A 42,688-nucleotide genomic window follows, 5' to 3' on the forward strand; every position below is an offset into this window, starting at 1 on the left:
TAGCAATAGTTATTTTTAAATTTTATCAAAAAATTTTTTTAAACTATAAATAATCTTTAATAACTCATTTAAAACAAAAATAAGAAGTACTTAAATAGCACTTCTTATCTTAAAAGAACCTAAAATTAATATTCTATGTTATTTATAGCCTCAATTAAATCATCTAAGTTTATTCCATGAACTATTGCAGCTTCTTCTAAAGTTTCTGCTTGAGCTGATGGACATCCTACACATCCCATACCAAAACTCATTAATACTTCAGCAGCTGTTGGAACTTTTCTTATAACTTCACCAATTGTCATGTCTTTAGTTATCATAATAAAACTACACCTCTCTTAATTAAATCAAAACTTATATCAATAATTATACTCTCTATAAAATTCAAACACAAGCGTTTCACTCTGAATTATAAATATAATAAATTATATATAATCTTCTATATTTAATTTTTCTATTATATCTTTAACAACTACTCTGTCTGGCGGATTAACTTCTTCTAATGAAGGAATTTCATTTTTATAAAAAAATACAGCATCTGCACTTTCTTCCTCATCTAATTTAAGCTCTCCGCTATAATCATTGCTAACAAATATAGATGAAGCATTATAAATTTCATCTCCATTAGGGTACTTATTATAACACTCTTTTCCTGAATAAACATTAAATAAGTTTAATGAGTTAACCTTAAGTCCTACTTCTTCAAAAGCTTCTCTAATAGAAGCCTCTTGAAAACTCTCTCCAAGCTCTAGGCTTCCACCTGGAAGTCCCCACTTATTGTTATCAGTTCTTTTTTGAAGTAATACTCTTCCTTTTTTATCAATTAATATAATTCCAGCTGAACACATTATAAGTGGTCTATGTGGGTTAGGAAGTTCTTTTCTTAAATCCATTATATATCCCATACAATTCTCCTTTAAAACTCATAATTTTAAAAATATTATACCCTAAAATAAAAAATAGCTTAAGATTAAATATTCTTAAGCTATTTCAAAATAAATATATTTAAAATTTATTAAAGTTCTTCTCTTACTCTTATAGTTTGATTTCTCTTTGGTCCAACACCAACTATAGAAACCTTTGTTCCAGTAAATTCTTCTATTCTTCTTAGATAAATTTTAGCATTCTCTGGTAGTTCATCATAACTTCTTGCATTAGCAACTTCTTCTCCCCAACCATCGAACTCTTCATATACAGGTTTACATCTTGCTAAATCTTCTAAACTTGCTGGGAAATAGTCTATAATGTTTCCATCTAACTCATAACCAACACATATTTTTATTTTATCTAAGCCAGCTAATGTATCTATCTTAGTTACTACTAATGAAGTTAATCCACAAACTCTTGTTGTAGTTTTTAATATAACAAGGTCTAACCAACCACATCTTCTTGATCTTCCTGTAGTTACTCCATACTCATGTCCTTTTTCTCTTATCCAATCACCAGTTTCATTTTCTAATTCTGTTGGGAATGGACCTTTACCAACTCTTGTAGTATAAGCTTTAGCTATTCCAACTGCATTAGTTACCATATTTGGACCTATACCAGCTCCACTTGCAACTCCACAAGAAGTAGTATTTGATGATGTAACATATGGATAAGTTCCATAGTCTATATCTAGAAGCATTCCTTGTGCTCCCTCAAATAGTACATTTTTATCTGCTTGTATAGCATTGTATATTTCAACTGATGTATCTTTAACATATGGTCTTAATCTTTCAGCAAAAGCCATATATTCATTATAGATTTCATCAAAGTTTAACTCTTCTCCACCTAATAATTTGATATATCCATTTTTCATTTCTATATTTATTCTTAATTTTTCAGCAAAAGCATCTTTGTGCATAAGATCACAAACTCTTATTCCTGATCTTTCATATTTATCAGTATAACAAGGTCCTATTCCTTTACAAGTAGTTCCTATGTCATTTTTTCCTCTTGCTTTTTCTTTTAATTTATCTAAAGTTATATGATATGGCATTATAAGATGTGCTCTATCACTAACTATTAATTTTTTAGGAGTTACCTTTACCCCTAAATCTTCTAAATAATCTATTTCTGTAAATAGTGCTTTAGGGTCTACTACAACACCATTTCCTATTACGTTTAACTTCTCATCATGTAATATTCCTGAAGGTATTAAGTGTAACTTATATTGTTTGTCTTCAACTTCAACTGTATGTCCAGCGTTATTTCCTCCTTGGAATCTAACAACTACTTCCGCTTCTTCTGCTAAGTAATCTGTCATCTTTCCTTTTCCTTCGTCTCCCCATTGAGCTCCTAATACAACAAATGCTGACATTTTTATTTCCTCCTCATAAAAGAACATTAACATTCTTTTTTATAAACCATAGCGGTTAATTATCATTTAAAACTTAGACAATGTTCGTATTTATGACTGTTTAAGCCTTAAACTCTATTGCCCTATACCATATTAACAGAGTAAAACTCTTAGGTCAAGGCAAAAAACACGAATATTTTTACATATTTTCTGTTATATAGTTCATACATTTTAATTATATTAAATAAAAATATATTTAATTATTAAAAAAATAAAACTTCATATCTTTAATTTTCCCATCATACTTATTCTTATCAATAAATTTATTTTTTAATAAATATTTTTCTATTAATTTTTATAAAATTAATAGAGCTTATTTTTTAAATTTCATTTTTAAAATGTTATACTATAGTTAATAAATCGTTAAAAAATTATAACATCTTAAACTTTATTAAAAAGGAGAATAAAACTATGAATACTTATGGTGTTTTTGATATTCTTGGTCCTATTATGATTGGTCCTTCTAGTTCTCATACAGCAGGTGCTGCTAGACTTGGTAAAGTAGCAAGAGTAATATGTGGAAAGCCAATAAAAAAAGTAACTTTTCTTTTACATGGTTCCTTTGGAAAAACATATAGAGGTCATGGAACAGATAAGGCTTTAGTAGCTGGAATTCTTGGAATGGAGCCTTCTGATACAAGACTTAGAAATTCTTTAGAAATAGCAAAGGAAAAAAATATTGATATAAAATTTGAAGAAGCTGATTTAGGAGATGTTCATCCTAATACAGTAAAATTTATAATTGAAGATATATATGGAAACTTTCATGAAATAGTAGGTTCTTCTATTGGTGGGGGAAGCATAAAAATAACTGAAGTTAATGGTAATGTTGTTGAATTTACAGGAGAATATCCAACACTTATAATTTCTCATAAAGATGTGCCAGGGGCAGTATCAAAAGTTACAACAATAGTTTATGAGCATAACATAAATATAGCTTTTATGAAAGTGTTTAGAACAGAAAGAGGAAAAGCTGCAAGAATGGTTTTTGAAATGGATAGCCCTATTACAAAAGATATAATTAATGAAATAAAAAAAGTTGAAGCTGTAGAAAAGCTAATTGTTATAAATCCAGTAAAGGAGGATATATAAATGATTGCAAGAAACGGTTCTGAACTATTAAAAATATGTAATAATAATAATTTTTCTTTAGCTGAATATGCCATTGTGCAAGAAATAGAAAACAAAAATTGTACTAGAGAAGAGGTAATAAAAGGCATGGAAAAAGTTCTTCAAGTAATGAAAGAAGAAGCTAATGAAGGACAAGAAACTAAAATTTACTCTGTTAGTGGTTTAATTGGAGGAGATGCCTATAAACTAAAAAAATACTTAGAAAAAGGAAACACCTTAACTGGAGATGTTATGGTAGGTGCTATGGCAAAAGCATTATCTTGCTCAGAAGTAAATGCTTCTATGGGAAGAATAGTAGCTTGTCCAACAGCAGGTTCTTGTGGAATAGTTCCAGCTGTTATTCTAACTGTTGGAGAAAAATTAAAATTAAATGATGAAGAACTTATAAAAGGATTACTTGCCTCCTCTGCAGTTGGAATGATAATTGCCCAAAATGCTACTTTAGCTGGTGCTGAAGGCGGTTGTCAAGCTGAATGTGGTTCTGCAGCAGCTATGGCCTCTGCTGCAACAGTAGAAATGATGGGGGGAACTCCTGAAATGGCTCTAGATGCCGCTGCAATAGTATTTAAAAATATACTTGGATTAGTATGCGACCCTATTGCTGGATTAGTTGAAGTACCTTGTGCTAAAAGAAACTTTGCAGGTGCAGTAAGTGCCTTAACTACAGCTGATTTAGTAATGGCAGGTATTCATAGTAAGATTCCCTTTGATGATACAGTTGAAGCTATGTATAGAGTAGGTAAATCCCTTCCTGCTTCATTAAGAGAAACAGCTCAAGGTGGCTTAGCAATTACTAAAACAGGTTTAAAATTAAAAGAAAAAGTTTTTGGTAAAAACAAATAAATGAAAAAATAGCATATATATTTTATATATGCTATTTTTTTCAGTAAATTATTGACATTTATATATAAGTTAAGGTAATATTAACTTGTAATAACATCATTACTTTATTATTACTGGTAATGACAACATTATAACTAGGGGTGAGATTTATGGAAAAAATTTTTGGTTTTACACAGGAAGAATTAATTAATTTAAAAGCAAACTATACAGCTAATGAAATATATCAACAACCAAAATTATGGCAAGAAACTTTTGATATAATCAAAAAAAATAAAAATGAAATTAAAGAATTTTTAGATGAAAATTTAAATAAACATAATCTTAAAATAATTTTAACTGGTGCTGGAACCTCCGCTTATGTAGGAGATACTATACATCTTTATTTATCTAAAAAGCTAGGTAAAAAAGTTTATTCTATACCAACTACTGATATTGTATCTAATCCAGATGATTATATAGATGAAAAAGGTCATACAATTTTAATATCTTATGCTCGTTCTGGTAATAGTCCTGAAAGTGTTGGTACCTATAATTTATTTGAAAAAAAGGTAAAAAACTTATCTCATATAGTAATAACCTGTAATAAAGAAGGGCATTTAGCTAAAAAGGCTAAAGAAAAAAAAGGAAACCTTGTTTTATTAATGCCAGAAAAATCTAATGATAAAAGTTTTGCTATGACTAGCTCCTTTACTTGTATGGCCTTAGCTACTTTACTTTTATTTAATATAGATAATCTAGAAGAAAGCAAAAAAATTCTTGAAGAATTAGTTAAAAACGGACAAGCTTCTCTTGATAATCAATGGAAAGACGCAAAAAGAATTTCTGATATTAACTGTGAAAGAATTGTTTATTTAGGTTCTGGTCCATTAAAAGGATTATGTAATGAAATGGCACTAAAAAATCTTGAATTAACCTCTGGTAAACAAGTTACAGTTTGTGAATCAGTTTTAGGATTTAGACACGGTCCTAAATCAATAATAAATGATAATACCTTAGTGGTTATTTTATGTTCTTCTAATGATTATACATCACTTTATGATTATGACTTAATTAAAGAAATTTATAATGACTTAGGTAATCAAAAAATTGCTATTTTTAGCTATTTGAACAAAGAAAATTTAAAAGACATTTCTCATGAATATATAACAACTAATGGTTCTAAATTAGAAGATACCTTTATATCTTTTTATTATATATTACTTGGACAAATGCTTTCACTTTTCAACTCCTTAAAACTTGGAATTTCACCTGATAATCCAAGACCTGATGGAACTGTTAATAGAGTTGTTAAGGGTGTTATAATCCACGAATATAATGATTAATCTATGAGAGGTGTTTTTTATGAATAATATAAAATCTACAAAGGATATGCTTTTAAGAGCTAAAAAAGGTAATTATGCTATACCTGCTTTTAACATACACAATCTAGAAACTTTTCAAGTAGTTGTTGAAACTGCAGCTTCACTTAAATCACCTGTAATAATAGCAGGAACTCCTGGAACTATAGATTATGCTGGTCCAGATTATATAGTAGCCATGGCTTCTGTAGCTTCTGAAAAATATGATATTCCAATAGCAATACATTTAGACCATTTTGAAAAACCAAGTCTTATAAAAGAGCATATAAAAACTGGATTTAAATCCTCTATGATAGATGCCTCTCATCTATCTTTTGAAGAAAATATAAAAACTGTCTTAGATGTTGTAAACTTTGCTCATAAATATGATGCTACAGTTGAAGCTGAACTTGGAAAATTAGTTGGCGTTGAAGATGACTTAATTGTAGATGAAAATGAAGGTGCATATACAGACCCTGATGCCGCTTTAGAATTTGTTGAAAGAACAAATATTGACTCTCTAGCTATAGCTATAGGAACAGCTCATGGATTATACAAGGGAACACCTAAACTAGATTTTGATAGATTAATTAAAATAAAAGAAAAAGTCTCTGTACCTTTAGTTTTACATGGTGCTTCAGATGTTCCTGATGAATTAGTAAAAAAAGCTATAAGCCTTGGTATATGTAAAGTTAATGTAGCAACAGATTTAAAAATACCTTTTTCTAATGCAGTTAAAGAATATTTTATTGCTAATCCTAAAGCTAATGACCCTAGAAAATATATGACTCCTGGGAAAGAAGCTATGAGAAAAATAGTTGAGCATAAAATACTTCTTTGTGGTAGTAATAACAAAGCTTAAAATAAAGAAGAGACATATTAATATGTCTCTTCTTTTATTAGTCTTCTTCTAAAACTACAGTATATTCAAATTTATCTCCTCTTGAAACACTTACTGTATATTCTATAACTCTTTCGCATTCAAAAGTAATTCTTTCTATTTTCATAGCTGCTGTATTTTCTTTAACATTTAATAGCTTAGAATCACCTTCTGAAATTAATATTGGTTTAAAACTCTCCTTAGCCTTTGTTAAATTAACATTATAAATTTCTCTAAAAATGTCATACATAGGTCTTTCTTTAAGCCATTGTTCTTTTAAATCAATAAATCTATTTTGAGGCAAATAAGTACATTCCACCATCATAGGTGTTTCATTTGCTATTCTAAGTCTAATAATTTTATATACAAAGGCATTTTCATAAATACCTAAATTTTTACTTACCCTTTCACTAGCTTTAATTAAATCAAAGGATAATATTTGAGAAGAAGGCTTTTTGCCTAACTTTTTCATCTCCTCTGTAAAGCTATAAAACTTTAATAATTGTTGTTTATAAATTTTAGGAGATACAAATGTTCCTTTTCCTTGAATTTTATAAACATATTCTTTTCTCTCTAAATCTCCTATAGCTTGTCTAGCAGTAGTTCTACTTACATTATACTTTTCACAAAGTTCTCTCTCAGAAGGTAATTTATCACCTTCTTTAAGTTGTCCACTATTTATAAGGTCAATTAGCTCTGTCTCTAATTGGTGATAAAGTGCTATACCCCTGCTTTTTTTAAACATTCTTCCACCCCTAAATCTAATAATACTATTTATAGTGTTATCATATTTAGTATTTTTTTTCAATATTTTTATACTCAAAGTACAAATTCAAAATAAAGGCTATTAATTTAAATTGCTTTAATTAATATTTATCTTCGCCTTTAAATCTAAGGATATACCAAACTAAAAATATAGAAACTAAAATTAATAAAATAACTTCAAAAATTTTCATAAAACATTAAACCCTATTAACTTATTTTATTTTCTGTAATTGTATAAAATTAAAAATTTTATACATAGAAACAATTCAAATAAAAGAATATTTATTAAACTTTATTATCTAAATTATTGTTAATAATCCCCTAAATATTATTTGTATTATTATATGATTTGAAAAATTGAATAATACTTTTGATAATATTTTTTTGTTATATTATTTACATAGTTGATAAAATAAAAAGCCCCTAGAAAAATCTAGGGACTCTTGTAGGAGTTTTATTATGTTTTGTTTGTGTTTATTGTATTTGTTTGTCTTTTTTCAGTTCATGAATAATAACCAATCTTCTAATTGATAATGATTATCATGATTAAAGTATATATGTTTTTTTATTTTTTGTCAATAAAAACATTACATTTTTTTAGATTTTTTTGAACACTTCTTCATAGCATTCATAACAGAACTTCTAAACCCTGTTTCTTCTAATTCTAAAACAGCCTCAATTGTTGTCCCTCCAGGAGAGCAAACATTATCTTTTAATTTAGCAGGATGTTCTCCTGTTTCTAATACCATCTTAGCTGAACCTAAAACTGACTGTGCAGCTAATTTATATGCTTTTTCTCTACTTATACCTTCTCTTACTGCAGCATCTGCCATAGCTTCTATAAACATATAAACATAAGCTGGTGATGAACCACAAAGAGCTATGAACCCATGAAAGTCCTTTTCACTTAATACTTCTGACTTTCCAAAGGCATTAAATATATCCATAATTTCTTTTAATTCTTCATCACTTACTAACTTATTAGGGCAAATAGCACTCATAGCCTCTCCAACTAAAGCTGGTGTATTTGGCATAGTCTTAACTATTTTTGTATCCTTTTCAAACCATTTTTCAACATCACTTAAATTAATTCCTGCTGCTATAGTTACAATAGTTTTATTTAAATTAATACAATCTTTAATTTCTTTTATCACTTCTTTATACATATATGGCTTTACTGCAAGGAATATAATATCACTTTTATTACAAACCTCTTTATTATCAAGAGTTGTATTTATTCCTAATTGATTTTCTATTCTTTTTGCACTTTCCTTTCTTGAACAGGAAGCTATAATATTTTCCTTATCTACAATGCCAGACTTTAGTATTCCTAAAACCATAGCACTTCCCATGTTACCACAACCTATAAATCCTATCTTTTTATTCACAAATATCCTCTCCTTTAATAAAGATATAATTTACTTTATAAGTAATATTATTTAAAAATATAATCACTTAATTATTATATACATTTTAATATAGTGATACCAATAAATTTAGGGTATATCAAAAATGATATACCCTAAATTTATATATTCTTATGAATAGCTTCATAATCTGCAAATTTACTATATTGTCCAAGCCATGCAAGTTTAACAGTCCCAACTGGACCGTTTCTCTGCTTTGCTATTATACATTCTCCAACATTTTTATCTTCAGTTTCCTTATTATAATACTCATCTCTATACAAAAACATAACAAGGTCAGCATCTTGCTCTATTGAACCAGATTCTCTAAGGTCAGATAACATAGGTCTATGGTCTGCTCTTTGCTCCGGTGCACGTGAAAGCTGAGATAAGGCTACAACAGGACATTCCATTTCTTTAGCTATAGCTTTTATGTTTCTTGAAATTTCTGCAACTTCTTGTTGTCTACTTTCACCACTTCCACTCATAAGTTGTAAGTAGTCAATTAAAATAAGGTCTATTCCATGCTCCATCTTCAATCTTCTACACTTAGACCTCATTTCCATTATAGAAACCCCAGCAGTATCATCTATGTATATTTTAGCTGAAGCTAAAGGACCAGATGCCTTAGCTATATTATCCCAGTCCTCTGGAGTTAACTTACCTGTTCTAAGACTTAACATATCAACATTAGCCTCTGAACATAATAACTTATAAGCTAACTGTTCCTTGGACATTTCTAAAGAAAATATAACAACGCTTTTTCCCTCTCTCAATGCAGCATGTTCAGCTATATTAAGAGCAAAAGTTGTTTTTCCCATAGAAGGTCTAGCAGCTATAAGTACCATATCACCCTTTTGAAATCCTGAAGTCATTTCATCTAAATCTTTAAAGCCAGAACCAACTCCTGTAAGCTCTCCTTCATTATTAAATATAGCTTCAATTTGCTCAAATCCTCTTTCAAGAACAACACTTAAAGGTTCAAAATCATTTGAAGACCTTTTTTCAGACAAATCAAAGATTTTTTTCTCTGCAGAATCTATAACTTTTTCTACATCTTCTTGATTGTTATAACAGTTTTCTATAATTTCTGTAGAAGATTTTATAAGTCTTCTAAGGGTAGCTTTTTCATCAACTATTTTTATGTATGACTTTATATTAACTGTACTTAAAACAGAGGCACTTATTTCAGTTACATAACTTATACCCCCAGCCTTTTCTAATCTATCCGTAGCTTTTAAGTATTCTAAAAGAGTTAATTGATCTACTGCTTGATCTCTTTGATACATCTCAATTATGCTTTGAAATATTACCTTATGAGCATCTCTATAAAAAGAATCTTTATTTAGTGTTTCTGCCGCTTGAGCTATTGTTGTCTTATCTATTATCATTGCCCCTAAAACAGATTGTTCAGCTTCTATACTCTGTGGCAAACTTTTCATAACTGGTGCTTCCATCCTCTTTTTTTCTCCTCCTTTCCTTTAAATAATTTTCTAATATCATTAAAAGTTTATAAGATATTTTATATCTTATAAACTTTTATTAAGCTTTTTATTATATTATAAACACTTAAGTTATTAACCAATATATCTCAATTATGTTCTCTTATTTAAATTATAATCAAGATATAATACCCGTAATTTAATTTATTAATTAAAAGTAATATCAATAAAGTTAAAAATAAATTCTATTTAATTATATTGAAAATAATCCATAGATAATTTTGCTTTATCACAATATATATAATACATGAAAACTAATGAAAAACCTATAGTTTTATTTATAACTACATATATTTATAACTACATAAAAAAAGAAAAAGCCCTAAAAATAAATTTAGGCTTTTTCTTTCTTTTAATTAAAAGCTATTTCCATAAGTTCTTCTATAGAGCTTACAGCTTTAACTTCTATATCTTCTAATCCCTTAGGAATTTCATTTTCATTATCTTTAGGAACAGTTACTAACTTAATTCCTTTTCTTCTAGCTCCGTATATTTTTTCAAATATACCTCCAACAGGCTTGATTTTTCCTCTTAATGAAATTTCACCAGTTATAGCTAAATCTTGTCTTATTGGCTTATCTAATAAAGCACTCATTATACATATTGTAATAGCAGCTCCTGCTGAAGGACCATCTATCTTTCCTCCACCAATTACATTAACATGTATATCATAATCACTTATATCTTTATCAGTTAATCTTTTTATAACTGATGCTGCATTAAATACAGAATCTTTAGCCATTGAACCTGCAGTATCATTAAATCTTATTTTTCCTGCACCTTTTTTCTTAGCTTTAAAAGCAGTTGCTTCGATTTCTATTGTTGAACCTAAAAATCCTGAAACTCCAAGTCCATAAACATGACCAACCTCTTTTTCTTCTAAGTTTTCAATTATTTCATATGGCGTAAATCTTCCTATGCTTATAACTTCATTTAAATCCTTTGATGTTATCTCTAAATCTTCTGGAATTTCACCATCTAATCCATAAATAGCATGCCCATAAGCATCAGCTAAAATATTTACAGCTCTTCTACCTTCTATAGTATAAGATGCTATTTTCTTTTCTAATCCTTTTTCTAACTTAACGTTAAGTTTTTTAGCTGCATTTAATACTATCTTTTCAATATCCCTAGATGATAGTGGTTCAAAATAAACTTCTGTACATCTTGAACGAAGAGCAGGATTTATATCTCCTGGTTCTCTAGTAGTTGCTCCAATTAAAACAAAGTCTGCTGGCGCACCTTTTTCAAAAAGATATTTTATATATTTAGGTGTATTCTCATCATCTGGGTCATAGTAAGAAGAGGAAAATTCAACTCTCTTATCTTCTAAAACTTTTAAAAGTTTATTTTGAAGTATCTCGTCTAATTCTCCAATTTCATCTATGAATAATATTCCACCATGAGCCTCAGTAACTAAACCTGGTTTAGGTTCTGGAACACCAATTTCAGCCAAATCTCTTTTACTTCCTTGATATATTGGGTCATGTACTGAACCTAAAAGTGGATTTGTAATTTCTCTTGGGTCCCATCTTAAAGTTGTACCATTTACCTCTATAAATTTTGATTTATCATCAAAAGGAGTTGATTTTAATTTTTTAGCTGTTTCTAAAGCAATTCTTGCAGCTGTTGTTTTACCAACTCCTGGTGGCCCATAAAGTATTATGTGCTGTGGATATGGTGAAGCTAATTTTGAAAGAAGTGATTTTATAGCTCTTTCTTGCCCAACTACTTCTTCAAAAGAATCAGGTCTTAATAAAGACATTATATTTTTATTTGGAACTTTTTCATCTAATTCTTCAAGTTCTTCAAGTTTCTTTTCTGTCTTTGCATTCTCTGGACCTTTTTTCTTTTTCATTATGTTTACTCTAAGTTCATCAACATACTTTTCTTGCTTCTCCATTAAGAACTGTTCAACTTCTTTTTCTATTTTATTTTGAACATATCTTCTTGCAATAGCATCTGATATCATAGCACAAACATCTTCTAAAGCTTCATTTATATTTTCTTCAGTTGGAATTTCACTTAATCCCTTACCCTCTGAAACAATTTTGCTTAATCCATAAAGTTTTTCATAAGGATTTACTGAATTTATATAATTTTGTACTTTAAATCTTATAACTCTTGCTCTGTATGCACCTTCATCTAATATATTATTTATTATATCTTTTAAGGCTTCAACTTGAGATTCTACTCCAAGTTCACTATTCATAACCTCTTGTAAAACCTCTAATTCTTTAATTGATTTCAAAATAGAATCCTCCTCTTATTGAACAGGAATAACCATAACCTTCATTTTTGTTGAAACTTCTGGATATAGTTTAACTTCTATGTTATAAGTTCCTGCAATTTTTATTGTATCCATAACAATTTTTTTCTTATCAACTTCTACATTGAATTGTTTTTTAATAAGACCTGCTACATCTTTGCTAGTTATAGCTCCAAATAGCTTTCCATTTTCTCCAGCCTTACCATCTATTTTTATAACCTTATCTTTTAAATCATTAGCTAAAGCTTGAGCAGCTTCTAACTCAGCTAACTTTTGTCTTCTTTCATTTTCTTTTTTATGATTTAATATGTGAAGATTATTCTCTGTTGCTTCTTGGGCTAACTTCTTTGGAAATAAAAAGTTTCTAGCATATCCATCTGATGCATTTATAACATCGCCTTTTTTACCTAATTTTTTAACGTCTTGAAGTAATATTACTTTCATTTTTTTCACCTTCCCTTGAGTTTTTTGCAATAGCTTCCTTAATTTTTTTAATAACTTCTTCTATAGTACTATTTTTCACCTTAGCTCCTGCCATGGTCATATGACCACCACCACCTAATTCTTCTAAGATAACTTGAACATTAATATCCCCTAAAGACCTTGCACTTATTGCAACATCTTCTCCTAATTTTATTAGTACAAAGGATGCTTGAATTCCAGTAATATTTAAAAGTTCATCAGCAGCTTGTGCAGCAACCACAGTATCCTTAATACTTTCTGGACATACTGCTATTGCAATTTTATTTTCTACTTTTGCAGATTTTATTACTTCTGCTTTTGCTATATAATTTTCTAAGTTATTACTAAATATCTTTTTAATCTCTACTGTATCTGCTCCTAATCTTCTTAAAAAAGAAGCAGCTTCAAAGGTTCTAACACCAGTTTTAAAAGAAAAATTCTTAGTATCTATATAAATACCTGCTAAAAGTCCTTCTGCCTCAATCCTTTTTAATTTAGGCTTATCTAACATGTATTGAACCATTTCAGTAACAAGTTCTGATGTAGAGGAAGCATAGACTTCTATATAGTTTAATAATGCACCTTTAATATCTTCAGGACTTCTTCTATGATGGTCTATAACAACCACCCTATCAACTAACTCTGTTAATTCTCTATCTAAGACATAGTTTGCACTATTAACATCTACAACTATAAGCAAAGTATTATCGTCTATATTTTTCTTAGCCTCCTCAGTAGATATAAAAAGATTATTATATTCTTTTTTTTCTTTAACCCTGTCTAAGAAAAACTCTATAGCATTAGTATCCTTTTCTAATACTATATTAACATTTTTTCCTAACTTCTTCACTACTGAAGCTAAACCAAAGGATGCTCCAAAACAATCCATGTCAGGATTTCTATGTCCCATTATATAAACTGTACTGCTTTCATAAACAAGTTCTTTTAAAACATGTGCAACAACCCTTGCTCTAACTCTTGTTCTTTTTTCAAGCTCTTTAGCATTTCCACCAAAGAACTCAATATTTTTTCCCGATTTAATAACTGCTTGGTCTCCACCTCTACCTAAAGCTAATTCCTTAGCTTTTGTAGCATCTTCTTGATTTTCAGAAGGAGTTTCTCCCCCTCTTCCAACACCTATACTTAAAGTTACCTCAATTTCATTTCCTAAGTTAATTTCTCTTATAGTATCTAGTATATCAAACTTTTTTGAAATTTCCTTAACAATAATTGAGTCATCTACAGATAGGATATATTTGCTATTATCATATTTTTTTATCATAGCATTTAAAGAATTCCCATAATTTTTTATTGTTCTCTCTATCTCAGCTATAAGTAATGGCTTTTTATCATCATCTATGGTTTTTAAAACCTCACTAAAATTATCTACTTCTAAAAGCATAACACTTTCTTTTGTAGCCTTCTTTAAATAAGTTACATCATTAAAAAATACTAAAAAGCATTCTCCATCTGACACCTCTAGTTTTAATGATTCACTATAGACCTCATAAATATTATTTTTTATCTTTATATTTTGAGAATTTTCTTTACCAGTTCTAATTATTTTATCTAAGGCAATACCTTTTATAACAGATACTAAATTATTTTCTAATAGTTCTTCATTATTTATAAGTTTACTAAATTTATGATTGTACCATATAATCTCTCCTGTAGAATTTAATATGGTAAGTGGAAAAATTAAATTAAAAATATTATCCTTAATTTTTGTATCTATATTTTCATATAACTTATCTATTTTTTCTTCTTCATTTTTTTCTTCTCTTAAAAAATTAGATATTTTATATATTAAATATGTCATATAAGCTAAAGACAATATTAAAGATATTATTTTTAAATTTAAATTCCAAAATAACAAGCACAATAAAATTACAAGCGCAAAGTAAGCTAAAAATTTATTATAATCTTTTAATATTGATTTCATTTTAACAGCCCCTTACTAAATATAAATATTAGTTATTTGCTTCTCTTTTTTATTTTCTCCTTAATATAACTTCCTAAACTATTTGGGTCTACTCCTCTTATATCAAGTAAAACATCTAAAAGACCTAGTATTCCTAATAATTGAGAAATAGACATAACTGCTAATATACTAATAAAAACCACAAAAAAGTTTGAAAACTTATATTTATATTTTAAAAGGTATGAAATTACAGCCAAGCCTTGAATTACTAACATGAAAAATAATATATTCAAGCTAAGCATATAAATACCTTTATTAATCGCAACCCCTTTAGTTACTAAGAATACAAGAATAATATTTAATAATACAATTAAGGCAATTAATATTGGATTAAAAAACCACTTTGAAAAAGGTGGTAAACTATTTAATTTAAAGCCTAATCTATTAATAATGTATTTTCCTACAATGTAAACTAAAAATGTTCTAATGATTATAGAAATCCCTAAGACTATAGGCATCATACTTATTATAAAATTTGCATCAACAGATTTCATAAGTTCTAACATTTGAGTATTAGCTTGGGCATTTCCCATCATTTGTTGAGTTAAGTTTGCTGTTTCATTAAACATTTCTACCATTTCATTCACATAATCTTGAAAACTAATTCCTGTAAGTGAAGAAAATAATAATGCTAATTCTATAAAGATTCCAACTGTATTAGCAATCAATAAACTTACAAAGGATTTTACTCCTGAAAACTTCTTCTTTACACATATTCCTAAAACTAATCCTGTAATACCATTTAATAAAGCTATTTGAATTCCATATAAAACTCCCATAAAAAGCCCAACTAAAATTCCACTAATAATAATATTACAAAGAGAAATTTTAAAACTATACTTTACATATAGTATAGCTATAGGAATTGGAATTACAAAGTTTATTATACTTCCTACTACAGGCAAAGTTGAAAGCATCATAAATATAACAGTTAAAGCAACCATAACACCTGCTTGAACTATAGGTTTACTATTAAATTTTTCTTCCATATGTTCCTCCAAAATAAACTATCTTCTTTCTTTTAAATGATTAAATAACTTAGTTAAGTTACCTCCTTGCTTTTCTAAACTATCTTCTTCAACTATCCCAATTTTTAAACTTTTTTTAATTGTTTCATCCACTTCTATGGCAGAATGACCTAACTTATCTGCTAAAATGTATAGTAAAATAATCAAAGATGCTATACAGTTTACTATGGCATCTTTAGCCACATTACTACCCCTAGTTAAAAGTGTAAATAGCTCTCCTAAAATACAGATAATTTGCGCTTTTATCTCTTCAATAATCTTTATATCCCCCATGATATTAAAATTATCTTTTTTCATATTACCCTCCCAATTTATACCCTTTTATTGTATATATTTATTTTATTTATTTTTTTAATCTTATGCAATAAATGAGAACTAAATTAAAATATAAGCTAAAATCTTAAAAAATTTATACTTATACCTTAGTTATATGTTTTATTAAGTATACCTTTAATACAATAAGTGTACAAATAAATTTTATTTAATCATAATATAATTAAATAAATATATAATAAAAAAAACCCCTGAAAATATCAGGGGTTTGCAACCATTACTCAGTTGTGAATGGTAATAATGCGATATTTCTTGATCTCTTGATAGCATCTGTTAATTGTCTTTGATGCTTAGCACAAGTTCCAGAAATTCTTCTTGGTAATATTTTACCTCTTTCTGTGATGTATTTCTTTAATTTAGCTACATCTTTGTAATCTATTGATTCAGCTTTATCAACACAGAATATGCAAACTTTTTTTCTTGCTCTTCTGAATTTTCCGCCTCTTTTTACGTTACTCATCACGATTTCCCTCCTTACCTAAATTATGAATTAGAATGGAATGTCTCCATCATCAATTGGTGTCATATCATCATTACTATTGAATGATGAATCACTAAATGAATTGTCTGGCATACCGAAAGAACCACCGAAATCATTTCCTGAACCAAAACCAGAGTTACCTCTTGCTCCGCCATTTCCTGAATCGATAAAGTCAAAACTTTCAACAACTACATCAGTAGTGTATCTTCTAGTTCCATCTTGAGCTTGATAACTTCCAGTTCTTATATTACCTGAAACAGCCAATTGTCTGCCTTTAGTAATATATTGAGCTATTGTTTCACCAGTTTTTCCAAAAGCTATGCAACTGATAAAATCAGCTTCATCTTTTTTGAATTGTCTATTTACAGCTAATGTAAATCTTGCAACTGCTGTACCGCTTCCTGCTGCAAATCTAAGCTCTGGATCTTTAGTAAGTCTACCAATTAAAACTACTTTATTCATTTACGACCACCTCTTATTGCTCTTCTTTAACGATGATGTGTCTGATTATTCCGTCAGTTATTCCAAATACTCTGTCTAACTCTTTTGGTAATTCTGGGTTAGCAGTGAAGTTGATTAAAGTATAGTAACCTTCGTTAACTTTAGCGATTTCGTAAGCTAATTTTCTCTTACCCCAGAAATCAACATTGTCAACTGTACCATTTCCGTTTTCTATAACACCCTTGAATTTTTCGATTAAAGCTTTAACAGCTTCCTCGTCTAATGATGGGTGAGCTACGAATATAGTTTCATATTTTCTCATCATTTACACCTCCTCCCTCTGGACTACGGCTATGCTCTAGCATAGCAGGGATTACAATTAAATATTCTAACATTAAAAGATGGTTATTGCAACCCTATTTATAAAGGTAAATTTAACTTTTATAAATTTAATTTTTAAAAAAATAATTACATAATTTCTTCTTCTGGTGCCATTGATTTTATAATCTTTTTCACACCTTTTTGAAATTTACTTCTTGGAAGCATAACAATTCTTAAACAGCCTAAACATTTTATTTTAATATCAGCACCAACTCTTATTATTTCCCATGAATCACTACCACAAGGATGAGTCTTTCTCATTTTAACTATATCACCAACATAAAATTTATTTATCAAATTAAATAACCTCCTATATAAAATATAAATTTAATTTATTATTATATCTTTTATATATTTCTTTTTATCTAAAGCAATCTTAATTTTATTTCTTATTTCTAATTCAATCTCTAAACGTTTCATTGATTTAACTTTTCCACTAATTTTAAGATTAACATTAGAACTTGTTATGTCTGTAATTCCCCAAACCTTTAAAGGTTCTGTTACATCTTCATTTTCTTTACTGTATAAATCACAGACAGAATTTATGGTATCTATTACCTTACTTACATCTTCATTATAGGAAATTCCAATACTAATTTGAACCCTAATATCTCCCCTACAATGATTAGTAACCATTCTTATCATTCCATTTGGTATTATATGTAGTGAACCATCATAATCTCTAATTTCCGTACTTCTAAGGCCTATAACTTCAACTACTCCACTTACTCCTTCAATGGTTACAAAATCTCCAACATTATATTGATTATCAAATAATATAAAAATACCATTTATAACATCTTTGACAAAACTTTGAGCTCCTAAACCTACAGCAACACCACCTATGGATGCAAAGGCCCAAGATACATTTCCAAATATAATAGATAATATTGTAGTTATACCTATAAAATAAACTGAATACATTAAAATACTCTTTAAAAGCGAGCCTAAGGTATTTGCCTTTCTAGTATCTAAAGAAAACTTAAAGTTTGTTTCTATTTGTTTTTTTACAGCTTTATCTATCAATTTACTTCCCACTTTAATTATTAAAGCCATAAAAATTAATATTACACATATTGTTATAAATTTTTTTAATAAAAAATCAATTGTAGATAAAGATATTTTTATTTTACCAAACTTAATCTGGTCAAAGTCAAAATTAATTCCTAGCAGACTATCTAATAACATTAATCCACTCCCTATGATTTAAAAGCCTATTTATATACTTCAAATCCATTTTTTGTTATTGAATATATGTTTTTAAATTTAATATCTAAGCTTTCAATTTTTTCTATTTGGTCTTTATTAAAAGCTGCACTTATACCACAACTCTTAGTTATATATGTAGGCGTTGGCATAATTATAAAAGTTATATTATTCTCTTTTAATATTCTCTCACCTTCCATCGCCTCATGAGTATTATTAAACACCATAATAAAGTCCTTCATTATTTTTCCCTCCTAAAAGTCAATCATAATAATATTATACATATAAGTATATATTATAAAAGTTAACACTTTCAAAATAAGGGTGAAAGCTTTTCTATTTTGAACTATAATATAAATATGTAAATTTATAAAAACAACTGTTAAAGGAGTTTTGGTATGTCTTTTTTCTATTTAAAGGCGATTTTATCTGGACTTGTAACTGGACTTGTAGTTTCCATTCCATTAGGTCCTGCAGCAATAGAAGCTGCAACACAATCTCTAGATAAAGGATTTAAAAATGGCTTTGAAGTTTCCTTAGGAGCCATTGCCGCCGATTATTTGTACATATTATTAATAAACTTCGGAGTAGCCCAATTATTAAATTTAAATAAGTATGTAGAATGTGCCTTTTGGATTATTTCAGGCTTAGTACTTATACTAATCAACATATTATTTAAATCTTCTAAAAAAAGTTTAGATGAAAAATGTGTTGAAACCATAGGAAAACATAAAACTGGTAATGGTTTTATAAATGGCTTTTTAATGACCTTTGTAAACCCTATGACCTTATCAGTTTGGATGGCAGTAAGTGCTGGTATAATGAGCATTTGGAAACTATCTGGTAAGCACTTCTTTTTTGTTGCCATAATATCTATGTTTATAACTACTTTAGCTTGGTTTATATTTTTAAATTTTATGGCTGCTAAGGGCGGAAGTTTAGTAAAAAAAGAAATTACAGGTAAAGCTGATAAAAGTGTTAAATTCTTAATGATTTTACTTGGTTTAGGCTTTACAATATACGGAATAATTAAAATTTTCATGTGAGGTTTTTCTTATGGATAAAATATATTTTGATAATGCAGCAACAACTTTTCCTAAACCTAAAAATGTAATAAAAGCTATGATGAATTACATGAGTTTTGAAGGTGGAAGTGCAAATAGAGGTTCTTCTTCCTCCTCTCTACAAAGTAGCAGAATAGTTTATAACTGTCGCTATGAATTAGCTAATTTTTTTAATTTTCCTAAAAGTGAAAATGTTATTTTTACAAGTAATATTACAATGGCTTTAAATATGTTACTTTTAGGAATAATTAAACCTAACTGGCATATAATTACTACATCTATGGAACATAATTCTGTCTTAAGACCTTTATCAAAAATCACTAAAGAACTTCCTAATGTAGAACTAGATATAATTGAATGCGATTCTAAAGGTCTAGTATCTATAAAAAAAATTAAAGAAAAAATTAAAGAAAACACAAAGCTTATAATATTATCTCATGCTTCTAATTTAGTTGGAACAATTCAACCTATAAAAGAAATTGGTCATATTTGCAAAGAGAATAATATTTTCTTTATATTAGATTCTGCTCAAACAGCTGGTGTTATTCCAATTAATATGACAGATTTTAATATAAATGCTTTAGCCTTTACAGGACATAAATCACTTTTAGGTCCTCAAGGAATAGGTGGTTTTATAATAGATGATAAACTAAATTCTATCTGCAAAAACATTTTTTCTGGTGGTACTGGAAGTAATTCCTCTTTAGTTGAACAACCTCAAGATTTACCTGATAAATTTGAATATGGAACTTTAAATACTCCTGGTATTATAGGTCTTTATGAAGGTATAAAATTTATAAAAAAAGAGGGAATAGAAAATATAAGGTTAAAAGAAGATGAGCTTTGCCAAAAAGCTATGGATTTACTTAGTGAAATTCCTGAAATTAAGATTTATGGTCCTATGGATGCAAAAATGAAAACTTCAACAATTTCTTTCAATATTGAAGGCATGGACCCTGAGTTTGTAGGATTTTTATTAGATAGTGAATTTAATATAAGTTGTAGAACAGGACTCCATTGTACTCCTCTTGCACATAAAACAGTAGGTTCTTACCCTAGGGGAAGTATAAGAATAAGTTTAGGGTATTTTAACACCTTAGAAGAAGTGTATAGATTTGTTGAAGTTATAAAAGAAATAATTTCTAGGAGGTAGTCACTTCTAACTCATGAAAAATTTAATAATCGAAGGTAAAAAAATAAGTGTGTTTTTTCTTTTATACACACTTATATTTTTTATCTTTTTTAAAACTTTAAAATTTACTCTTCCTTTTATATTAGCTTTTATTTTTGCCTTAATACTAAAAATTCCAACAACTTACTTATTTAAAAAGCTAAAAATAAACATAGTATTAAGTTCTCTAATAATTAATTTTATATTTTTTTCTTTAATCTTATTATCTTTAATATTATTTATTATTTGCTTAATATATGAATCTTCTTCCTTAACTAACAATATTCAAGAATTTATCTCTAATAACTCTAAGGAAATACAAAATCAATTTAATACTTTTCAATTTTATATTCAAAGATTTTTTTCTAATTCAGAAACTTTAAATTTATTAAAGGAAATTTTAACTTCTTCCTTTAAAGAACTTACAAAGATTTTTATTTCTTTTAGCACCTTAATAATTCAACAAATTTTTTTATTCGTAAGTTATCTTCCATATACTATTATGGTAATTATATTTACAATACTATCTACCTATTTTTTAACTAAAGAACTAGTTACCTTTAAATTTAGAGAGCTAATATATGAATATTTTAGTATAAAAAAAAGCGAAAAAATATTCTTACTAATTGTTGAAATAAAAAAAATGTTTTTAAATTACTGTTTATCATATTTAATTTTAATTTTAATATCATTTTTTATAAGCTTTATAAGCTTTTCTATTTTAGGTATTAAATATTCTCTTTTATTAAGTTTTTTGGCAGCTTTATTAGATTTAGTTCCTGTTTTAGGAATGCCTCTTATATATTTTCCACTTATATTTATATACTATATTAATGGAAATATTTTAACTTCTCTTTTTTTATTATTAATTTATATTTTTATATTTTTATTTAGACAATTTTTAGAACCTAAGTTAATGTCATCAACCTTAGGAATACATCCATTAATAATGTTAATATGTATATTTATAGGTATAGAAACTATGGGCTTTTTAGGAGTTTTATTTTTAATATTTTTAGTGCTTTTTTTTAAAATTCTAAGAAAAGTTAATATTTTATAGTATATACTTAATTTTAATGGTAATAATTTCTAATAAGGAAGGTGATATAATGTGTGCAGATTTTTGTGTAAATTCTTTAGATTCAAAAGCAGCCTTTAAAATTAGAGATTATCTTTGTGAAGAATTATCTGAAATAATAAAATCTAATAGACCAATAATTTTTCTTTGTATAGGTTCTGATAGGTCTACAGGAGACTCCTTAGGTCCCTTAGTAGGAGATAAAATTAAATTTTTATGTAAAGACAATATATTTGTATATGGCACTTTAGAAAATACTGTACATGCAGGTAATTTAAAAGAAACAATAAAATTCATAAAATCAAAACATAAAAAACCCTTTATTATATCAATAGATGCATCTTTAGGGTCAGTTGACTCTGTTGGAAATGTAATTATAGAAAGAAAGCCTCTTAAACCTGGTAAAGCACTTAATAAAGATTTGCCTGAAATAGGAGATTTAAGAATATTAGGCTTTGTAAATATCACAGGTTCTCTAGATTTTATGATTTTACAAAATACTAGATTATATACTGTAATGCTACTTGCAAAAACAATATCTAGCGGAATTCATCATTGTGTATTAAAATCTAAAGGTTTTAAAAATAATTTATTAGATACTACTTTAAAAAATATTCTTTAAATCAATAAAAATGTTTCACGTGAAACATAAAAATAGGATATATTAAATAAGAAAATCTTATCTAATATATCCTATTTAAATTTTATTTATTCATTGCAGCATTTAACACATGTAATTCCTCTTCAGATAAATCATATCTAGATATTCCTTTATCTATTGGCTTAGCATATGTTGTACTATAATCTCTTCCATAAATTCCTGTTAAGATTACTCCGTTATTTTCTCCATCTAATAATGCAACTGAAAAGCTTAAATCACTACCTACATCTTCAAAGGCTTTATATCTTATAACAGATACTTTTTGAGTACATTTTTCAACTTTTTCTCTTAAAACTTTGTTTGTTTTTAAAGTTTCTTCTGAATTTTTTTCTACCTCTTCTACTTTATCAAAATAAGATTTAATAAGCTCTTCTAAATTTTTATTATTAACTCCCCTCATAAGTTTTCTAAATTTATTTTCAACTTTACTTAAACTTCTAAAAGCTACTATTAACATTATAAATTGAATTAATACTAATACTATTAATCCTATTGTAATATAAGTTGAATATTCTGTAAGTATATTTAGTATATTTTCCATGTGATTTATCATCCCTTCATATTTTTAAAATGTTTCACGTGAAACATTTTAAAGATTTATAATATCTAGTATTCTTTGTAAATCTTCTTCTGAATAGTACTCAATCTCTATTTTACCTTTATTTTTATTAGAATTTAAGTTAACCTTAGTTCCAAAATGCTCTTGAAGTCTATCTCTTACATCTTTATAGTAAGGATTTAAAGGCTTTCTTCTTTTTGATGCATTTTCTTCAGCTACATTATTTATTAATTTTTTAACTAATTTTTCTGTTTCTCTAACAGATAAAGAATTATCTATTATTTTCTGTGACATTTTATATTGTTCTTCATTATCTAAAGATAATAAAGCTCTTCCATGTCCTTCAGAAATTACACCTTCTATAATATACTCTTTAACTCTATCATCTAATTTTAATAATCTCATAGTATTAGTTATAGAGGCTCTTGATTTACCCATAGTCTTTGAAAGTGATTCTTGAGTTAAAGAAAACTCTTTTAATAATCTTTCATAAGCTAAAGCTTCTTCTATAGGATTTAAATCTTCTCTTTGAATGTTTTCTATTAAAGAAACTTGTAATAACTTTTCATTTGAAATATTCATTATAACAGAAGGAACTTCTTTTAAATTAGCTATTTTTGCTGCTCTAAATCTTCTTTCTCCTGCAATAATAGAATATCCAACTTCTTCTTTCTTTAATATTAAAGGTTGTATTATTCCATGTTCTTTTACAGATTCAGCTAACTCATTTAACTTATCATTATCAAAAAACTTTCTAGGTTGTTTACTATTAGCCTTAATATCTTTAAGGTCTATATTTATTATTCCATTATCTTTTATTTTATCTTCTTTAATATTATCTTCGGGAATTAATGCCCCTAAGCCTTTCCCTAAGCCAAATTTTTTAGCCATCTATATTCACTCCCTGTCTTTTTAGGAATTCCTCAGTTAAATTTTCATATGATTTAGCACCTCTACACTTTTCATCATAAAGGCATATTGGTAGTCCAAAACTAGGTGCTTCTGCTAATCTAACATTTCTAGGAATAGTTGTTTCATACAACCTATCTTTAAAATATTCTTTAACTTCCTTATAAACCTCTGTACTTAAGTTTGTTCTAGAATCATACATGGTCATAACTACACCTTCTATATCTAAGTCCTTATTCAAAGACTTTTTAACTAAATTTATTGTATTTATTAATTGTCCAACTCCTTCTAAAGCATAATATTCTGCTTGTATAGGTATTAAAACACTATGAGAGGCAACTAAAGCATTAATTGTTAAAACACCTAGAGATGGAGGACAGTCAATAAATATAAAATCAAATTTATCCTTAATTTTATCTATTGCATTTTTAAGTATATGCTCTCTATCTTTTCTATCTATAATTTCTACCTCTGCACCAGCTAGTTCCATTCTTGCTGGAACAACATAAAGATTATCAACTAATTCACATTTTTTTATTATGTTTTCAATATTTTCTCCTTCTGTTAGCAACTCATATATAGACTTGTCTAATTTTCTTTTATCTATACCTAAGCCACTTGTAGTGTTTCCTTGAGGGTCTATATCTATAGCTAAAACTTTAAATCCCTGCATAGCTAAGTATGAACATAAATTTATATTTGTTGTTGTTTTTCCAACTCCACCTTTTTGATTAAAAACACAAATTGTTTTCATTAAAATCATCCAAGAATAACATATTCTTGAACATTCACCTCCCTTCTAATACATCTATTTTATTATATATTTTTACATTACATAATAAAAGATGATATTTGTTATTTATCCTTAAAAAAATGAAAAAAATAGAAATGTTTCACGTGAAACATTTCTATTTTTATATTAATAAACATCATATTTATTTTAATGGTTTTTTTGTTACATTTCCTGCTTTTCTAGGGTAAGTCTTAGGAGTACTTTTTATTTTATCTATTATAACTAAATTGTGATTTAAATCCGTACCTTCAATCTCTACTTCAGTTATCCCTTTAAGTTTACCACCTAAGGTTCCAATTGCATTTTTAGCTTCATTTAATTCTTCAGTTATATTAGGTCCTTTTAATGCTATAAAATTTCCATTAACCTTTACATAAGGAATACAAAATTCACTTAAAACACACATATTTGCAACAGCTCTTGATGTTGCAATATCAAAACTTTCTCTTAACTCTTTTTTTCTTGCTCCATCCTCTGCTCTAGAATGTATAGTTTCAACATTTTTTAAACCTAATTTATTTATAACTTCATTTAAAAAATTTATTCTTTTATTTAAAGAATCTAATAAGGTAACTTCAACTTCTTCTCTCATAATAGCTATAGGTAATCCTGGAAATCCAGCACCTGTTCCAACATCTATTACAGTTTTAGCATTTTTAAATTCTTCAGCTTTAAAGGCTTTTATACAATCTATAAAATGCTTCTTTATAATTTCTTCCTCCTCAGTTATAGCAGTTAAGTTTATTTTTTCATTCCATTCTTTTAATAAATCTTTATATAGCATAAATTTTTCATATTTATCTTCATTAAATTCCATATTTACACTATCACATGCTTTTTTCATTAAATCAAAATATTGCATTTTTAATCCTCCAAATTTAAGATTATGAAAAAGTATATTATAAATTTTATTTTCTACTAAAAAACTAAAGTTATCCACAGGTGGATAACTTTTTAAAAGTGTTAAAACAGCACCTTTTTAAGTTTTTTCACAATACTTATCCACAGGTGCTGTTGAAAACTTCTTAATAACTTTTTTACTTACTTATTATTCTTTTCAGTTTTTCTATAATGCTCTAAGAATATTAAAAGAACTGATATATCCGCTGGGGATACCCCTGATATTCTTGATGCTTGACCTATGTTTAAAGGTCTTATTTTATTTAGCTTTTGTATTGCCTCTATTCTTAAACTATTTACATCATTATAATCTAAATCTTCAGGAAGAACTTTTTTCTCAAACTTTTTAAATTGAGCTACTTGTTCTAATTGAGTTTGAATATATCCTTCATATCTAGCTATTATGTTTATTTGCTCTCCAATATCTTTTGGTAAATCAGGTCTTTCTGGGTCTAAACACGCTAATGAAAAATAATCTAACTCTGGTCTTTTTATAAGTTCATACATCTTTATTGGCTTTTTAAGTTCTGTTGAACCTAACTCAACTATCTTCTCATTATTTTCAGCTTTATTAGTTATTTGAAGTTCTTTAAGTCTTTCAAGTTCTTTTTCTAAATTATGTTTTCTTTCTTTAAACTTCTTCCATCTTTCTTCAGTAACTAAGCCTACTTTATGACCTATTTCAGTTAATCTAAAGTCAGCATTATCCTGTCTTAATAATAATCTATACTCTGCTCTTGATGTCATCATTCTATAAGGTTCATTAGTTCCCTTAGTTATTAAGTCATCAATTAAAACTCCTACATATCCATCTGACCTTGTTAAAATCATTGGCTCTTTACCTTGAACTTTTAAAGCTGCATTTATACCTGCCACTATTCCTTGAGCACCAGCCTCTTCATAGCCTGAGCTACCATTTATTTGACCTGCACTAAAGAATCCATCAATATTTTTAAATTCTAATGAAGCCTTTAATTGTGTTGGGTCTATACAATCATATTCAATTGCATAAGCAGTTCTCATAATTTCAGCATTCTCAAGTCCTGGAACTGTTTTTAACATTTTAACTTGAACATCTTCTGGAAGAGATGAAGACATTCCTCCAACATACATTTCTTCTGTATCATCACCTTCTGGCTCTATAAAGATTTGATGTCTATCTTTATCTTGGAATCTCATTACTTTATCCTCTATTGAAGGGCAGTATCTTGGTCCAACACCTTTTATGCTACCATTATACATTGGTGATCTATGTATATTTTCTTGAATTACCTTATGTGTTTCCTCATTGGTGTAAGTTAACCAACATGAAACTTGCTCTCTATATATGTCTCCACTTATAAAAGAAAATGGTATTATTTCTTCATCTCCTGGTTGCTCTATCATTTTAGAGAAATCCACACTTCTTTTATTTACTCTAGCTGGAGTACCAGTTTTAAATCTTCTAAGGTCAATTCCTAAATCTATTAATGATTTTGAAAGTTCAGTAGCATTACTAAGTCCATTTGGCCCTTGGCTATAGCTAACATCTCCAATTATTATTCTACTTTGTAAGTATGTTCCACTTGTCATTATAACGGCTTTACACTCAAAAAAACCACCATTTTTAGTTAACACACCTTTAACTTTTCCCTCTTCAACTTCAACAGCTACTACTTCTAACTGTCTTAAATAAAGATTTTCTTGTGTTTCTAAAACTCTTTTCATTCTTTCTTGATATTTTTTCTTATCAGCTTGTGCTCTTAAAGAGTGTACAGCAGGTCCTTTAGAGGTATTTAACATCTTAGACTGGATGAAGGTATGGTCTATATTAACACCCATTTCTCCACCTAAAGCATCTATTTCTCTAACTAGATGTCCCTTAGCAGTTCCACCAATATTAGGATTACATGGCATCATAGCAACAGAATCTAATGTTAATGTGCAAACTAAAGTTTTACATCCCATTCTAGCTGCAGCTAATCCTGCTTCACAACCTGCATGACCAGCACCTATAACAACTATATCATAACTTCCTGCATCATATCTCATATTTAATCATTCTCCTATTTTCCACAACAAAACTCTGCAAATATTTTGTTTACTAAATCTTCTTCTAATTCAGCTCCTGTTATTTCTCCTAATGCTCTTAAGGCAGAAGTAACATAAATTGAAACTAAATCTAAGAATTCATTGTTATTAAGTCCTTTTAATGCCCCTTCTAAATTTTCAGAAGCTCTATATAAAGCTTCTTTGTGTCTTGTATTAGTTACCATAACACTTTCTGCATCAATTGAACCATTAAAAAATAATTCTTTTATTTTATCTTTTAAATCATCTATACCAAAACCAGTTTTTGCAGATAACTCGATTTTATTTTCTAAGTTATCCACAATATCTGAGGATAACTTTCTATCTAAATCAACTTTATTTAAAAGTACTATGTATTTTCTATCTTTAATATAATCGATAATTTCTTTATCCTCATCATCTAGTTCTCTACTTGTGTCTAGCATAAGTATAACTAAATCAGCTTCATTTATCTTTTCCTTAGACTTTTCAACACCTATTTTTTCTACAACATCCTCTGTTTCTCTTATTCCCGCTGTATCTACTAATCTAACAGGTATTCCATCTAAGTTTATATATTCTTCTATTACATCTCTTGTAGTACCAGCTATATCAGTTACTATAGCTCTCTTTTCATTTAATAAAGCATTTAAAAGAGATGACTTTCCAACATTAGGTTTTCCAACTATAACCATGCTCAATCCATCTCTAATAAGTTTCCCTTCATCTGCTGTATCAATTAAATGGTCAACTTTATCTTTAAGAGTTATAACATCCTCTTTAACTTTAACTGGTATAGTTTCATCTGGTTCCTCATCATCTTCTGTAAAATCAACAGCATATTCTATTAAAGCTAGTATATCTAAAGCTTCTTTTCTAAGATTGTTTATTTCATTAGAAAGTCTTCCTTGACTTTGAGTCATAGCTGACTTCATTGAAAGCTCAGTTTTTGCAGTTATTATATCCATAACAGCTTCTGCTTGGCTTAAATCTATTCTACCATTTAAAAAGGCTCTTTTTGTAAATTCACCAGGCTCTGCAAGTCTTGCTCCTGCTTTTATTACATTTTGTAATACCTTATTAGTAGCTACTATACCACCATGACAGTTTATCTCTACTGTATCTTCAGCAGTAAAACTTCTAGGCCCCTTCATAAAGCTCACTATAACTTCATCTATAACTTCATTATTTTCATCTATCATATGACCATATCTCATTGTATATGGTTTTATGTCTAATAAATCTTTTCCATTTATTCCTCTGAATATTTTATTTACAATCTCAAGAGCTTTATTTCCTGATACTCTAATTATAGCTATTCCACCTTCTCCTAATGCTGTAGCTATAGCAGCAATAGTATCGAATTCTTTCATAAGCTCCTCCTTATATAATTATATTCTCAAATTTGAACTAATATTGATTTTACCCAACAAAGCAAAATAAGTCAAAATTTTAAGTCATATTATTTATGGGAAAAAAATATGTTTTTTCTAATTTATTAAATAGCTTACTTACTTAAAAATACTACCCAATTAATTAAATACTATAACAAATAAAAAAATAAGATAAATTTTAAACAAATTCACCTTATTAAAATTAAAATCATTAAGTTTTCTACAGGTAAGAAAAAATTATCCACAAACAATTAACTATTTATGTGGATAAAAAAAAGGAAAGTTTAAAACTTTCCTTTTAATTCTTTATATCTACTACAACCCTTCTGTAAGGTTCTTCACCTTCACTAAAGGTCTTTACAAATTCATTATTTTGTAATTCTGAATGAATAACCCTTCTCTCATAAGGATTCATAGGTTCAAGTTTTATAACTTTTCCTGATTTTTTAACCTTGTAAGCAATCTTATTAGCTAATCTTCTAAGAGTTTCTTCTCTCTTTTGTCTATAATTTTCAGTATCTAAAACAACTCTTTTGTATTTATCCTCTTTAGATTTATTTACTACTAAACTTGTTAAATACTGAAGAGAATCTAGAGTTTCTCCTCTATAGCCTATAATTGCTCCCATTTTAGGTCCTGTAAGATTTATTCTTACTAAATCCTTACTTTCTTCAATAGTAATTTCAGCTTGTATATTCATGTTATCTAAGATATCTCTTAAAAACTTTTTAGCCTCTAAGATTCTGTCTCTTTTTAATTTAACTGATATTTTAGCTTGCTTTGTACCAATTAAATTAAAGAATCCTTTACTACCTTCCTCTATAACTGTAACCTCTACTTTATCTTCTGTAGTGTTTAACTGCTTTAAAGCATTTTTTAATGCATCCTCAACAGTTTTTCCAGTAATCTCAATTATATTCATACCCTTATCACCACCTTAGAAAAGTAAAACAAATTTTTCTACTTTACATCTTTAGATTGTTCTTTCTCTCTAGCTCTTCTCTTATTAGGTAAAACAACTAAGAAATATGATTGAACCATTTGAATTAAGTTACCTATTATCCAATATAATACAAGCATTGATGGGAATTGTATTGACATTACACCCATCATACCAGCCATTACTATATTCATAGTATTCATATTTAATCCGCCAGGTGCTGCGCCACCAGATTGAGACTGAGTAGATCTTGTCATTATGAAAGATGATAAAAATGTTGTTGCAGCTGATAATATAGGTAATATAAATGTCTTATCAGGAGCCCATAAATCTCCCATCCATAAGAAAGATACTCCTTTTAACTCTCCTAATCCAGTAAACACATAGTATAATGCAAATAATATTGGCATTTGAATTACTAAAGGTAAGCATCCACTCATAGGGTTTATATTATTTTCCTTGTAAAGCTTCATAACCTCTTGTTGAGCCTTTTCAGGATTATTTTTGTATTTCTTCTGAAGCTTAGCTATTTCAGGTTGCATCTCTTGCATCTTTTGTTGAGATCTAGTTTGCTTTATATTTAGTGGTAATAATATTAATCTTACTAATAAAGTTAATAAGAAAATTGTTATTACATATCCAGCTCCTACACCAAAAAAATCTAGTGAGGAAACAAAGCCGTGGATAGCTTGAAATATCATTGTGAATAAATTAGTTAGCGGCTTTAAAATTGTCTGCAATACATTACCCTCCTATATTTAACTGTATATATTTATTTTACAGGGTCATATCCACCTTTACAAAATGGATTACACCTTAATATTCTTCCAATACTCATAAGTCCTCCTTTAAAAGCACCGTACTTTTGTATAGCCTCTAACGCATATTGAGAACACGTTGGATAAAATCTACAACAAGGCCTTTTTAAAGGCGAAATATATTTTCTATAGAATTTAATCATTACTATGAACAATTTTTTCATTCTCTCGTAGACCTGCCTTTTTTATTAAATTATTCATGGCTTTCCCTACTTGCTTAAAATCCTTACCGTTTATAGCAACTCTAGCAATAAACACAAAGTCATAGCCTTTTTTAAGTTCACTAGAATTATTTCTGTAATTCTCAAGTATAAGTCTTTTAACTCTACTTCTAACTACACTTTTTCCAACCTTTTTACTAACTGAAACGCCTATTTTATTGAAACGTTCTCCATCTTTTGTAACATTCTTCCTATTAGGATAAACATAAAGAACTAGTAAGTCATTAGCATAAGATTTTCCTCTTCTATAAACTGTTCTAAACTCATTGTTCTTTCTTAAACTTAGTAACATTTAAAATTGCTCCCCTTTTTTCTGCTTTTTAGTGCAGAAAAAGGCCACAAAATGCGGCCCTTATGCTGTTAATCTTTTTCTACCTTTTTGTCTTCTTCTCTTTAAAACATTTCTTCCAGATTTAGTTTTCATTCTCTTTCTGAATCCATGCTCTTTACTTCTTTGTCTTTTTTTAGGTTGATATGTCATGAACATTTAAATACACCCCCTTCAACCAGTATTTTTATTCTAGTAAAAAGCTAAAAACTTTCTACTTACTCGCTAATTTAGGTTTTACTGTTTAATTATATCTTTCAAGTTGGCCTCTGTCAAGAAAATAACTTACTTAAAGATTTATTATCTCACCCTTATTTTACTTTTATAAAGTTTTAAATATTCATTTTATAAAGGAAAAATAATTACTCTTATTTTTATAAAAAATATTATGTTATCTTTAAATTCTATTCTTTTTAAATATTATACTTTCTAAGATATATTATTAATTTAAATTCTACTTTATAACTATAGTTATAAAGTTATCCACAAATTAACTCACAACTTGTTATTAATCTTCACTTTTAAAATACTTTTTTATTTATTTTATTAAAAACACATAAATTACTTTAATTAATTATTATTCTTTTACCTTACTTTTAAAATTAATCTATGAAAAAACTAATTAAATTTATATAATTTATGTAAAATTAATTTTACACAAAATAAGTTATCAACAGCTGTTAATTTTGTGGATAACTTATTGAACATCCCCTTATATTTATGTTATCATATTAATGCATTGTGAATAACTTTATATAATATAACAACTTATCCACACTTGTTAATAAGCCTGTTGATAACTTGTATATTATTTATATAAATCTATAAATATAATCTATAAAACCCTTGAAATACAAAGGTTTTATATAATCTTAGTTTTCAACAAGAACTGTTTATATTTCTTGTTGATAATTTTTTTTAGAGGTAATTTATCCACATTATCAACAGCCTGTTAATAACTTTATTCACATGATAAAAAAAATAATCTAATATGTTAATTATATGTGCATAACTAAAAGTAAAAGTAATTTTATGATTGGAGGATAGAAGATGGATGCCCAACTAAATAATCTCTGGGAACAAGCACTAAACATAATAAAGGGAGAAATATCTGAAATAAGCTTTAATACTTGGATTAAAAGCTGTACTCCTATATCTATTTCAGATAACCTTCTAAAACTCTCAGTGCCAAACGAATTCACTAAGGGAATTTTAGATACAAGATATAAAGATTTATTAATTCAAGCTCTAAAGATTGTAACATCTAGAAAATTTAAAATAGAATTTTATCTTGAATCTGATTTAGAAGAAGAAAAAGAAAATGAAGAAAAACAAAAAGAAGAAAAAAAAGACAACTCAAAAGATGCAGATGGTTCCATAGTAGTTAGCGACGAAATGTCTGCAACCTTAAATCCTAAATACACTTTTCAATCCTTTGTAATAGGTAATAGCAACAGATTTGCTCATGCAGCCTCTTTAGCTGTAGCTGAGTCACCTGCTAAAGCTTATAATCCCTTATTCATATACGGAGGAGTTGGACTTGGAAAAACACATTTAATGCATGCAATAGGACATTATATTCTTCAAGAAAATCCTAAAGCAAAAGTTGTTTATGTTTCTTCAGAAAAATTTACAAATGAACTTATAAATGCTATAAAAGATGACAAGAATGAAGAATTTAGAAATAAATATAGAAAAGTTGATGTTTTATTAATTGATGATATTCAATTCATAGCAGGTAAGGAGCGTACTCAAGAAGAGTTCTTCCATACATTTAATGCATTACATGAAGCAAATAAACAGATAATTCTTTCATCAGATAGACCTCCTAAAGAAATTCCAACTCTAGAAGATAGATTACGTTCTAGATTTGAATGGGGGTTAATAGCTGATATTCAACCACCAGATTTTGAAACAAGAATGGCTATATTAAAGAAAAAAGCTGATGTTGAAGGACTAAATGTTCCAAATGAAGTTATGGTTTATATAGCAACAAAAATAAAATCAAATATAAGAGAATTAGAAGGAGCACTTATAAGAATAATTGCTTATTCTTCTTTAACTAATAGAGAGGTAAGCGTTGATTTAGCCTCAGAAGCACTTAAAGATATTATATCTAATAAAGAAAGTGCACCTGTTACAGTAAAAACTATTCAAGAATCTGTAGCAAATTATTATAATCTAAGAGTAGAGGATTTAAAATCTCAAAGAAGAACTAGAAATATAGCCTATCCTCGTCAGATAGCTATGTATCTTAGCAGAAAACTTACAGATATGTCTTTACCTAAAATAGGCGAAGAATTTGGAGGAAGAGATCACACAACAGTAATACATGCTTATGAAAAAATATCTGAAAATTTAAAAACAGATGAAGGACTTCAAAGCATGATTAGTGATATAACTAAAAAGCTTACTCAAAAGTAATAAAAAAAGTACATAATAACTGTATATTATCTGTGGATAACCTGTGGATTATTATGTTTATTATTTTTCTTTCTATTTTTTGTTGTGGATAATTGTGCAAAGTAATCTACAGGTTATCCACAGGCAAAAAATCCTTATAACCATTGATATAAAAGGCTTATAAGAGTTTATCCACAAATCCACAGCTACTATTACTATTATTATTATATATATTATCTATTAATATATCTATTATATAAAAATTCACATTGTGTATAACTTTTGTGAATAAGTCCTAAAAGGAGGGTTTTTATTTTGATATTTACATGTGACAAAAATAAATTACAAGAATCTATAACTATAGCTCAAAAAGCTATAACAGGAAAAACAACTATGCCTATACTAGAAGGGTTATATATAGAAGCTTATGAAAATATAGTAACTATAATAGGTTCTGACAAAGATGTTAGTATAGAAACTAAATTTGAAGCTGATGTTATAGAACCAGGAAAGGTAGTAGTTGATGCAAAAATATTTGGGGAAATAATAAGAAAATTACCTAATGATAAAATTAAAATAGAAACTGTATCAGAAGAATCTATAAGAATAACTTGTCAAAAATCTGTTTTTGATTTATTACATATGAATGCAGAAGATTTTCCAAGTTTACCAAAGATAAATGAAAATATGATATTTTCAATAAGTCAAGGTATTCTTAAAAATATGATAAAGGGTACATCTTTTGCTATAGCACAAGATGAAACAAGACCTATACTTCAAGGTATATTATTTGAGATAAAGGACTCTAAATTAAATTTAGTAGCCTTAGATGGATATAGATTAGCAATAAGAACAGAGAATATAAATACTACAAATACAATAAATGCTGTTATACCAGGAAAAACTCTAAATGAAGTTGCTAAGATATTAGAGGATTCAGAAGAAATTGTAAATATAACTTTTACTCCAAATCACATATTATTTAATATGGGCGACACTAAAGTTATATCTAGATTATTAGAAGGAGAGTTCATAAAGTATGATGCACTTTTACCAAAAGAACATAAATTACAAATTGAAGTTGATAAACAAAGTCTTCAAAATGGTATAGAAAGAGCATCACTTATGGCTAAGGAAGGAAATAGTAACTTAGTTAAATTTGATATAAATGATGAAAATATAATAATCACATCTAATTCTCAATTAGGAAAAGTAAGAGAAGAGGTTACTATAAAGTTGCAAGGTGATGAAATACAAATTGCATTTAACTCAAAGTATTTATTAGACGTTTTAAAAAATATGGAAGAGGATAAAATAGAATTAAGAATGACAAGTAGTATATCACCATGTATCATAAGAAATAAAAATAATGATTTATGTGAGTATTTAGTTTTACCTGTTAGAATAGCAAGATAAATTTAATTTGCTTTTAAGAATATGAGCAGTTTAGTATTACTAAACTGCTCATAGATTATTTTATATTTGAAAGGAGAAACAATGTAAATTAAAATATACATTGTGTGTATAATTATGCAAGAAGTTAAAATTAATACTGAGTTTATAAAGTTAGATTCATTTTTAAAATGGTGTGGAGCAGTTAGCTTAGGTTCAGAAGCTAAAATGTTTATTATGGACGGAGAAGTTTTAGTAAATGGTGAGGTTTGTACTCAAAGAGGAAAAAAATTAAGAGTTGATGATACTGTAGAGTTCAATGGGGAAATTTATAAGTTAATTTAAAGATACATAGCCTAAAGAACATAAGAATATGGTATAATTAAATATAGGTGTTTTTATGTATATAAAAAGTTTGCAATTAATTAATTATAGAAATTATGAAAATTTATCAATTAAGCTTTGTCCTAATGTAAATGTCTTTATAGGTGATAATGCACAAGGCAAAACCAATGTAATAGAAGCTATATATTATTGTGGATTTGCTAAGTCACACAGAACTAATAGAGATAAAGAACTAATAGAGTGGAATAAGGACAGAGCTTTTATAAGGTTAGATGTTCATAAAGATAGATTAGATAAAATCATAGATGTGAATATTTTAAAAGACGGCAAGAAAGCTATTAGTATAAATTCAATAAAGATAAATAAAATTGGAGAATTAATTGGGACATTCAATGTTGTTATGTTCTCTCCTGAAGATTTAAAAATAGTAAAGGAATCTCCTGGAGTAAGAAGAAGATTTATTGATATGGAGCTTAGTCAATTAAATAAGAGATATTATCATAATTTAGTTCAGTATAACAAAGTCTTACATGAAAGAAATTTAGTCTTAAAAAATAAAGACATAAGTGAGGAAATGTTAGATATATATGATATACAATTAGCTCAATATGGGGAGAATATTATAAAGACTAGACTAAAATATATAAAACAGTTAAACAAATATTCTAAAGAAATTCATAAAGAGATAACTTCAGGGAAAGAAGATATTGAATTTAAATATATTTCCACTGTAAAAGATTTAGATAATATTAAAGATTCTATGATAAAACTATTAAGACAAAATAGAAAAAAGGATATAGATAAAAGAGCTACATCTATAGGTCCACATAGAGATGATTTTAATATATATTTAAATAATATAGATGCAAAAATTTATGGTTCACAAGGGCAACAAAGAACTAGTGTATTAACAATAAAGTTTGCATCTTTAAAAATAATAAAAGAAATAACTAATGAGTATCCTGTACTTTTATTAGATGATGTATTATCAGAATTAGATTTTAATAGAAAAAGATATGTTTTGACATCTATAAAAAATATACAAACGGTAATAACCTGCACAGGAATAGAAGATTTAACTAGTTATTTAGATGAAAACTCAAAGGTATTTAGAGTTATAAATGGACGTATTCAATGTTAAAGGAGGAGTATTTGTGTTTTTACACTTAGGAGAGAATGTAGTAGTTCCAGTTAAAGATGTCATAGGAATATTTGATATACAGACTGCTATGTATAGTTCAGATACTATACAATTCTTAAGAATGGCTGAAGAGGATGGATTTGTTGAAAGAATTACAAATGAAAAACCAAAGTCTTTTGTTATAGCTGAAATAGATAAAATGAGTAAGGTATATCTTTCGCCTATATCATCATCTACATTAACAAAGCGTACAGATATTAATTATAATCCTTAAATTTTTGAATTTAGATAAATTTGAGGTTATTACTAAAGATTTATTGTTGAAAGATTTTATAAAATAGGATTGCCACATTTATTTTGGGAAGGGTTTACCCATAGACTTTAAACAAAACTTTTAAGTAATATTTAAAGAAAATATTATAATTTAAGTATTTGCTAATAAGTTGTTTGAGATTATTCACGGAGACCCTATAAAAGGTAAATTGCTGCTATATAGGAGGAGTTATATGTTGGAGCAAAACAATCAAAATTATGATGCAAGTCAGATTCAGGTCTTAGAAGGACTAGAAGCTGTAAGAAAAAGACCAGGAATGTACATTGGTAGCACAAGTTCTAGAGGTCTTCATCATTTAGTTTACGAAATTGTTGATAACAGTATTGATGAAGCATTAGCTGGATACTGTAAAAATATAAAAGTATACATACACAAGGATAATTCAATTACTGTAGTTGACGACGGAAGAGGAATGCCTGTAGGAATACATCCAAAAATGGGAAAACCAACTGTAGAAGTTATAATGACAGTTTTACATGCTGGAGGTAAATTCGGTGGTGGCGGATACAAAGTATCTGGTGGATTACATGGAGTTGGTGCTTCTGTAGTTAATGCCCTTTCAGAATTATGCGAAGTAATTGTAACAAGAGACGGATATGTTTGGAAACAAGTGTACAAAAGAGGAGTAGTTTTAACTGGATTAGAAAAAGTAGGAGAAGCTGAGGGTAGCGGAACTAAGGTACACTTTAAACCAGACCATGAAATTTTTGAAGAAACTGAATTTGACTTTGAGATTTTATCACAAAGACTTAGAGAATTAGCTTTTTTAAATAAAGGAATAAATATAACTCTTATAGACGAAAGAGAAGATGTAATCAAAGAAGAAGTATATCACTATGAAGGTGGTATAAAATCTTTTGTAAGTTATTTAAATAGAAATAAAGAAGTTTTACATGAGGAGCCGATATATGTAGAAGGAATTAAGGATGGAATTTCTGTAGAAGTTTCTCTTCAGTACCATGATGGCTTTAATGAAAATATATTTACCTTTGCAAATAATATAGATACTGTAGAAGGTGGAACTCACTTAGCAGGATTTAAAACTGCTTTAACTAGAGTAATGAATGATTACGGTAGAAGATTTGGTCATTTAAAAGAATCAGATAAAAATTTATCAGGAGATGATATTAGAGAAGGATTGACTGCTGTTGTTTCTGTTAAAATATCTGAACCACAATTTGAAGGGCAAACTAAGACTAAGTTAGGTAATAGTGAGGCTAGAAGTGCAGTAGATTCAATATCAGGAGAAGGAATATCTACTTTTTTAGAGGAAAATCCTGAAGTTGGTAAAATAATAATAGAAAAAGCTTTACTAGCTTCAAGAGCAAGAGAAGCGGCAAGAAGAGCAAGAGAGCTTACAAGAAAATCAGTTCTTGAAAGAAGTTCATTACCTGGTAAACTTGCTGATTGTTCATCAAAAGATCCAAAAGAATGTGAAATATATATAGTTGAGGGAGACTCAGCGGGAGGATCTGCAAAGCAAGGAAGAGATAGAAAATTCCAAGCTATATTACCTTTAAGAGGTAAAATAATGAATGTAGAAAAGCAAAGACTAGATAAAATTCTAGGTTCAGATACTATAAGGTCAATGGTAACTGCAATTGGAGCTGGCATAGGACCAGAATTTGATATAGAGAAAATAAGATATAACAGAATAATAATCATGACTGATGCTGATGTTGATGGTGCTCATATAAGAACTTTACTTTTAACATTCTTTTATAGATATATGAGAGACTTAGTTGAGCAGGGGCATGTTTATATAGCACAACCACCACTATATAAAATTTCTAAAGGAAAACAAGAAAGATATGCATATTCAGATGCTGCAGCAGATGAAATAATAGAAGAATTTGGTGGAAAAGACAGTAGTGTAAATGTTCAAAGATATAAAGGTCTTGGAGAGATGAATGCAGGACAACTTTGGGAAACTACTATGGATCCAGAATCAAGAATATTATTAAGAGCAGATATTGAAGATGCTATGGTAGCAGATGAGATATTTACTATTCTTATGGGCGATAAAGTAGAGCCAAGAAGAGAATTTATTCAGAAGAATGCTAAAAATGTTAGCAATTTAGATATATAGTACTAATATGAGGTGAAAGTCATGAGCTTAAATGAGGGAAAAGTAATACCCATAGATATTAATAAAGAAATGAAAAAATGCTACATAGACTATGCTATGAGCGTTATTGTTGGTNGCTATGGTAGCAGATGAGATATTTACTATTCTTATGGGCGATAAAGTAGAGCCAAGAAGAGAATTTATTCAGAAGAATGCTAAAAATGTTAGCAATTTAGATATATAGTACTAATATGAGGTGAAGTACATGAGCTTAAATGAGGGAAAAGTAATACCCATAGATATTAATAAAGAAATGAAAAAATGCTACATAGACTATGCTATGAGCGTTATTGTTGGTAGAGCATTACCAGATGTTAGAGATGGTTTAAAACCAGTTCATAGAAGAATTTTATATTCAATGCAAGAATTAGGACTATATCCTGAAAGAGGATATAGAAAATGTGCTAGAATAGTTGGGGAAGTTTTGGGTAAATATCATCCACATGGTGATTCATCAGTTTATGATGCCTTAGTTAGAATGGCACAAGATTTCTCCTTAAGATATATGCTTGTTGACGGACATGGTAACTTTGGATCTGTAGATGGAGATTCAGCAGCTGCTATGAGATATACAGAAGCTAAAATGAATAAAATAGCTTCTGAAATGTTAAGAGATATAAATAAGAGTACAGTTGATTTTACTCCAAACTTTGATGGTGAGGAAAAGGAACCTGTTGTATTACCTTCAAGATATCCAAACCTTTTAGTTAATGGTTCATCAGGTATAGCTGTTGGTATGGCAACTAACATACCTCCTCATAATTTAGGTGAGGTAATTGATGGAACAGTAGCACTTATTGATAATCCAGAATTGACAAGTTTAGAATTAATGACATATATTAAAGGACCAGATTTCCCTACAGCAGGAATAATAATGGGTAAATCAGGAATAAGAGCTGCCTATGAAACAGGAAAAGGTAGAATAGTTGTTAGAGCTAAAGCTGAAATAGAAGAGGAAAATGGAAAACATAAAATAATAGTAACTGAGCTTCCTTATCAAGTTAATAAAGCTAAGCTTATAGAATACATTGCAGATTTAGTAAAAGATAAAAAAATTACTGGAATATCAGATTTAAGAGATGAATCAGATAGAGAAGGTATGAGAATAGTTATAGAACTTAAAAGAGATGCAAATCCTAATATAACATTAAATCTTTTATATAAACATACAAAAATGCAAGATACCTTTGGTGTTATAATGCTTGCTTTAGTTGATAATCAACCAAAAATATTAAACTTAAAACAGGTTTTAGTTAATTATATAGACTTCCAAAAGGATGTTATAACTAGAAGAACTAAGTTTGAGCTTAATAAGGCTAAGGAAAGAGCACACATATTAGAGGGACTTATCATAGCACTTGATAACATTGATGAAGTTATAAATATAATAAGAAGTTCTAAGACTTCAGAAATAGCTAAAAATACTCTTATTGAACAATTTAGTTTTAGTGAAAAACAAGCTGTTGCAATTTTAGAGATGAGACTTAGAAGGCTTACAGGTCTTGAAAGAGATAAAATTGAGAATGAATACAATGAGCTTATGAAGTTAATAGAATATTTAAATGCAATATTAGCAAGTGAAGAAAGACTTTTAGAAGTTATAAAGGAAGAACTTTTAGAAATAAAAGCTAAGTATTCAGATGAAAGAAGAACTCAAATAGAGAAACAAGAAAATGAAATAGATATAGAAGACTTAATACAAGAAGAGGATGTTGTAATAACTCTTACTCATACTGGATATATAAAGAGAATATCTTCAGATGTATATTCAGCTCAAAAAAGAGGTGGTAAGGGAATACAAGCAATGACAACTAAGGAAGATGACTTTGTTGAAAATGTACTTGTAACATCAACACACTCAAATTTATTATTCTTTACAACTAAAGGAAAAGTTTATAAGATTAAAGCTTATGAAGTTCCAGATGCAGGAAGAACTGCAAAGGGAACAAATCTTGTAAATATATTACCCTTAGAAGCTGATGAAAAAATACAAACTGTTCTTTCATTTAAGGATGTTCAAGAAGAAGGATATTTATTTATGGGAACTAAACTAGGAATAGTTAAGAAAACACCATTAAAAGACTTTAAGAACATAAGAAAGAATGGATTAATAGCTTTAAATCTTAGAGAAGGTGATGAACTTCTAAAAGCTAAAATAACATATGGAGATGCAGATATAATATTTGTAACTCAAGAGGGTAATGCTATAAGATTTAACGAAAAAGATGTTAGACCTATGGGTAGAACAGCTTCTGGAGTTAAAGCTATAAATCTAAGACAAGGCGATGTTGCAGTTTGTATGGACATAGCAGTAGAGGATGAAAAATTATTAGTTGTTAGTGAAAATGGTTATGGTAAGAGAACTAACATAGATGAGTATAAAGTTCAAAACAGGGGTGGAGTAGGTCTTATCACATACAAAGTATCTGATAAAACAGGAAAAGTGGTTGGAGCTACTGTATGTAAAGAAGATGATGAGATTATGCTTATAAATAACCATGGTGTAGCTATAAGAATAAATGTAAGTGATATTTCAGTTACAAGTAGAGTTGCAATGGGAGTAAAACTTATGAGAACTTTAGAAGATGAAGCGGTTGTAACAATTGCCAAAATATCTGGAGATAATAATGAAGATGATGAAACTTTACTAAATGATTCTAAAGATACAGACGAAGTTTTAGTAGAAATAGACAATGAAATAAAAAATGAAGAAAATTAGTATAGATATAAAAAACCTAATGCTTAAGCATTAGGTTTTTTTGTTATTTTTTTTATTAATATTTAAAAATTAAATACAAAAATAAAATATAAGTGAAATTAAAATTAACTAAAAAAACAAATATAAATACAATTTATTATAGCTAAATTGACTGAAAATGACCTTTATATGATAAAAATCATAAAAATATAGCATAAACTTTACCAAGTGTATCAATAATTAAAAATATGAGAAAAATTAAGAAATAAAGAGTAATTATAATATAAATTTAATTAATAGAATTTTATTAATTCATTTATATAATCTTATATGATAATATATTACTTGTCGCTGACGGAAAGCAACAAAATAAAAAAACAAAACTTAGCAAATAAGTTAAAAAAGTTTTTTGAAGAAAAATGTTGACAAAGTTCGAAAGCGATGGTAAACTAAAGAAGTCGCTTGAGGGCGACGAAGAAATGGTCTTTGAAAATTAAACAGAAGATATTAACATAAACCAGCAATTCTTTTATAAGTAATATGAGTATAGATTAAACTTTTAAATTGAGAGTTTGATC

Annotated in this window: 43 protein-coding genes and 1 pseudogene; 16 read left to right on the forward strand and 28 right to left on the reverse strand. The window is 28.0% G+C overall.

Annotated elements, in window-relative coordinates; all coding sequences use genetic code 11:
• Positions 1-125: 125 nt before the first annotated feature.
• The 3 genes from AC4FRL_RS10260 to AC4FRL_RS10270 form a co-directional block, all read right to left on the reverse strand.
• The gene (locus AC4FRL_RS10260; RefSeq protein WP_491140108.1) at positions 126-317 is read right to left on the reverse strand and encodes a DUF1858 domain-containing protein; all 192 of its coding nucleotides are present in this window, start codon (positions 315-317) and stop codon (positions 126-128) included.
• 105 nt (positions 318-422) lie between these two features.
• Positions 423-902: an NUDIX hydrolase gene (locus AC4FRL_RS10265; RefSeq protein WP_491140109.1), complete on the reverse strand. Its 480-nt coding sequence runs from the start codon at positions 900-902 to the stop codon at positions 423-425.
• Between the two features lie 110 nt (positions 903-1,012).
• Positions 1,013-2,299, reverse strand: a complete 1,287-nt coding sequence (locus AC4FRL_RS10270; RefSeq protein ID WP_491140110.1) for an adenylosuccinate synthase — start codon at positions 2,297-2,299, stop codon at positions 1,013-1,015.
• Positions 2,300-2,749: 450 nt separating this feature from the next.
• On the opposite strand from AC4FRL_RS10270, the gene sdaAB reads away from it, so the two are divergent.
• The 4 genes from sdaAB to AC4FRL_RS10290 all read left to right on the forward strand — a co-directional run bounded on the left by sdaAB (position 2,750) and on the right by AC4FRL_RS10290 (position 6,511).
• Entirely contained in the window at positions 2,750-3,430 is a 681-nt protein-coding gene (gene sdaAB, locus AC4FRL_RS10275) for an L-serine ammonia-lyase, iron-sulfur-dependent subunit beta (protein WP_491140111.1), read from the forward strand.
• Positions 3,431-4,312, forward strand: a complete 882-nt coding sequence (gene sdaAA / locus AC4FRL_RS10280; protein ID WP_491140112.1) for an L-serine ammonia-lyase, iron-sulfur-dependent, subunit alpha — start codon at positions 3,431-3,433, stop codon at positions 4,310-4,312.
• 149 nt (positions 4,313-4,461) lie between these two features.
• Positions 4,462-5,634: an SIS domain-containing protein gene (locus AC4FRL_RS10285; protein WP_491140113.1), complete on the forward strand. Its 1,173-nt coding sequence runs from the start codon at positions 4,462-4,464 to the stop codon at positions 5,632-5,634.
• Positions 5,635-5,653: 19 nt separating this feature from the next.
• A complete protein-coding gene (locus AC4FRL_RS10290) occupies positions 5,654-6,511 on the forward strand; it encodes a tagatose bisphosphate family class II aldolase (RefSeq protein ID WP_491140114.1) in 858 nt (285 codons plus the stop codon).
• 37 nt (positions 6,512-6,548) lie between these two features.
• Here AC4FRL_RS10290 and AC4FRL_RS10295 read toward each other — a convergent pair whose 3' ends face one another.
• The 14 genes from AC4FRL_RS10295 to AC4FRL_RS10360 form a co-directional block, all read right to left on the reverse strand.
• On the reverse strand, positions 6,549-7,274 hold the full coding sequence (locus AC4FRL_RS10295; RefSeq protein WP_491140115.1) for a GntR family transcriptional regulator: 726 nt from the start codon (positions 7,272-7,274) through the stop codon (positions 6,549-6,551).
• A gap of 607 nt (positions 7,275-7,881) precedes the next feature.
• Positions 7,882-8,682 carry a pyrroline-5-carboxylate reductase gene (gene proC / locus AC4FRL_RS10300; RefSeq protein ID WP_491140116.1) on the reverse strand — a complete coding sequence of 267 codons (801 nt, stop codon included), beginning with the start codon at positions 8,680-8,682 and terminating at the stop codon, positions 7,882-7,884.
• A 140-nt stretch (positions 8,683-8,822) separates the two neighbouring features.
• On the reverse strand, positions 8,823-10,157 hold the full coding sequence (locus tag AC4FRL_RS10305; RefSeq protein ID WP_491140117.1) for a replicative DNA helicase: 1,335 nt from the start codon (positions 10,155-10,157) through the stop codon (positions 8,823-8,825).
• A 397-nt stretch (positions 10,158-10,554) separates the two neighbouring features.
• Positions 10,555-12,453, reverse strand: a complete 1,899-nt coding sequence (gene lonC, locus AC4FRL_RS10310; RefSeq protein WP_491140118.1) for a Lon family ATP-dependent protease — start codon at positions 12,451-12,453, stop codon at positions 10,555-10,557.
• A gap of 15 nt (positions 12,454-12,468) precedes the next feature.
• On the reverse strand, positions 12,469-12,915 hold the full coding sequence (rplI, locus tag AC4FRL_RS10315; RefSeq protein ID WP_491140120.1) for a 50S ribosomal protein L9: 447 nt from the start codon (positions 12,913-12,915) through the stop codon (positions 12,469-12,471).
• Complete coding sequence (locus AC4FRL_RS10320) at positions 12,887-14,875, reverse strand: DHH family phosphoesterase (protein ID WP_491140121.1); 1,989 nt, start codon at positions 14,873-14,875, stop codon at positions 12,887-12,889. The genes rplI and AC4FRL_RS10320 overlap by 29 nt, the downstream gene beginning before the upstream one ends.
• Positions 14,876-14,907: 32 nt before the next feature.
• A complete protein-coding gene (locus AC4FRL_RS10325) occupies positions 14,908-15,903 on the reverse strand; it encodes a YybS family protein (protein ID WP_491140122.1) in 996 nt (331 codons plus the stop codon).
• Between the two features lie 18 nt (positions 15,904-15,921).
• Entirely contained in the window at positions 15,922-16,239 is a 318-nt protein-coding gene (locus AC4FRL_RS10330; RefSeq protein WP_491140123.1) for a MazG-like family protein, read from the reverse strand.
• A 253-nt stretch (positions 16,240-16,492) separates the two neighbouring features.
• Positions 16,493-16,735 carry a 30S ribosomal protein S18 gene (gene rpsR, locus AC4FRL_RS10335; protein ID WP_003451020.1) on the reverse strand — a complete coding sequence of 81 codons (243 nt, stop codon included), beginning with the start codon at positions 16,733-16,735 and terminating at the stop codon, positions 16,493-16,495.
• 30 nt (positions 16,736-16,765) lie between these two features.
• Positions 16,766-17,218, reverse strand: a complete 453-nt coding sequence (locus AC4FRL_RS10340) for a single-stranded DNA-binding protein (RefSeq protein WP_491140124.1) — start codon at positions 17,216-17,218, stop codon at positions 16,766-16,768.
• Positions 17,219-17,231: 13 nt separating this feature from the next.
• Positions 17,232-17,519, reverse strand: a complete 288-nt coding sequence (gene rpsF / locus AC4FRL_RS10345) for a 30S ribosomal protein S6 (RefSeq protein ID WP_003479405.1) — start codon at positions 17,517-17,519, stop codon at positions 17,232-17,234.
• Between the two features lie 146 nt (positions 17,520-17,665).
• Complete coding sequence (locus AC4FRL_RS10350) at positions 17,666-17,875, reverse strand: DUF951 domain-containing protein (protein WP_491140125.1); 210 nt, start codon at positions 17,873-17,875, stop codon at positions 17,666-17,668.
• Between the two features lie 30 nt (positions 17,876-17,905).
• Positions 17,906-18,766 (reverse strand): mechanosensitive ion channel family protein, encoded by an 861-nt coding sequence (locus AC4FRL_RS10355; RefSeq protein WP_491140126.1) that lies wholly within the window; start codon positions 18,764-18,766, stop codon positions 17,906-17,908.
• 26 nt (positions 18,767-18,792) lie between these two features.
• Positions 18,793-19,026: a putative Se/S carrier protein gene (locus tag AC4FRL_RS10360; protein WP_491140127.1), complete on the reverse strand. Its 234-nt coding sequence runs from the start codon at positions 19,024-19,026 to the stop codon at positions 18,793-18,795.
• A gap of 156 nt (positions 19,027-19,182) precedes the next feature.
• Between AC4FRL_RS10360 and AC4FRL_RS10365 the strand changes: the two genes are divergently transcribed.
• From AC4FRL_RS10365 to yyaC, 4 genes are read left to right on the forward strand one after another with little or no spacing between them, the layout of a single operon-like run.
• A complete protein-coding gene (locus AC4FRL_RS10365) occupies positions 19,183-19,830 on the forward strand; it encodes a LysE family translocator (protein ID WP_491140128.1) in 648 nt (215 codons plus the stop codon).
• A gap of 10 nt (positions 19,831-19,840) precedes the next feature.
• Positions 19,841-21,001 carry an aminotransferase class V-fold PLP-dependent enzyme gene (locus tag AC4FRL_RS10370; protein ID WP_491140129.1) on the forward strand — a complete coding sequence of 387 codons (1,161 nt, stop codon included), beginning with the start codon at positions 19,841-19,843 and terminating at the stop codon, positions 20,999-21,001.
• 13 nt (positions 21,002-21,014) lie between these two features.
• Positions 21,015-22,079 (forward strand): sporulation integral membrane protein YtvI, encoded by a 1,065-nt coding sequence (ytvI, locus tag AC4FRL_RS10375; RefSeq protein ID WP_491140131.1) that lies wholly within the window; start codon positions 21,015-21,017, stop codon positions 22,077-22,079.
• Between the two features lie 49 nt (positions 22,080-22,128).
• Positions 22,129-22,719: a spore protease YyaC gene (yyaC, locus tag AC4FRL_RS10380; RefSeq protein ID WP_491140132.1), complete on the forward strand. Its 591-nt coding sequence runs from the start codon at positions 22,129-22,131 to the stop codon at positions 22,717-22,719.
• 82 nt (positions 22,720-22,801) lie between these two features.
• On the opposite strand, the gene AC4FRL_RS10385 is transcribed toward yyaC, so the two are convergent.
• The 11 genes from AC4FRL_RS10385 to rpmH form a co-directional block, all read right to left on the reverse strand.
• The gene (locus AC4FRL_RS10385) at positions 22,802-23,299 is read right to left on the reverse strand and encodes a DUF4446 family protein (RefSeq protein ID WP_491140133.1); all 498 of its coding nucleotides are present in this window, start codon (positions 23,297-23,299) and stop codon (positions 22,802-22,804) included.
• A 48-nt stretch (positions 23,300-23,347) separates the two neighbouring features.
• Positions 23,348-24,208 (reverse strand): ParB/RepB/Spo0J family partition protein, encoded by an 861-nt coding sequence (locus AC4FRL_RS10390; protein WP_491140134.1) that lies wholly within the window; start codon positions 24,206-24,208, stop codon positions 23,348-23,350.
• Positions 24,201-24,980 (reverse strand): ParA family protein, encoded by a 780-nt coding sequence (locus AC4FRL_RS10395; protein ID WP_491140135.1) that lies wholly within the window; start codon positions 24,978-24,980, stop codon positions 24,201-24,203. The genes AC4FRL_RS10390 and AC4FRL_RS10395 overlap by 8 nt, the downstream gene beginning before the upstream one ends.
• Positions 24,981-25,161: 181 nt before the next feature.
• Positions 25,162-25,881: a 16S rRNA (guanine(527)-N(7))-methyltransferase RsmG gene (gene rsmG, locus AC4FRL_RS10400; RefSeq protein WP_491140136.1), complete on the reverse strand. Its 720-nt coding sequence runs from the start codon at positions 25,879-25,881 to the stop codon at positions 25,162-25,164.
• A 179-nt stretch (positions 25,882-26,060) separates the two neighbouring features.
• On the reverse strand, positions 26,061-27,950 hold the full coding sequence (gene mnmG / locus AC4FRL_RS10405; protein ID WP_491140137.1) for a tRNA uridine-5-carboxymethylaminomethyl(34) synthesis enzyme MnmG: 1,890 nt from the start codon (positions 27,948-27,950) through the stop codon (positions 26,061-26,063).
• Between the two features lie 14 nt (positions 27,951-27,964).
• Positions 27,965-29,341 carry a tRNA uridine-5-carboxymethylaminomethyl(34) synthesis GTPase MnmE gene (gene mnmE, locus AC4FRL_RS10410; RefSeq protein ID WP_491140138.1) on the reverse strand — a complete coding sequence of 459 codons (1,377 nt, stop codon included), beginning with the start codon at positions 29,339-29,341 and terminating at the stop codon, positions 27,965-27,967.
• Between the two features lie 319 nt (positions 29,342-29,660).
• Positions 29,661-30,284, reverse strand: a complete 624-nt coding sequence (gene jag, locus AC4FRL_RS10415) for an RNA-binding cell elongation regulator Jag/EloR (protein WP_491140139.1) — start codon at positions 30,282-30,284, stop codon at positions 29,661-29,663.
• Positions 30,285-30,322: 38 nt separating this feature from the next.
• Positions 30,323-31,042 (reverse strand): membrane protein insertase YidC, encoded by a 720-nt coding sequence (locus AC4FRL_RS10420; protein ID WP_491140140.1) that lies wholly within the window; start codon positions 31,040-31,042, stop codon positions 30,323-30,325.
• Positions 31,043-31,074: 32 nt separating this feature from the next.
• Complete coding sequence (gene yidD / locus AC4FRL_RS10425) at positions 31,075-31,284, reverse strand: membrane protein insertion efficiency factor YidD (RefSeq protein WP_491140141.1); 210 nt, start codon at positions 31,282-31,284, stop codon at positions 31,075-31,077.
• Positions 31,256-31,633 (reverse strand): ribonuclease P protein component, encoded by a 378-nt coding sequence (rnpA, locus tag AC4FRL_RS10430; RefSeq protein WP_491140142.1) that lies wholly within the window; start codon positions 31,631-31,633, stop codon positions 31,256-31,258. Before rnpA ends, yidD begins: the two co-directional genes overlap by 29 nt.
• A 60-nt stretch (positions 31,634-31,693) precedes the next feature.
• Entirely contained in the window at positions 31,694-31,828 is a 135-nt protein-coding gene (rpmH, locus tag AC4FRL_RS10435) for a 50S ribosomal protein L34 (RefSeq protein ID WP_003451019.1), read from the reverse strand.
• Between the two features lie 891 nt (positions 31,829-32,719).
• Here rpmH and dnaA point away from each other — a divergent pair.
• From dnaA to gyrA, 8 genes and pseudogenes are all read left to right on the forward strand, one after another.
• Positions 32,720-34,093 (forward strand): chromosomal replication initiator protein DnaA, encoded by a 1,374-nt coding sequence (dnaA, locus tag AC4FRL_RS10440; RefSeq protein ID WP_491140143.1) that lies wholly within the window; start codon positions 32,720-32,722, stop codon positions 34,091-34,093.
• Positions 34,094-34,387: 294 nt separating this feature from the next.
• Positions 34,388-35,488, forward strand: coding sequence for a DNA polymerase III subunit beta (gene dnaN, locus AC4FRL_RS10445; protein WP_491140144.1), 1,101 nt, complete (start codon positions 34,388-34,390; stop codon positions 35,486-35,488).
• A 114-nt stretch (positions 35,489-35,602) separates the two neighbouring features.
• Entirely contained in the window at positions 35,603-35,809 is a 207-nt protein-coding gene (gene yaaA, locus AC4FRL_RS10450) for a S4 domain-containing protein YaaA (protein ID WP_003470354.1), read from the forward strand.
• A 55-nt stretch (positions 35,810-35,864) separates the two neighbouring features.
• Positions 35,865-36,950: a DNA replication/repair protein RecF gene (gene recF / locus AC4FRL_RS10455; RefSeq protein ID WP_491140145.1), complete on the forward strand. Its 1,086-nt coding sequence runs from the start codon at positions 35,865-35,867 to the stop codon at positions 36,948-36,950.
• A 13-nt stretch (positions 36,951-36,963) separates the two neighbouring features.
• Positions 36,964-37,224, forward strand: a complete 261-nt coding sequence (gene remB, locus AC4FRL_RS10460) for an extracellular matrix regulator RemB (RefSeq protein WP_300257506.1) — start codon at positions 36,964-36,966, stop codon at positions 37,222-37,224.
• Positions 37,225-37,456: 232 nt separating this feature from the next.
• Positions 37,457-39,373, forward strand: coding sequence for a DNA topoisomerase (ATP-hydrolyzing) subunit B (gyrB, locus tag AC4FRL_RS10465; protein ID WP_491140146.1), 1,917 nt, complete (start codon positions 37,457-37,459; stop codon positions 39,371-39,373).
• A 115-nt stretch (positions 39,374-39,488) separates the two neighbouring features.
• Positions 39,489-39,596: pseudogene (locus AC4FRL_RS10470) on the forward strand (hypothetical protein); the annotation flags it as partial.
• A gap of 21 nt (positions 39,597-39,617) precedes the next feature.
• Positions 39,618-42,131, forward strand: coding sequence for a DNA gyrase subunit A (gene gyrA / locus AC4FRL_RS10475; protein WP_491140147.1), 2,514 nt, complete (start codon positions 39,618-39,620; stop codon positions 42,129-42,131).
• Positions 42,132-42,688: the final 557 nt, after the last annotated feature.

The organism is Clostridium sp. TJA032 (assembly GCF_058310275.1).

Coding starts and splice junctions, on each gene's coding strand:
- AC4FRL_RS10365 (WP_491140128.1), top strand. CDS start 19,183: ATGTCTTTTTTCTATTTAAAGGCGATTTTATCTGGACTTGTAACTGGA.
- AC4FRL_RS10385 (WP_491140133.1), bottom strand. CDS start 23,299: ATGGAAAATATACTAAATATACTTACAGAATATTCAACTTATATTACA.
- AC4FRL_RS10260 (WP_491140108.1), bottom strand. CDS start 317: ATGATAACTAAAGACATGACAATTGGTGAAGTTATAAGAAAAGTTCCA.
- ytvI (WP_491140131.1), top strand. CDS start 21,015: ATGAAAAATTTAATAATCGAAGGTAAAAAAATAAGTGTGTTTTTTCTT.
- sdaAA (WP_491140112.1), top strand. CDS start 3,431: ATGATTGCAAGAAACGGTTCTGAACTATTAAAAATATGTAATAATAAT.
- rnpA (WP_491140142.1), bottom strand. CDS start 31,633: ATGTTACTAAGTTTAAGAAAGAACAATGAGTTTAGAACAGTTTATAGA.
- AC4FRL_RS10340 (WP_491140124.1), bottom strand. CDS start 17,218: ATGAATAAAGTAGTTTTAATTGGTAGACTTACTAAAGATCCAGAGCTT.
- mnmE (WP_491140138.1), bottom strand. CDS start 29,341: ATGAAAGAATTCGATACTATTGCTGCTATAGCTACAGCATTAGGAGAA.
- AC4FRL_RS10355 (WP_491140126.1), bottom strand. CDS start 18,766: ATGTTATTAGATAGTCTGCTAGGAATTAATTTTGACTTTGACCAGATT.
- AC4FRL_RS10395 (WP_491140135.1), bottom strand. CDS start 24,980: ATGAAAACAATTTGTGTTTTTAATCAAAAAGGTGGAGTTGGAAAAACA.
- recF (WP_491140145.1), top strand. CDS start 35,865: ATGTATATAAAAAGTTTGCAATTAATTAATTATAGAAATTATGAAAAT.
- rpsR (WP_003451020.1), bottom strand. CDS start 16,735: ATGAGTAACGTAAAAAGAGGCGGAAAATTCAGAAGAGCAAGAAAAAAA.
- rpmH (WP_003451019.1), bottom strand. CDS start 31,828: ATGTTCATGACATATCAACCTAAAAAAAGACAAAGAAGTAAAGAGCAT.
- yyaC (WP_491140132.1), top strand. CDS start 22,129: ATGTGTGCAGATTTTTGTGTAAATTCTTTAGATTCAAAAGCAGCCTTT.
- AC4FRL_RS10320 (WP_491140121.1), bottom strand. CDS start 14,875: ATGAAATCAATATTAAAAGATTATAATAAATTTTTAGCTTACTTTGCG.
- rplI (WP_491140120.1), bottom strand. CDS start 12,915: ATGAAAGTAATATTACTTCAAGACGTTAAAAAATTAGGTAAAAAAGGC.
- jag (WP_491140139.1), bottom strand. CDS start 30,284: ATGAATATAATTGAGATTACTGGAAAAACTGTTGAGGATGCATTAAAA.
- AC4FRL_RS10265 (WP_491140109.1), bottom strand. CDS start 902: ATGGGATATATAATGGATTTAAGAAAAGAACTTCCTAACCCACATAGA.
- AC4FRL_RS10360 (WP_491140127.1), bottom strand. CDS start 19,026: ATGAAGGACTTTATTATGGTGTTTAATAATACTCATGAGGCGATGGAA.
- gyrB (WP_491140146.1), top strand. CDS start 37,457: ATGTTGGAGCAAAACAATCAAAATTATGATGCAAGTCAGATTCAGGTC.
- sdaAB (WP_491140111.1), top strand. CDS start 2,750: ATGAATACTTATGGTGTTTTTGATATTCTTGGTCCTATTATGATTGGT.
- AC4FRL_RS10390 (WP_491140134.1), bottom strand. CDS start 24,208: ATGGCTAAAAAATTTGGCTTAGGGAAAGGCTTAGGGGCATTAATTCCC.
- AC4FRL_RS10290 (WP_491140114.1), top strand. CDS start 5,654: ATGAATAATATAAAATCTACAAAGGATATGCTTTTAAGAGCTAAAAAA.
- mnmG (WP_491140137.1), bottom strand. CDS start 27,950: ATGAGATATGATGCAGGAAGTTATGATATAGTTGTTATAGGTGCTGGT.
- rpsF (WP_003479405.1), bottom strand. CDS start 17,519: ATGAGAAAATATGAAACTATATTCGTAGCTCACCCATCATTAGACGAG.
- AC4FRL_RS10370 (WP_491140129.1), top strand. CDS start 19,841: ATGGATAAAATATATTTTGATAATGCAGCAACAACTTTTCCTAAACCT.
- rsmG (WP_491140136.1), bottom strand. CDS start 25,881: ATGCAATATTTTGATTTAATGAAAAAAGCATGTGATAGTGTAAATATG.
- gyrA (WP_491140147.1), top strand. CDS start 39,618: ATGAGCTTAAATGAGGGAAAAGTAATACCCATAGATATTAATAAAGAA.
- AC4FRL_RS10330 (WP_491140123.1), bottom strand. CDS start 16,239: ATGAAAAAAGATAATTTTAATATCATGGGGGATATAAAGATTATTGAA.
- yaaA (WP_003470354.1), top strand. CDS start 35,603: ATGCAAGAAGTTAAAATTAATACTGAGTTTATAAAGTTAGATTCATTT.
- yidD (WP_491140141.1), bottom strand. CDS start 31,284: ATGAAAAAATTGTTCATAGTAATGATTAAATTCTATAGAAAATATATT.
- AC4FRL_RS10285 (WP_491140113.1), top strand. CDS start 4,462: ATGGAAAAAATTTTTGGTTTTACACAGGAAGAATTAATTAATTTAAAA.
- AC4FRL_RS10295 (WP_491140115.1), bottom strand. CDS start 7,274: ATGTTTAAAAAAAGCAGGGGTATAGCACTTTATCACCAATTAGAGACA.
- AC4FRL_RS10325 (WP_491140122.1), bottom strand. CDS start 15,903: ATGGAAGAAAAATTTAATAGTAAACCTATAGTTCAAGCAGGTGTTATG.
- dnaA (WP_491140143.1), top strand. CDS start 32,720: ATGGATGCCCAACTAAATAATCTCTGGGAACAAGCACTAAACATAATA.
- AC4FRL_RS10270 (WP_491140110.1), bottom strand. CDS start 2,299: ATGTCAGCATTTGTTGTATTAGGAGCTCAATGGGGAGACGAAGGAAAA.
- AC4FRL_RS10305 (WP_491140117.1), bottom strand. CDS start 10,157: ATGGAAGCACCAGTTATGAAAAGTTTGCCACAGAGTATAGAAGCTGAA.